This is a genomic window from Nocardioides nematodiphilus, from assembly GCF_020216525.1.
Classification (GTDB): Bacteria; Actinomycetota; Actinomycetes; order Propionibacteriales; family Nocardioidaceae; genus Nocardioides; species Nocardioides nematodiphilus.
The window spans coordinates 452,789-508,973 of the sequence record NZ_JAIWOY010000001.1; the positions used below are offsets into that span (position 1 = coordinate 452,789).

Below are 56,185 nucleotides of genomic sequence, written 5' to 3' on the forward strand. Positions count from 1 at the left end.
CCCGGACGTGGTAGCCGGTGGTGAGCAGCAACGGGACCACGACGCTCGACCGTTCGACGGTTCCCGCCAGGACGGTGCCGAGCAACGGCTCACAGAGCTCGACGTACGCCACGTCGGCCTGCACCCCGCAGCGCTCGCCGGCCAGCTCCGCGATCCGGGCGGCGACGTGGTTGCCGACCGGGTTGCGGGTGCCGTGGGCGACCACGACCAGGCGCGCCTCAGTCCGCGACGGCGAGGCGGTAGCCACGCTTCACCACCGTCTGCACCACGCGCGTGCCGAGGGCGGCGCGCAGCCGCGCCACCGCCATCTCGACCGCATGCTCGGAGCCGGCCGTGCCGGAGGGGAGCATCGCCAGCAGGGCCTGCCGGGAGACCACGTTGCCCGGCTGGGCCACGAGCGCCTGCAGCACCGCCGCCGGGGCCGGGGAGAGCCGCACCTCGACGCCGTCGAGCAGGATGTCGGTGCCGTGCAGCAGCAGGACGTGCCCGCCCGCCAGCTCCAGCGACAGCCCGGCACGGCGCGACGGCAGCTCGGCCTCCAGGAACTTCACCATCGCCCCGGTGCGCGAGCGCTCCGGGAAGATCGTCGGCACGCCCCACATCTCGAAGGCGGCCGCGGTCACCGGGCCGACGCAGCAGGCGATCACGTCGGCCTGCAGCGCGGCGATGACGTCGTCGCGGCGCCCGGTCGAGCCGGCGGCGTCCATGAAGGCGGCGATCGCGGGCGCGGAGGTGAAGGTGACCGCGTCCAGCTCACCGTCGGCGACCTGGTCCACCAGCCCGAAGATCGGCGTCGGGTCCAGGGCCGCCGCGAGCCGGTAGACGGTCACCGACTCCACGACCGCGCCCTGGCGGCGCAGCGCGTGCGCGACCATCGAGAGCGACTGACCGTGCTCCTGCACCACGATCCGCTTGCCAGTGAGGTCACGGCCGCGCAGGTGGCGCAGGACGTCGTCGAACTCCTCCGACTCCGGCGTCCACAGCTCGCGCAGGCCGCGGGCCCGCAGGGCGCCGACGGACTTCGGGCCGCGAGCGAGGATCTCGGCGCGGGCGACCACCTCGACGAGCCGGTCCAGGAGACCCCAGTCCTCAGCGGCCTCGAACCACGCCTTCATGCCCACGCCGGTGGTGGCGATGAAGATGTCGATGGGTCCACCCAGGACGCGCTCGGTGGCCTCGCGCAGGGCGACCTCGTCGACGCGGTTGGGCTCGGCCGACAGCGCCGGGGCCCAGGTCACCTTCGCGCCACGGCGCTCCAGCATCTCGACCTGCTCCTCGGCCTTGCGGGCCGCGGTCACGCCGACGTGGAAACCAGCGAGGGAGAGAGCGTCGTTCACGCGTCCACCTTCCTCATCGGGCTTCCTTGGGTCCTCCTACGAGGACCATTCCATCCGTGACCACGATCTCGTACGTCGGCACGGACACCGTCCCGTCGTCGAGACACCGTCCGGTGTGCAGATCGAACGCCTGCTTGTGCATCGGGCTGGCCACGAAGTCGACCGGCTCCCCCGCGACGGTGCGGGTGCCGACGATGCCGCGAGCCAGCACCGATGCGTGCGAGAAGGGATCGTAGTTGGACAACGCGTACACGTCGCCGCTGTGGGTGCGGAAGATGGCGACGGCCTTGCCGTGTACGAGTGCCGTCACGCCGCTCTCGCGGGTGATCTCCTCGAGCGGGCAGACCGGGACGAGGGAGGTGGTGTCCTTGGTCATCGACGCGCACCCCCGACCGGGATGCTCGCGCCGAGCAGGACGGGCTCGTCCGGCCCGGCATCGGGCACGATCTGGCCGCGGGTGGTGCCGAAGCTGATCGCCGGGTCCGGGACGCCGGGAGCGTTGACGAAGGAGACGAAGCGACGCAGCTTCTCCGGGTCGTTGAGCGTCTCGCTCCACTCGTCGGCGTACGAGTCGATGTGCACCGCCATCGCCCGCTCGAGCTCGGCGCCGAGGCCGAGGACGTCGTCGACCACGACGGCGCGGACCCGGTCCAGGCCGCCGTCGACCGAGGCGAGCCAGGTCGAGGTGCGCTGGAGGCGGTCGGCGGTGCGGATGTAGTACATGAGGAACCGGTCGAGGTAGCGGATCAGCTCCTCGGTGGTCAGGTCGCCGGCGAGCAGCTGGGCGTGGGCCGGGACGGCGCCGCCGTTGCCGCCGACGTAGAGGTTCCAGCCCTTCTCGGTGGCGATGATCCCGAAGTCCTTGCCGCGGGCCTCGGCACACTCGCGGGCGCAGCCCGAGACACCGCCCTTGAGCTTGTGCGGGCTCCGCAGACCCCGGTAGCGCAGCTCCAGCTCGATGGCGAGGCCGACGGAGTCCTGCACGCCGTAGCGGCACCAGGTCGAGCCGACGCAGGACTTCACCGTACGCAGCGACTTGCCGTACGCGTGGCCGGACTCGAACCCGGCCTCGACGAGCTTGCCCCAGATCGCGGGGAGCTGCTCGACGCGGGCGCCGAAGAGGTCGATCCGCTGGCCGCCGGTGATCTTGGTGTAGAGCCCGAACTCCTCCGCGACCTGGCCGATCGCGATCAGGCCGGCCGGGGTGATCTCCCCGCCGGGGATGCGCGGGACGACCGAGTAGGTGCCGTTCTTCTGCAGGTTGCCCAGGTAGGCGTCGTTGGTGTCCTGCAGGGTCTGTCGGCCCTCGGCGAGCACGTGGCCGCCCAGCTGGCTGGCCAGGATCGAGGCGACGGTGGGCTTGCAGATGTCGCAGCCGCGCCCGGTGCCGTGGGCGGCGATGATGTCGTCGAAGCTCTTGTAGCCGTGCACGAGCACGACGTCGAAGAGCTCGGCGCGGGTGAGCGGGAAGTGCTCGCACAGGCTCTTGTCGACGACCTTGCCCTGGGCGGCGAAGTAGTCCTCGACGATCTTCTTGACCTGGGTCTTGCAGGAGCCGCAGGTGGCGCCGGCCTTGGTCTGGGCGGTCACCTCCGCGGCGGACTCGCAGCCGCCCTCGACGGCCGCCTCGATGTCGCCCTTGGTGACGTTGTTGCAGGAGCAGACCTGCGCCTCGGCCGGGAGGGTGAGATCCATCGAGCCGCTGCTCGCCGGGAGGATCAGCTCCTCCGGGTTGGCCGGGAGCGGGATGCCCGAGGAGACCATCGGGCGCAGGATCCCGTACGCGCTCGCGTCGCCGACGAGGATGCCGCCGAGCAGTCGCTTCCCGTCCTCGCTGATCACGAGCTTCTTGTAGATGCCGGCCACGGCGTCGTTGAAGACCAGCTCGAGGCAGTCGGGGGTGGCGCCGAACGCGTCGCCGAAGGAGGCCACGTCGACGCCCATCAGCTTGAGCTTGGTGGACATGTCGGCGCCGGTGAAGGCGCCGCCGCCACCGAGCAGCGCGTCCACGACGACCTCGGCCATCGTGTAGCCCGGCGCCACCAGGCCGTACATCGTGCCGCCGGGGGCGGCGCACTCGCCGATGGCCCAGACGTGCTCGTGGCTGGTGGAGCGGCACTGCTCGTCGACCAGGACGCCGCCGCGCTCGGCCAGGTCGAGGCCGGCGGCGCGGGCGATGGCGTCGCGCGGGCGGATGCCGGCGGAGAAGACCACCAGGTCGACGTCGAGGGTCTCGTCCTCGTCGCGGAAGGCGAGCCCGGTGCAGGTGCCCTCGCCGGTGATCGCGGCGGTGGCCTTGCTGGTGTGCAGCGTGATGCCGAGGTCGGTGAGGTGGCGCCCGAGGACCTTGCCGCCGGCCTCGTCGACCTGGACGCTCATCATCCGCGGGTTCATCTCGATGACGTGGGTCTGCAGGCCGAGGCCGCGCAGCGCGTTCGCGGCCTCGAGCCCGAGCAGGCCGCCACCGATGACGGCGCCGCTGGAGGCGTTCTGGGCCGCGGCGGTGATCGCCTCGAGGTCCTCGATGGTGCGGTAGACGAAGACGTTGTCCTTCTCCACACCCGGCACGGGCGGGACGAAGGGGGCGGCGCCGGTGGCCAGGACCAGCTCGTCGTACGCGAGGACGGCGCCGTCGGAGAGGGTGACGGTCTGCGTGGCCGGGTCCATCAGGTCCACCGAGGTGCCGAGGATCAGGCGGACGCGGGGATCGTCGTACTCGCCCTCGGGGAGCAGCGAAAGCGCCTCGCTCCCCTTGTCGAACCAGGAGGTGAGGGCGACCCGGTCGTAGGCCGGCCGGCTCTCCTCACCGATGACGACGATGTCGTGGGTCTCGGTCAGTCCGCGCTCGATGGCGGCCTGCACGAAGCGGTGGCCGACCATGCCGTGCCCGACGACGACGAGTGTCTTCCGCGTGTTCATGCTGAGGAATCTAGGAACCTTCTGTTCGGTCCAGACGACACCGCTGTTACAAGATGTGACACGGTCTGCTCACGCCCTCACAGGTGCGGGAGCTCCCTGCAGCAGCGCGATGACGGCGCTCACACAGCCGCCGCAGCCGGTGGTGGCGCGAGTGCGCTCCTTGACGTCGGCGAGCGAGGAGCAGCCCCGGATGCGGCCGGCGGAGACGCCGGCGCAGGCGCAGACCTCGGCGTCGTCGGGCAGCTGGGCAGCGCCCTCGTCCGCGGCCTGTCGTACGCCCATCAGCAGCTGGCCCGGCTCCTGGGGGCCGAGGACGGTGCCGCGGTCGAAGGCCTGCGTGATGAGCCCGATCCGCGACAGATCGCCGATCAGGGTGGCGGCGACGATGACCCCGTCGCGGATGACCAGCTTGCGCAGGCTGCCGTTGACCGGGTTGGAGACCTGAACCACCTCACAGCCGTCCAGCTCGGCGACCTCACCGGTCGCGCCGACGGTGTCGGCGGGGTCGCCGAGCACGGCGACCTCGAGCCCCGTCGCCCGGAGGCGGGCGACCAGCTTGTGCCCGTCGTACGTCGTGTCGGCGCCGGTCAGCCGCGCTGCGAGGATGTTGGCCTGGTCCCAGGCCGGCGGGACGAAGCCGCTCGTGCGGCCGTCCACCTCGGCGCAGTCGCCGATCGCGTGGATGTGCTCGTCGAAGACCGACGTGAGGGTGTTGTCGACGACGATGCCCTGCGCGACCGCGAGACCGGCGCGGCGGGCCACGCTGGTGCTCGGGCGACCGCCGGCGGTCAGCACGACCAGGTCGGTGTCGAGGGTGAAGCCGTTGTCGAGCTTGAGCCCGACGCTCCACTCCCCGTCGGCGTCGGCCGGGTTGTCGATCAGCTTGATCGCGCGCGCCCCGGTGTAGACCGAGGTGTCGAGCGCGGTCAGGCTGCGTTTGAGGATCCGGCCGGCCTGCTCGTCGACGTGGCTGCGCAGCAGGTGCTCGCCGCCCTCGACGATCTCGGTCTCGACGCCGCGGATCGCGAGCGCGCGGGCGACCTGGAGGCCGAGCAGTCCCCCGCCGACCACGACGGCGCGGCGCACCCTGCCGGTGGCGAGCAGCTCGAGGAGCCGGGTGCAGTCCTCGAGGCTGCGGAAGGCGTGGACCCGCTCGTGCAGCATCCCGTCGGGGCCGATCAGCCCGCGGATCGGCGGCAGGCTCGGGATGGCGCCGGTGGCGAGGACGAGGTGGTCGTACGCGACGCGCTCCGCGCCGGCGAGCACCACCTGCTGCTCGACCCGGTCGATGTCGGCCACCCGCGTGCCGAGGCGCAGCTCGACGCCGTTGTCGGCGTACCACTGCGGCGAGCGCAGCGTGATCGCATCGGCACGGTGGGTGCCCTCGAGGACGGCGGAGAGCAGGATCCGGTTGTACGGGGCGTGCGGCTCCTCGCCCAGGACGGTGATCCCGGAGGTGACGCCGCGCGCGACCAGGCCCTCGACGAGCCGGACCGCGGCCATGCCGGAGCCGACGACGACGATCTTCTGCGGTGCCGCCGTGCTCATGCGCTCACCGCGCAGGCGCTGACCTTGAACTCGGGCATCCGGCTCGACGGGTCGAGGGCGTCGTTGGTCAGCTTGTTCACGCCGACCCAGTGGAAGGGCACGAAGACAGTGTCGGGCCTGATCGTGTCGACGACACGTGCGGGTGCCTTCATCTCTCCGCGGACGGTCCGGATCAGCAGCGGCTCGCCGTCACGCGCGCCGACCCGGCCGGCGAGCAGCGGGTGGATCTCGACGAAGGCGCCCTCGTCGGGCAGCTCCCGGATGCGGCGGGTCTGGGCGCCGGACTGGTACTGCGCGAGCACGCGGCCGGTGGTCAGGTGGACCGGGTAGTCCGCGGAGACCTCCTCGGCGGGGCCCCGGTGGTCGACGACGAGCGCCCGGGCCCGACCGTCCGGGTGCGCGAAGGCGTCCGCGAACAGTCGCGGCGTCCCCGGGTGGTCCTCGCCCTCGACGGGCGCGGGGCACGGCCAGAAGACGCCGTCCTCGGCGCGGATCCGGTCGTACGTGATGCCGGCGTAGTCGGCCTTGCCCCCGGAGGAGGCGGCGCGGAGCTCCTCGAAGACGGTCTCCGGGTCGGTCGGCCACACGCCCGGGGCCCCGAGCCGCTCGGCGAGGCCGGCGATGAGGTCGAGATCGGAGCGGACGCCGGCCGGCGGGGTGATCGCCTGGTGACGCAGGATGACGCGGCCCTCGAGGTTGGTCATGGTGCCGCCCTCCTCGGCCCACTGCGTGACGGGCAGGACGACGTCGGCCAGGGCCGCCGTCTCGCTCATCACGATGTCGGCGACGACGAGCAGGTCGAGCGACTGCAGCCGGGCGGTGATCTCGGTGGCGTTCGGGGCGGAGACGACGATGTTGGAGCCGAGCACGAGCAGGCTCTTCGGTCCCTCGGGGGTGCCGAGCGCCTGGAGGAGCTCGTACGCGCTCCTGCCCTTGCCGGGGATGGTGGCGGGGTCGACGCCCCAGACCGCGGCGACGTGCGCGCGGTCGGCCGGGTCGGTGATGGAGCGGTAGCCCGGGAGCTGATCGGCCTTCTGGCCGTGCTCGCGACCGCCCTGACCGTTGCCCTGGCCGGTGAGGCAGCCGTAGCCGGCGCCGGGGCGCCCCGGCATGCCGAGGGCGAGCGCGATGTTGATCCAGGCCAGCACGGTGTCGGTGCCGGTGGCGTGCTGCTCGGCGCCGCGGGCGGTCAGGACCATCACGCGCTCGGAGCCGGCGAGCAGGTCCGCGACCTCGCGCAGCTCGCCGGAGGGGACGCCGGTGATGCGCTCGACGCGCTCGGGCCACCAGGACGCGACGCTGCGCCGTACGTCCTCGAAGCCGGTCGTGCGCTCCCGCACGTACGTCTCGTCGACCGCTCCGGCCGCGTCGATCAGGTGGAGCAGCCCGAGCGCGAGTGCGACGTCGCTGCCGGGCACGGGCTGCAGCACGACGTCGGCGCGCGCGGCGGTCGGGGTGACACGGGGATCGATGACGACGACCTTCCCGCCCCGCTCCCGCAGCCGGTCGAGGTGGCGCGCCGCCGGCGGCATCGTCTCGGCCATGTTGGAGCCGACCAGGACGACGACGTCGGCCTCCTCGATGTCGGCCAGGGGGAAGGGCAGCCCACGGTCCACGCCGAAGGCCTGGTTGCCGGCGCTCGCCGCCGACGACATGCACCAGCGGCCGTTGTAGTCGATCTGGCTCGTGCCGAGGGCGACCCGGGCGAGCTTGCCGAGCAGGTACGACTTCTCGTTCGTCAGGCCGCCGCCGCCGAAGATCGCGTTGGCGTCGGGACCGTGCTCGGCACGGAGCGCCGCCAGCCGGGAGGCGACGACGTCGAGGGCCTCGTCCCAGTCCACCGCCCGCAGCTCACCGGTCGCGCGGTCGCGGATCAGGGGGCTGGTGAGCCGTTCGCGGGAGCCGCGCAGACCGCCGGCCGTCCAGCCCTTGCGGCACAGCGCCCCGTCGTCCCCACGCGGGTTGCTCGTCCGGTTCCGGTCGGCGCGCGGCGCGATCTGCAACCCCGACCGGGAAGGGCTCAGCGCCATCCCGCACTGGAGCGAGCAGTAGGGGCAGTGTGAGTCGGTCATGTCGTCCTTCCGGGACGGGAAGACGGACCGATCGACGCCCCGCCCCGGCTCGCCCTGCCGGGCGTCGGGGGGCAGCAGCGCGATCGGTCCATCTTCGCGTGGGTCATTCAGATCCGAGCAGTGGCGAGCGAGGTGGACGACGCGCGGCGCGGGCGGAGGTAGACGGCGGCGCACACGACGGCGCAGATCACGTAGAAGACCGTGAAGGCGACGAAGGCGGACTTGGTCGCGGCCAGCGGCGTGGTCACCCACGGGCTGTTGAACGAGACCGGGATGAGGAAGCCGCCCAGGGCGCCGACCGCTCCGATGATGCCCAGCGCCGCCGAGGACTGCTTGCCGGCCGCGACCAGCGCGTTGTGCCGCTCCAGGCTGCCCGGGGTGGTGAGCACCTCGGCGTCGCGCTTGAAGAGCGCCGGGATCATCTTGTAGGCCGAGCCGTTGCCGATGCCGGTCGCGGCGAAGACGAACAGGAAGGCCAGCAGGAACCACGGGAAGACCGCGGAGTTGTCGTGCACGGTCGCGACCAGCTCGGGCTTGAAGCTGAAGCCCGCGGGGTCGGCCTTGATCGCCGCGAGCGCGGCACCGGTCGGCGGGGCCGGCAGCGGCTGCAGGTGGCTGAGCGCGAAGAGCACGCCGAGGGTGCCGAGGATCATGCCGCCGAACGCGGCGACGGTGATGCGGGCGCCGCCGTACTTGTCGGCGAGCCAGCCGCCGAGCGGGCGGGTGAGCGAGCCGACGAGGGCGCCGAGGAAGGCGTAGTAGGCGAAGTTGATGCCGATGCCGTGCACGGCCGGGATCGGCTGGCGCCAGAAGTTGAGCTTGATGAGCAGCGGCATCGCCGAGCTGTAGCCCATGAACGAGCCGAAGGTGCCGATGTAGATCAGCGCCATGATCCAGGTGTGCTTGTTCTTGAGCGCGAGGAGCTGCTCCCTCGGGGACGACTTGGCCGTGCCGAGGTTGTCCATGAAGCGGTACGCGGCGAACGCGGCGACCAGGCAGAGCACGGCGTAGACGTACGCGGCGCGCTGCAGGTGGATGCCGCTCTCGCGGGCGGAGACCAGGCCGAAGATGCCGGCCCCGCCGACCATCACCGGGAGCAGGAACTGGATCAGGGCGACGCCGAGGTTGCCGCCGGCGGCGTTGAGACCGAGCGCCGTGCCCTTCTTCGAGGACGGGTAGAAGAAGTTGATGTTGGTCATCGAGGAGGCGAAGTTGCCGCCGCCGAGACCGGCGAAGGCGGCGATCACGCAGAACGCCCAGTACGGCGTCGCCGGGTGGGTGACGGCGATCGCGAAGCCGGCCGTCGGGACCAGCAGCGCGAGCGCGGAGAAGACGGTCCAGTTGCGCCCACCGAAGGCCGGCACCGCGAACGTGTACGGCAGCCGGAGCAGCGCGCCGACGAGGCTCGGGATCGCCACCAGGAAGAAGAGCTGCTGAGGCGTGAAGTCGAAGCCGACCGCGGCGAGGAAGGCCGCGCTCACGCTCCAGATCACCCAGATCGAGAAGCCGAGGTGCTCGGCGAAGATCGACCAGATCAGGTTGCGGCGGGCGATCTTCGCGCCCTTCGTGGCCCAGAAGGTCTCGTCCTCGGGCTTCCAGTCATCAATCCATCGGCCGGTGCGGCGCGTCGTCATCCCAGTCATGACACCGATCGTGAGGGCCGGCTGTCACAGCCAGCCCTCACGATCGTCAGACCGAGGTCAACTTCTCCTCACGGCCTCACTGTTCCCTCACTGCGGGCCGAGGCTCCAGGTGACGTCGGTGACGTAGATGCCGTCCTCGACGCTGTGCGAGGAGCCGTTGACGCTGCCGCCGGTGAAGTCCCACGGGATGATCTGCGGCTCGGCGCCCATGCCGCCGCTCATCGCGTTGCCGATGACGTTCCAGTCCTCGGTGGTCGTGCCGTCCTGGCAGATGTGCTTCTGGATGCCCTTGCCGGTGGCGAAGAAGTCGAACCAGTACTGCTTGAGCGACGGCAGGACCGCGATGTCGCCCTGCACCTTGTCGAACGTGCCGGTGGTGTCGTACGTGCAGTACTCGCCGACCTCCTTCGCGTGATAGGTCCCGCCGGCGGTGCCGGGCAGCTCGCGCCACAGCGTCGGCGAGCCCGGGTTGGAGCTGCGCAGGAAGGTCGACCTCGCCTCCCAGTCGATGGTGGTGTCCCCGTCGAGGGAGACGGCGTGGCCCTTGACGGTGGCGATCCAGCGGTCGGCGTACGGCTTGTGGACCGACTTCGTCGGCTGATGGTGCCTCTTCTTGTGGTGGTGCTTCTTCTTGTGCGGCTTCGCCGCGTCGCAGACCTTCGCGCCGAGGATCTTCTTCATGGCCGGCGTGCAGTGCAGGCCCGCTGCGTCGGCCGGCTGGGCGGCCGTGGCCAGCAGCGGCACCGGGACGGCGGCGACGAGGAGCAGCGCGGCGGCCGCACGACGGCGACGCTGGAGCGGGGCGAGGGAGGGGGTCTCATCAGTCATGGGACTCACGCTCGTGCCGGACGCGACCCGCTCACCAGAGACACGTGTCCTGACGTACGGGCGCAGTGTCCCGAACGGCCTGGGACACGTAACCTGACGCGCATGATCCGCTGGCGGCGACGATCCGGCCACCTCGGCACCGAGGCGGACCGAGCGACGTTCCGCACGCTGCACACGGCCTCGCTGACCTGACCACCACCGAGGGTCTGACCAAGGCGGGCGGCTGGTTCGGCGTGGCCACCGCGCTCGTCGCCTGGTTCACGTCCTTCTCGGGCGTCGTCGCCTCGACCCGGCGCCAGTAGTGTGGCAAGCGCCACGTTCACCCGTCTCGACCTGGAAGTGATCGCACCGTGAGTACTGAAGAGACCCTGTCGAACCTGCTGCACGAGACCCGCCGCTTCGAGCCGCCGGCCGAGCTCGCCGAGTCGGCGAACGTGAAGGCCGAGGTGTACGCCCGTGCCGCCGGTGACCGCGAGGCGTTCTGGGCCGAGGCGGCCGAGCGCCTGACGTGGGCCGAGCCGTGGACGCGCGTCCTCGACGACGACAACGCGCCGTTCTACCAGTGGTTCACCGGCGGCAAGCTCAACGCGGCGTACAACTGCGTGGACCGGCACGTCGAGGCAGGCCTCGGGGACCGGGTGGCGATCCACTGGGTCGGGGAGCCGGTGGACGACAAGCGCACCATCACCTACACCGACCTGCAGCGCGAGGTCGCGCAGGCCGCGAACACGTACGCGGCGATGGGCGTCGGCTCCGGCGACTGCGTGGCCATCTACATGCCGATGATCCCCGAGGCGATCGTGGCGATGCTCGCCGCGGCGCGCATCGGCGCCATCCACACCGTCGTCTTCGGCGGCTTCTCCGCCGAGGCCCTGGCCGCGCGCGTCGAGGACTGCGGCGCGAAGCTGATCGTCACCGCCGACGGCGGCTGGCGACGTGGCGCGCACTCCGCGCTCAAGCCGACCGTGGACGAGGCGATCGAGAAGCTCGGCGACCGGGGCAAGGTGTCCAACGTGCTGGTGGTGCGCCGCACGGGCCAGGACATCGACTGGAATGCCGATCTCGACGTGTGGTGGCACGACTCGGTCGCGACGGCCTCGACCGAGCACACCCCCGAGGCGTTCGACGCCGAGCACCCGCTCTACGTCATGTACACCTCCGGCACGACCGGCAAGCCGAAGGGCATCAAGCACACCACCGGCGGCTATCTGACCCAGGCCGCCTACACGCACTGGGCGCAGTTCGACCTCAAGCCCGACACCGACGTGTACTGGTGCACCGCCGACATCGGCTGGGTCACCGGCCACTCGTACATCGTCTACGGCCCGCTCGCCAACGGCGTCACGCAGGTCCTGTACGAGGGCACGCCCGACGCCCCCGAGCGCGGCCGCTGGTGGAAGATCATCGAGGAGTACAAGGTCTCGCTCTTCTACACCGCACCGACCGCGATCCGCTCCTTCATGAAGCAGGGCGACGCGATCCCGGCGGCCTGCGACCTGTCGTCGCTGCGGGTGCTCGGCTCGGTCGGAGAGCCGATCAATCCGGAGGCGTACGTCTGGTACAAGACCGTGATCGGCGGTGGCGCCCCCGTCATCGACACGTGGTGGCAGACCGAGACCGGCGCGACCATGATGACGCCGCTGCCGGGCGTGACCGCCGCGAAGCCGGGCTCGGCGATGGGCGCGTTCCCGGGCATCACCGTCGACGTCGTCGACGACGAGGGCAACTCCGTGCCGAACGGCTCCGGCGGCTACCTCGTGGTGACCTCGCCGTGGCCCTCGATGCTGCGCACGATCTGGGGCGACGACCAGCGCTACGTCGACACGTACTGGGCGCGGTTCAAGGCGCAGGGCTACTACTTCGCCGGCGACGGCGCGAAGAAGGACGAGGACGGCGACATCTGGGTCCTCGGCCGTGTCGACGACGTGATGAACGTGTCGGGCCATCGGCTGTCCACCACCGAGATCGAGTCCGCCCTCGTCTCGCACCCCTACGTCGCCGAGGCGGCGGTCGTGGGCGCCACGGACCCGGACACCGGGCAGGCCGTGGTGGCGTACGTGATCCTGCGCGAGAGCGCCCCCGGCGACTGCGAGAGGGAGCTCTCCGACCACGTCCGCAAGGAGATCGGCCCGATCGCCAAGCCCAAGCGGATCATGGTCGTCCCCGAGCTGCCCAAGACCCGCTCCGGAAAGATCATGCGGCGGCTGCTGCGCGACCTGGCCGAAGGTCGCGGGGTGGGCGACACGACCACGCTGGCCGACTCCTCGATCATGGAGCTCATCGCCGCAGGGAAGGCCGCCGCCACCGACGAGTAGGTCGAGAGGTCACCTCTGGTGGCTCGAGAGGTCACCTGTGGTGGCTCGAGAGGTCACCTTCTGCGGGGAGTGTCGTGCACATCGGGTGCGCACGACACTCCCCGCCGCCGTTCCCGTAGGCTGAACCGCAGGTGTGCCGGGAAGTCTGGTCGGCGTCCACGTCACCGACCCTAGGAGCCACCGTCCGATGCACGACGGACCCGTTTTCGGTCTCATCCTCCTGTGCCTTGCCGCAGCCACCGCCGTCGCCATCGGCGGGGACCGGCTGAGCCGCGCCCTCCGGATCCCCACGCCGGCGATCTTCCTGCTCGTCGCGGCCGTGGTGGTTCAGATCAGCCCGAGCCTGCACCACCACACCTACCTGGCGGACGAGCGGCTGGTGACGGTGGCGCTGGTGGTGATCCTGTTCGACGGCGGGATGCAGATCGGCCTGCCCCGCTTCCGGTCCTCCGCGCCGACGATCATCGTGCTGGGGGTCATCGGCACGGTGCTGACCGCCGCCGGCCTCACCCTCGCCGCTCACCTGCTCGGGATGGGCTGGCGCGAGTCGCTGCTGCTGGCCACGGCGCTCTCGCCGACCGACCCGGCCGTGGTCTTCAACGTCCTGGCCGGACGCGAGATCGAGGGGCCGACGGGGACGATCCTGCAGGGCGAGTCTGGCGCGAACGACCCGGTCGGGATCGCGCTGATGGTCGCGATCCTGGGCAGCTCCGGCGCCGGTTGGGGCGCGGTCGGTCACGGTCTCGGCGCCTTCGCCCTGCAGCTGGCCGTCGGGGTGGTGGTCGGCATCGCCGGCGGTACCTCGCTGGCCGCCCTGATGCGGTACGTGCCGCTGACGAACGACGCCCTGCGGCCGGTGCGCTCGATCGTGATCGCGTTCCTCGTCTACGGCGCTGCCGCGGCCCTCGACGGGTCCGGCTTCCTCGCGGTGCTGCTGGCCGGCGTCATCATCGGCGAGGCCGACGTGCCGCACCGGGTCGCGACCGAGAAGTTCACCTCGGGCCTGGCGAGCCTGGCCGAGATCGTCGCGTTCGTCGCGCTGGGACTGACCGTCGACCTGCACCGTGTCCTCACCACCGACGCCGTGTGGATCGGGCTCGCGCTCTTCGTGATCGGCGTGCTCCTCGTACGCCCGCTCGTGGTGGCGCTGCTGCTCAGCCGCAGCACGCTGCACACGGGGGAGAAGATCTTCGTCGCCTGGGGCGGCCTCAAGGGCGCGGTGCCCATCCTGCTCGGCCTGTTCGCGGTCACGGCGCACGCCGGGGGCGCCGATCATCTCTACGACATCGTCTTCGTCGTGGTGCTCGCCTCCGTCATCGTCCAGGGCGGCACGATCCCGAAGGTCGCGAACCTTTGCCGCGTTCAGATGCGTGAGGTCGGTATGGTCACCTCATGACCACCGAGCAGCGCACCCCCGCGGCCGCCGAGCCCACCATCGGCAAGCTCGTCGCCGACGCCAGCCGCGACATCTCCACGCTGATCTCCAAGGAGATCGAGCTGGCGAAGTCCGAGCTCAAGGTGAGCCTGACCGCGGGCGGCATCGGCGTAGGCCTCTTCGCGGCCGCCGGGTTCATCCTCGTGCTCGCCGTCATCATGCTCTCGGTCTCGATCGCCTACTTCATCCACTGGGCCGGGCTCGGCCTGCACTGGTCCTTCCTGATCGTCTTCGGCCTGTACGTCCTCCTCGCCGGCCTGCTCGCGTTCATCGGCGTGAAGAGCGTGAAGAAGGTCAAGGCCCCGGAGCGCGCGATCGCCCAGGGCAAGGAGATCCCGAAGGCGCTCAAGCCCGGCAAGTGACGCCGCACTGGTACGTCGGACCGCCGAGCTGCACCTGGTGCGGCTCGGCGGTCGCGTCTCCGGCCAGCTCGCGTCGGTTGGCGATCGACCGGCCTGTCCGCCGTGCCGGATGCGGGCCGGCGGCCCGGCGCTCACCACCGATGACCGGCTCCGCCGGTCCTCCTTGCGAGCTCGGTGGCGCTAGGCGGCGCAGCCGCCGGTCGACACGGCGTTCGTACGACCCACGGCCTTCTGAGCCGTGTTCCTCACCTGGCCCGCGGTGAGGGCGTAGCCGGTGTCGTTGTCGGTCACCGAGGCGGCGAAGACGACGCCGGCGACGTGGCCGTCACCGTCCACGATCGGGCCGCCGGAGTTGCCCGGGCGGATCAGGCCGCGCAGCGAGTAGACGTCGCGGATGACGGTGCCGCTGCCGTAGATGTTCGGGGAGCGCAGCCGCTGCTCGGCGCGGATGCGGCCGGGCTCGAGGTCGAAGGGGCCGTCCTGCGGGTAGCCGAGGATCGCCACGCCGGCGCGCGGCTTGAGGGCGGTGCCGAAGCTCAGCGCGGGCAGCGTGCCGCTGTCGAAGTGGAGCACGGCGAGGTCGAGCGAGGGGTCGTACGCAACGACGGTCGCGTCCACGCTGTCGCTGCCCATGAGAACGCCCGGGTGGGTGACGCCGGCGACGACGTGGGCGTTCGTCATCAGGTAGCCCGGGGCGATCAGGAAGCCCGTGCCCTCGACGCCGCGTCCGCACGAGCTGGCGCCGCGCACCTTGAGCACGCTGTCGGAGGCCCGTACGACGTCCACGTCGTGCCTGAGCGCCGCAGGCCCCGGGCCGACGTCGACGATCCGCTCGGGCGCGAACGGCTCGAGGTAGCGCGGGAAGAAGCTGGTGCCGACGACGTTGTTGAAGGCCTGCAGCCCACGGGCGGCGGCGTTCGGGAGCACGCTGTTGACGTGACTGAGCACCGTCGAGCCGCGCACCAGGGGCGTGATGCCGCCGATCCGGGTGCCGGTGACGGCGACGCCGAGCGCCCACGCCACGATCAGGACCGCGACCGCCGAGAGCGCGGCGCCTCCGACGGCATCGACGAAGCGCACCGGGCGCCAGGTGATGTGGTCACGCACGCGCGCGCCGGCGTACTGCAGCAGCCCCTGCCCGATGGACGCGGACAGGATGACGATGAAGAGCGCGCCGAGCGAGACCCACACCGAGGGGTTGGCGTTGCCGAGCGCCTTGGGAGCGAGCCACACCCCGATGAAGCCGCCGAACAACAGCCCGGTGGTCGCGAAGGCGCCGGTGACGAAGCCCTGCCAGTAACCAGAGAGCGCGTAGACGGCGACCAGGAGGACGAGCAGCCAGTCAAGGACGTTCATCGCTGGTCCTCCCCTGCAGCATGTAGTCGGGCAGGTCGATGAGCGGCGCCGCGCCGATGGGCTCGATCCAGCCGACGAACTCGAAGAGCCGCGCCACGATCCCGCCGGTGAAGCCCCACAGGATCACGTCCTTCTCGGGCCCGATCAGGAAGCCCGGGCCGATCATGCCGGGAGCGCGCGGGGAGCGTACGCGGATCCGGTGAGCCGGGTCGCGCAGCTCGGCGATGGGCACGCGGTAGATCGCGTGCACCTCCTCCAGGCTCTTCGCCCGCACCGGCGAGGGGTCGTGCCACCAGCCGACGACGGGGGTGACGACGTTGTTGGACGGCGGGATCCACAGCTCGGGGAGGTCGCCGATGATCTCGACGCCCGCCGGGTCGAGCCCGGTCTCCTCGTACGCCTCGCGCAGCGCCGCCTCGTGCGGGCCCTCACCGGGGTCCAGCCGGCCGCCGGGGAACGACACCTGCCCGGGGTGTGAGCGCATCGTGTGGGAGCGCTCGGTGAGCAGGAGGTCGGGGCCGTGCTCGCCCTCGCCGAAGAGGATCAGCACCGCCGACGAGCGCGCGTCGTGGTCCTCCGGCGGCAGGAAGGCGGTCAGGTCGCTGCCGCTGATCGTGCCGAGGGCCCGACGGATCGGGTCGAGCCAGTCCGGGATGACGATGCCGGTCTCGTCGCCGGTCACAGGCTGACCCCGAGCTGCTTCTCGACCATGGCCTTGACCTCGTCGACCGAGTCCAGACCGCCCTCGATCGGGCCGGTGAGCGTGCCGTCGGCGGAGAGGAAGAAGAACGACGGGTAGTGCTTGATCGTGAGCTTGGTGCCCTGGAGGTCGCCGCCCGGGTCGCCGACCAGCGGGAACGTGACGCCCCACTTGATCGCCTTCTTCAGCGCGACGCCGGGGTAGACGTCGGTGGAGTCGACGCCGAGGATCGGCACCTGGTCGCCGTACTGCTTGTAGAAGGCGGCCAGCGCCGGCATCTCCTTCTGGCACGGCACGCAGCCCTGCCACCAGAAGTTGAGCACCAGCGGGCCCTTGAGCGTCGACAGGTCGACCGGGCGGCCGCCGCCGAGGCACTGGATGGTGAAGGCGGGCAGCCCGCCCGAGCCCGCCGCGGTCTGTGGCTTCGGGCAGTCCTCGATCCGCGACTTCGCCTTGGTCGCGACCATGTCGGGGGCGTCGAGCTTGATGTCCGAGGGCGGCGGCGGGGTCAGATGGGGCGCGCCGCAGGCGGAGAGCAGGACCACGACGAGCAGAGCAGCGGCGGCCCGGAGGAGCGAGCCGATCAATTGCGCCCCTCGGTCCGCACCAGCTTCGCCGCGACGATCGGGTCGGTCGGGCCCTCGCCGTACGCAGGGCAGAGCTTAGCGACCGGGCAGGCGCCACAGGCGGGCTTCTGGGCGTGGCAGATCCGCCGGCCGTGCCAGATCAGGTGGTGCGAGAGCATCGTCCAGTCGCGCTTGGGGAAGAGCGCACCGACCTCGTGCTCGACCTTGACCGGGTCGGTCTGCTCGGTGAAGCCGAAGCGCCGCGCGAGCCGGCCGAAGTGGGTGTCGACGGTGATGCCGGGGATGCCGAATGCGTTGCCCAACACGACGTTGGCGGTCTTGCGCCCGACGCCGGGCAGCTTGACGAGCTGCTCCAGCTTGGCGGGCACCTCGCCGCCGTACTCCTCCACGAGCGTCGCGCTCAGCCGCAGCAGGCTCTCGGTCTTGGCTCGGAAGAAGCCCAGCGGGCCGACGATCTGCTCGAGCACCTCGCGGTCGGCGGCGGCCATCGCCTTCGCGTCCGGGAAGGCCGCGAAGAGCGTCGGGCGTACGGCGTTGACCCTCTTGTCGGTGGTCTGCGCGCTGAGGACGGTGACGACCAGGCACTCGAAGGCGTTGTCGAAGTCGAGCTCGGCCTTGGCGTCCGGATAGGTCTCGGCGAGGATCCGGTCGATCTTGCGCGCGCGCCTCACCAGGCTCACGGAGGGCGGCGGAGTGACGGGCGCGACGGGCACAGAAAAGAGGGTACGGCGCAACCCCGACATTCGACGCGACAGCCCGCTCATCCGACATCGGGCGCCGCCCCGCTAGGGTGTCGGAGCAGGACCTCCACCTCATGTGATGCATCCCACCGATAGGATGCACAGCAAACCGCGCACACCGGACGCGGGGGGATCCGAGAAGGAGATGGGCGTGGACCTCGACGTACTTCGCCAGGCGCCGCTGTTCAGTGCACTCGATGACGAGTCGATGACGGCACTGCACGCCTCGATGTCGGAGACCAAGCTCCGCCGAGGTGACGTGCTCTTCCACGAGGGCGACTCGGGCGACAAGCTCTATGTCGTGCTCGAGGGCAAGGTCAAGCTCGGTCGCACCTCCTCCGACGGCCGGGAGAACCTGCTCGCGATCATGGGCCCCGGCCAGATGTTCGGCGAGCTCTCCCTCTTCGACCCGGGCCCGCGCTCGGCGACGGTCACCGCCGTCACCGACGCCGCCTTCGCCTCGCTGTCGCACGAGGACCTGCTCAAGTGGCTCGACGGCCGTCCGGTCGTCGCCCGTGGCCTCCTCGCCCAGCTCGCCGCCCGGCTGCGCAAGGCCAACGACGTCGTCGCCGACCTGGTCTTCTCCGACGTCCCCGGCCGGGTTGCCAAGGCGCTGCTGGACCTGGCCGACCGCTTCGGTCGTACGGCCGACGACGGCGTGCACGTGCACCACGACCTCACCCAGGAGGAGCTCGCCCAGCTGGTCGGCGCCTCCCGCGAGACGGTCAACAAGGCGCTCGCCGACTTCGCCGCCCGCGGCTGGCTGCGCCTCGAGCCCCGCTCGGTCGTGATCATGGACGTCGAGCGGATGGCCCGCCGAGCGCGTTAACGAACCATCTCGGCGCCACTGACCCCCGGCCTCCCGTCATCCCGCGTATACAGGGATGAAGGGAGGCCGCAGTGGTCCTACGGGTGGCAGCGGTCGTGCTGGCGGGGAGCCGGCGTCAGTGGCTCCGCCGCCGACGCGCCAAAGGGTCACCGTGACCGTTTGGCTCGACAGTGACCCCTACGAACGGTCACCCTCACCGCAAAAGGTCACCGTGACCCTTTGGCGCCACAGTGACCCCTACGAACGGTCACCCTTACCGCAAAAGGTCACCGTGACCCTTTGGCGCCACAGTGACCCCTACGAACGGTCACCCTCACCGCAAAAGGTCACCGTGACCGTTTGGAGGGAGGAGCGGCCGGCGCCTCAGCGCTTGAGCAGGTACGCCAGCTGTGCGCGGACCGAGAGCTCCGCGGCGCCCCAGAGCACCTCGTCGACGTCGGCGTAGACGACCTCGACCACACGGCGCGGCAGGTCGTCGACCGCGATCTCCTGGTCGCGCAGCGTGTCCAGCGCGGCCTCGACCTGCTCGAGGCGCTGGCGGCGGTGGGCGATGTAGAAGTCGAGCGCGCCGACCGCGTCGTGGATGACCGGGCCGTGCCCGGGCCAGATCGCGGTCGCCTCGTGCGCCGCCGCGAGCGCATGCAGCCGGTCCAGCGAGCCCAGGTAGGCGCCCAGCTCGCCGTCGGGATGGGCGACCACCGTCGTGCCGCGGCCGAGCACCGTGTCGCCCGTCAGCAGCGCCCCGTCGGAGGGCACCCAGAACGACAGCGAGTCGGCCGTGTGGCCCGGCGTGCCGACCACGTGGACCTCCAGGTCGCCGGCGGTGACGACGTCACCGTCGGCGAGGCCCTCCGAGCCGAGCCGCGAGCCCGGATCCAACGCCCGTACGGGCGCGCCGACGCGCTCGCCGAACGTCCGGGCAGCCTCGGCGTGATCGGCGTGGTGGTGGGTGAGCAGGACGACCGCGACGTCGCCCGCGGCGGCCGCCACGGCGTCGAGGTGGGCGACCTCCAGCGGCCCGGGGTCGATCACGATCGAGCGCCGAGCACCCGGTTCGCGCAGCACCCAGGTGTTGGTGCCGTCGAGCGTCATGATCCCGGGGTTGGCGGCGAGCACGCAGGTGCCGCGCGCGCCGAAGGCGCCGCCCGCCCACGGCGCGGCGCTCACAGCCGCCCTCGCTCCTGGAGCAGCGCGCGGTGGTGCTCCATCAAGGTGAGCTGGCCGCCCTCGAGCGTCGGCGTGAACATGTCGATCCGCCGGGTCGCGGCCTCCGCCAGCAGCGCGTCGGGAGACGCGTAGCCGGCGACCTCCAGGCAGGTCAGGTACGTCGGCGGCATCAGCGCGAGCGTGCCCTCCTCCGCGGCGGTCACGGCCTCGGCGGCCGGCATCCACGACACCGAGACCGACTCGCTCGACACGTCGCGGGTCAGCTGCCCGTCGGGCAGCGCTGCAACGAAGAACCAGGTCCGGTAGCGCTTGGCCTCGAAGACCGGCGTCGTCCAGCCGGCCCACGCGCCGAGCAGGTCCGAGCGCAGCACGAGCCCGCGCCGGGCCAGCAGCTCCGACAAGGAGAGCTCCCGTGACTCGAGAGCGACCCGGTCGGCCTCCCAGTCGTCGCCGCTGACGTCGTCGACGACCTCGTCAGCGGACGCGCCGGCCAGGAGGACGCCGCACTCCTCGAAGGTCTCGCGTACGGCCGCGCACACCAGCGCGCGCGCCTCGCTCTCGTCGCACCCGAGCCGCTCGGCCCAGTCCGCAGGAGCAGGTCCGGCCCAGGGCGTCGACTCGGCCGCGTCGCGCGGATCCACGCCGCCGCCGGGGAAGACCGCCATCCCCGCCGCGAAGGACATCGTGCGGTGCCGGCTCAGCAGGTAGACCTCCGGCCCCACCGTCGGATCGGCACCGGAGCGGGTGAGCACCACCGTGGCCGCGTCCCGCGGCTCGACCGGCGTCCGCAGGCCGTCGGCGTACTCCTGCGCGATCGCCGCCGCCTCGGGCGGCATCGCCACCGGAGGCAGCGGGATCCGCACGTCAGTCGACCTCGACGATGATCTCGACCTCGACGGGCGAGTCCAGCGGCAGCACTGGAGCGGCGACCGCGGAGCGGGCGTGCCGGCCGGCGTCGCCGAAGGCCGCGGCGAAGAGCTCCGAGGCCCCGTTGGCGACACCGGGCTGGCCGGTGAAGTCGGGCGTCGAGGAGATGAAGGCGACGACCTTGACGACGCGGCGCACCTTGGACAGGTCGCCGATCTCGGCCTTGACGGCGGCGATCGCGTTGAGGGCGCACTGGCGCGCGTACTCGTACGCCTCCTCGGCAGTGACCTCGCCACCGACCTTGCCGGTCGCCATCAGGGTGCCGTCGCGCATCGGCAGCTGGCCCGAGGTGTAGACGAGGTTGCCGGTCCGCACCGCAGGCACGTACGAGGCCACCGGCGGGACGACGTCCGGCACCGTCAGGCCGAGCTCGGCGAGGCGCTCCTCGGGGGTGCTCATGAGGCGGCCGGCCGCTTGAAGTAGCCGACGAGGTTGCCGGACCCGTTGTCCGTGATGGTGACGAGCTCCCAGCCGTCCTGGCCGAAGTTGTTGAGGATCTGCGTGGCGGCGTGATTCAGGATCGGCGCCACCTGGTACTCCCACTTGGTCATGCCCCGACCCTACTGCCGCCCGCGCACCGTTCCCCCTACCCACGCTGCGCGTGGATGGCTTGCTCGCTCGCCACGCACGAGCAAGCTCGGCGGCCTCGCTCGCTTCGCCTAAGGTCAGGACCCATGACGGATCTCCAGCAGTACGTCGACACCTGGTGGACCTCGATCGGCGACCTCCTCGACCTGGCGGGCGAGCTCGACGACGCTGACTGGGACGCCCCCACCGATCTCCCCGGCTGGGACGTCCGGGCGGTGCTCTCCCACGTCGCGCACCTCGAGGGCGTGCTCGGCGGCGCTCCGCACGAGCAGGCCGACGTACCGGAGGACCTGCCGCACGTGCACGGCCTGATGGGCCAGTTCACCGAGATCGGCGTGCTCACGCGACGCGACGCCGACCCGGCGCGGATCATCGAGGAGATCCGGCGCTACACCGCCGTGCGGCACGACGAGCTGCTCGCCGACCCGCCGACCGACCCGGCCGCCCTCGCCCCCGGCATCTTCGGCGCGATCGGGTGGCCGACCGTGACCCTGCTGCGCAACCGTCCGCTCGACATCTGGATGCACGAGCAGGACGTACGACGGGCGATCGGGCGACCCGGCAACCTCGACACCCCCGGCGCTCGGCACAGCGCCGACTACCTCCTGGAGAGCCTCGGCTTCGTCCTCGGCAAGCGGCTCAAGGCGGCCGCGGGCACCACGCTCGCGGCATGCGTGGAGGGCCACGAGCCGGTCGCGGTCACCGTCGGCGACGACGGCCGCGGTACGAGGCTCCCCCAGCTCCCGAGCGACCCGGACGTCACGCTGCGGATGGGGCGTGAGTGCTTCATCCTGCTCGCCGGCGGCCGGCGCCCCGCCGCGGCCGCCGACGTCACCGTCGAGGGTGACCACGAGCTCGCGGCCCGGTTCCTGACCGGGCTCGGCGTCACCCCGTAGGCACGCCGACACGGGCGGCCTCGAGCGCCCGGCGCAGGGCCGCCAGAGCGCTCGCCCCCGCCGCGAGCTCCTCCTCGTCCAGCGTCGGGCCGACGAGGTCGGCGAGCACACGATCGAAGGTCCGCTCGGCCTCGGCCACCAGCGCGGCGCCGTCATCGGTCAGGACGATGAGGGAGGAGCGCCCGTCGGCTGGGTTGGGCTCCCGGGTCGCCCAGCCGCGTGCGGTCAGACGGTCGACGCCCTTGCTGATGGCGCCGATGCCGGCAGCGAAGGTGCTCGCCATCTCGGCGACCCGCGCTCCGGGATGGTCGCGCAGGTAGCGCAGCATCTCGAACTGCGAGGCGACGATCCCGTGCTCGGCGCGCAGTCGCTCGCCGACGGCGTTGTAGAGCCGCGTCTCGCAGCGCACCAGGTCGTCGAAGAACCTTCTGCGGACCGCCGGTGCCGAAGTGGATGCCATGGCATACATTGTCCTAAGAATATTCCTAGGCATGTAGTTAGGACGGAATGGCATGAGCAGGACGCAACGCCAGGAGCTCGATGCGCGGCTGAGGCACGCGCCACAGCCCAGCGCACCGGCGACGATCGAGGAGATGCGGGCAGGGTTCGCCGCCCTGATGGCGACGTTCCCGCTGCGCGCGGACGTGACGCGTACGCCCGCCACCCTCGCGGAGCGGCCCGCGGTGATCGTCGAGCCCGCCGCGCGCACAGCGGGCCCCGGGACGATCCTGTACTTCCACGGCGGATCGTTCGCGCTCGGGTCACCCGACACGGCGATGGCGCTCACCGCGGATCTGGTCGCACGCGCCGGTGTCCGCGCGATCTCGCTCGACTACCGACTCGCGCCCGAGCACCCGTTCCCCGCCGCGATCGAGGACTGCGTCCGGGCCTATGCCGCCCTGCTCGAGGGCGGGAGCGATCCGTCGCAGATCGTGTTCGCCGGTGACTCCGCGGGCGGCGGCCTGAGCGTCACGACCTGTCTGGCCGCGCGCGATGCGGGCCTGCCGATGCCCGCCGGCGTCGTCGCCTTCTCGCCGGGCCTCGACCACACCCGCACCGGCACCTCGATGAGGACCAAGGAGGAGGCCGATCCGTTCTTCACGATGGCCGGCATGGAGCAGACCGGCCGGCTGTACCTCGCGGGCCAGGATCCGCGCCAGCCCCTGCTCGTGCCGGCGGTGCTGGCCGATCTCAGCGGACTCCCGCCGCTCCTCCTCCAGGTCGGCACCCACGAGATGCTGCTCGACGACGCGGTGCGCCTTGCCGAGCGTGCCCGCGCAGCGGAGGTCGACGTCATCCTCGACGTCACCGCCGGGGTCCCGCACGTCTTCCAGGCCTACGCCGGCACCCTCGAGGAGGCGGACCAGGCCCTCGACCGGGCGGCCCTGTTCATCCGCCAGCGCCTGGCCTCCGGCGCGTGAGCGCAGACGCTACGGGGCGGGGCGGCGCTTCTGCGGGTGCGGCGTCTCGCCGCGCGCCAGCATCTCCACGAACGCGGCGACGCGCCGCGCCCGCGCCGCGCCGCCCTTGACCGATGTCAGCCGGTGGTAGAGCGCGTAGCGGTTCTGCGAGGTGAGCACGTCGTACATCGCCTGGGCGGCGGGCACCGCGGCGATGGCGGCCAGCAGGTCCGGAGGCGTCTCGGCCGCCGCCGGCCCCTCGTACGCCGCGTCCCACCGACCGTCGGCACGCGCCGCCTCCACCGCGGCGAGACCGGCGGGTGCCATCAACCCCGCCTCTGTGAGCCGCTCGACGTGGCCGACATTGCGCAGCGACCAGCGCGAGCGCGGCCCGCGCGGCGTCCAGCGCTGGAAGGTCGTCTGCTCGTCGCGCCGCTTCACCTGACCGTCGATCCAGCCGAAGCAGAGCGCCTCGTCCAGCGCGAGGTCGTACGAGAGCGCGGTGACCGTGCCGCCCTTGCGGGTCAGCACGAGCCAGACACCGGGCGAGGTCGCGTGGTGCTCGACCAGCCACGCGCGCCACGCGGCGGCGTCCGGCACCAGCAGCTCGGGCAGCTCGATCGCCACCTGCTCAGCTCCTGGGCGCGAAGACGCAGAACTCGTTGCCCTCCGGGTCGGCCATGACGGTCCAGCGGATCTCGTCGTCCTGCGCCCGGATGACGGTCGCACCCGCGGCGACCAGCTCCTCCACCGAGCCGTAGACGTCCCAGTGGATGCGGTTCTTCACCGTCTTGGGCTCGGGGACCGGGCCGAAGACCAGGTACTCGAACGGTGCGCCCGCGATGCCCTCCAGACCCCACCAGCCGTCCTCGCCCTCGGCGGGCACACCCAGGACACGGCCCCACCACTCACCGACCGCCTGCGCGTCGACGCAGTCGACGACGACCTCGTAGATGCGCTCCGTGGGGACCTCGGAGCGCTCGAAGACGCACAGCTCGCCGCCCTCGGGATCGCGCACGACCTTCCAGCGGAACGAGTCGACGTCGAGGGGCGTCGCGCCGAGCGCGAGGACGTCGTCGACGGAGGCGGCGTGGATGTCGAGGTGCACGCGCTGCTTCACCGTCACCGGCTCGGGCACCTGACAGATCCAGATCGTCTGCTCGGGCCTGGAGCCGGTCAGCTTCACCTCGCCCTCGAGGGTCTCGGCAGCCAGGCCGAGGGCTCCCGCCCAGAACGCCCCCAGCTTCTCCGGGTCCACCGCATCGATGCACAGGTCCTTGAACGTCGCCAGCGTCATATGGGCAACGTAACGCGCTGACGACGACAGCGACAGCGAGTTCGTGGCTAGAGTCCTACTCATGAGTTCGGACTGGCCGCGCGTGCGACTCCACGTGGTCACCGGCAAGGGCGGCACCGGCAAGTCGACCGTCGCCGCCGCCCTGGCCCTGGCCCTGGCGAGCGAGGGCAGGAACGTCCTGCTGTGCGAGGTGGAGGGGCGTCAGGGCGTGGCCCGCATGTTCGACGTCGACCCGCTTCCGTACGCGGAGACGCGGATCGCGACCGGCCTGCGCGCCGGCGACCGGGAGCCCGGCTCGGTCTACGCGCTCCACATCGACGCCGAGTCCGCGCTCCTGGAGTACCTCAAGATGTACTACAAGCTCGGGCCCGCCGGCCGGGCCCTGGACCGCTTCGGCGTGATCGAGTTCGCGACCACCGTCGCCCCGGGCGTACGCGATGTCCTGCTGACCGGCAAGGTCTTCGAGGCGGTCGAGCGCAACAGCCGCAACAAGGGCGCGCGCCAGTACGACGCCGTCGTGCTCGACGCGCCGCCAACCGGCCGGATCACCCAGTTCCTCAACGTCTCGGAGTCCGTCGCCGGGCTCGCGAAGGTCGGCCCGATCAAGAACCAGGCCGACACGATGATGACCCTCTTCCGCTCCCCGCGCACCGCCGTCCACCTGGTCACGCTGCTCGAGGAGATGCCCGTGCAGGAGACCGCCGACGGCATCGAGGACCTGCGGCGCAACCGGCTCCCGGTCGGCGGTGTCGTCGTCGACCAGATCCGCCCGCGCGACCTGCCCGACGAGGCGCTCGCCGCCGCCCGGGCGGCATCGCTCGACCGGTCCGAGATCGAGACCGACCTCAAGAGCGCCGGGATCGACACCACCGACCCTCTGCTCGACGGGCTGCTCGCGGAGGCCGCCGAGCACGCCGAGCGGCGCGCGCTCGAGGACGCCCAGCACGCCGTGGTCGCCGGCCTCGGCGTCCCGGTCTACGAGCTGGAGCGGGTCGCCGGCGGCATCGACCTCGGTGGCCTGTACGACCTGGCGGCCGAGCTGAAGCGGCAGGGGATGGCATGAGCAACAAAAGCCTGCACAGCGACCTGGACATCGACGCGCTGATCGACGACCGCGCCACGCGGATCATCGTCTGCTGCGGCTCCGGCGGGGTCGGCAAGACCACCACCAGCGCCGCCATCGCGCTGCGTGCCGCGGAGCGCGGCCGCAAGGTCGTCGTCCTGACCATCGACCCGGCCCGGCGGCTGGCCCAGTCGATGGGGATCGAGCAGCTCGACAACACCCCGCGCCCGGTGCCGGGGGTCGGGAGCGACGGGGCCGAGCGCGGCAGTCTCGACGCGATGATGCTCGACATGAAGCGCACCTTCGACGAGGTCGTGCTCAGTCAGGCCTCGCCGGAGAAGGCGCAGCAGATCCTGGCCAACCCGTTCTACATCGCGCTCAGCTCCAGCTTCGCCGGCACGCAGGAGTACATGGCGATGGAGAAGCTCGGCCAGCTCCACCGCGACGCGCAGGCCAGCGGGCAGTACGACCTGATCGTCGTCGACACCCCGCCCTCGCGCTCCGCCCTGGACTTCCTCGACGCCCCCGAGCGGCTCTCGAGCTTCCTCGACGGCCGCTTCATCCGCACGATGCTGCTGCCCGCGCGCGGCCCGGCGCGGCTGATGAGCGCCGGCATCGGGATGGTGACCGGTGCGCTGAGCAAGGTCCTCGGCGGACAGTTCCTCAAGGACCTGCAGACCTTCGTGACCGCGCTCGACACCGTCTTCGGCGGTTTCCGCCAGCGTGCGCAGCAGACCTACGCGCTCCTCCAGGCCTCCGGTACGGCCTTCCTCGTGGTGGCGGCGCCCGAGGACGACGCGCTGCGCGAGGCCGCGTACTTCGTGGAGCGCCTCCAGGGCGACCGGATGCCGCTGGCCGGCCTGGTGGTCAACCGGGCGGTCGTCTCCGATCACGCGGAGCTCTCGGTGGCGGCAGCGGTCGCCGCAGCCGAGCGGCTCGAGACGGCCCCGTCGGACGGCGCCGGAGTCACCGCCGGCCTGCTGCGGATCCACGCGGACCGCGAGCGGCTGGTGGCGCGCCAGCAGGCGCTACGGGAGCGCTTCGCCGCCGCACACCCGCAGGTGGCCACGATCGTCGTACCGGCTCTCGCCGGCGATGTGCACGACCTGGACGGCCTGCGCACGGTGGGACGTCTGCTCGCCGGTCCGGCCGCGGAGGCCTGAACGAGCAGCGACGGGTCAGGCGTTGGTGGACGTCTGCATCTGCGAACGGGCCGACTCGAGCACCACGCGCCACGTCGAGCTCGGCTTGCGACGCAGCAGGGCGCGACGCTCACGCTCGGTCATGCCGCCCCACACGCCCCACTCGATCTGATTGTCGAGCGCCTCGGCGAGGCATTCGGTACGGACCGGGCACGAACTGCAGACCTGCTTGGCCTTGTTCTGCTCGGCACCTCGTACGAACAACGCATCCGGCTGGTCCGCGTTGCAGGCCGCCTTCGGCGTCCAGTCTTCAACCCACATGTGTGTCCCCAATGAATCTCGAACCGGAAGCGCGAGTCCCCACGACCACGCAACCGGCTTTACCCGTGCTGCCAACCTAAGCGTTACCTGACTGCCCGAGCCAGACTCTTTCGGCTTAGCCGCAATAGTCCGATGTGACTAGCACCCCGGGATCGGGTCGTACGCACGCCCGCCCGCGGGTACGCGGGCGGAGGACGGTGTCATCACGTGCACCCGGGTACCCTGGCGGCATGTCGCAGCAGGTTCCGCCGTCCCGCGTCCTCAGCCACCTGGGGGTGATGGCGGCGATCGCCGCCGTGCTCGGCGTCGTCGTGGCCGGCATCGCCATCCCGTTCGCCGGTGTGATCGGCATCGGTGCGCGTGAGGTCGCCAAGACCGTCGACGAGCTGCCCGCCGCGTTTGACACCGGCACGCTGCCGCAGACCACCCGGATCCTGGACGCCGACGGCCAGCTCATCACCACGCTGTACGACCAGAACCGCGTCTACCGTCCGCTGGACCAGATCTCTCGCAACATGACGCAGGCGATCGTCTCGATCGAGGACTACCGCTTCTACCAGCACGGTGCGATCGACCTGAAGGGCACGCTGCGCGCGTTCGTCACCAACCAGGCCAACTCCGGCACCGTCCAGGGCGGCTCCTCCATCACCCAGCAGCTGGTCAAGCAGACCCTGCTGACCCAGGCGCAGGAGTCGGGCGACAAGGAGGCCATGAAGGCCGCCACCGACGACACGTACGCCCGCAAGCTCAAGGAGCTGCGCTACGCGATCGCGCTGGAGCAGGCGCACAGCAAGGACTGGATCCTCGAGCGCTACCTCAACACCGCCTACTTCGGCGACGGCGCGTACGGCGTGCAGGCCGCGGCCCGGCACTACTTCGACGTCAACGCCAACCAGCTCAACCTCAAGCAGAGCGCGCTGCTCGCCGGCCTGGTGAAGAACCCCTCGGGCTACGACCCGACCAACTACCCCGACGCGGCGATCACGCGCCGCAACGTCGTGCTGGACCGCGAGGCCCAGCTGCACGTGATCACCAGCGACCAGGCCGACGAGCTCAAGCAGGAGAAGCTCGGCCTGAAGGTCCAGCACGCCCAGAACGGCTGCGTGAACGCGACCGCGCCGTTCTTCTGCGACTACGTCGTCCACACCCTCGAGCAGGACCCGGACCTGGGCGCGACGCTCGACGAGCGCAAGAAGCTGCTCACCTCGGGCGGCCTGACGGTGCGGACCTCCCTGAAGCTGCCGAACCAGAAGGCCGCCGACCAGTCGGTCTCCGCGCACGTCCACCCGACGGACCAGGCGATCGGCGCGGTCGCCGAGATCGAGCCCGGCACCGGCAAGGTCCTCGCACTGGCCCAGTCGCGCCCGATGGGCGCGGCCGCCAAGAAGGGCGAGACGTACATCAACTACACGATCCCGGCCGAGGTCGGGAACGCGCCGGGCTTCCAGGCCGGCTCCACGTTCAAGGCGTTCGTGCTCGCCACCGCGATCACGCAGGGCATCCCGCTCACCACGACGTTCAACGCCGCCGAGCACATGACGTTCAACCAGGCCGACTTCGCCAACTGCCCCGGCGCCTCGCCGTTCGTCGGCACCTGGCCGGTCGGCAACTCCACCGTCTCCGGGACGATGGACGTCTACCGCGGCACCCGCATGTCGGTGAACACCTTCTACGCCCAGCTCGAGCAGAAGACCGGCGTCTGCGACCCGTTCAACCTGGCCAAGGCGATGGGCGTGCACCTGACCGACCCGTCGATCGAGCGCTACCCGACCTTCACCCTCGGCGTCGACAACGTGTCGCCGCTGGAGATGGCCGGCGCGTACGCCACCTTCGGCGCCCGCGGGAAGTTCTGCGAGCCGCACCCGGTCACCGCGATCCTCGACTCCGCGGGCCACACCATCAAGAAGTACGAGCCGCAGTGCACCCAGGTGATGCCCGAGACGACCGCCGACGCCGTCAACGACGTGCTGCGCGGCGTCCAGGAGCCGGGCGGGTTCGGATACGACATCGGCCACACCAACCTCACCACCGAGAGCGGCGCAACCATCCCGTCGGCCGGCAAGACCGGCACGACCCAGTCCGGCCGCTCGGTGTGGTTCATGGGCTACACCCCGCAGATCGCGACCGCCGCGATGATCGCCGGCGCCAACACCCTGGGCTATCCGATCTCGCTGGTCGGCCAGACCATCGCCGGCTCGTACGTCTCGTCGGTGTCGGGCTCCGGCTTCGCCGGCCCGATGTGGGCCGACGCGATGCACCCGATCGAGAACTCGCTCGACCCGGAGAACTTCACCGCGCCGGACCCGACGGTCGTGCACGGCGTGCAGATCCCCGTCCCGGACGTCGGCGGGATGAGCGTGGCCAAGGCGAAGTCGACACTCGCCGCGGCCGGGTTCTCCGGCTCCGTGGGCAGCCACGTCTACTCCGGCTACCGCTCCGGCGAGGTCGCGTACAGCTATCCGTCGCACGAGGCGGCGAGCGGCAGCACCATCACGCTCTTCATCTCCATGGGCCCCGAGCCGAAGAAGAAGCCGTCGAAGCCGAAGGGCCACGGCGGCGGCGGCTTCACCAACCCCGGCGGCCACACCCCGCCGGGCCACGCCCGCTGACGCCGGAGGCTATGCGCCGAGCTGGCGCTTAACCTCCGCGGCGACGGCGCCGCCGTCCGCCGTGCCCTTGACCTGCGGGGTCACCACGCCCATCACCTTGCCCATCTCACGCGGCCCGGTGGCGCCGGTCTTCTCGATGGCCGTACGGACGATCTCGGCGATCTCCTCGGACGTGAGCTGCGCGGGCAGGTAGTCGGCGATGACGGCCGCCTCGGCGGTCTCCTTCGCGGCCTGCTCGGGGCGGCCGCCGTCGGCGAACGCGGTGGCGGCCTCACGGCGCTTCTTCGACTCGCTGGAGAGCACGGTGATGATCTCCTCGTCGGTGAGCTCGCGCGCGACCTTGCCGGAGACCTCGGCGTTGGTGATCGCCGTGAGGACCATCCGCAGGGTGCTCGAGCGGACCTCGTCGCGCGCCTTCATCGCGGTGGTCAGGTCGGTACGGATCTGCTCCTTGAGGGTCATGTGACCCAGTGTGACAGGCTGCTCACATGGGTCTGGCACGACTTCTCGGCGGTCTGGCGGCGACGGGCGTCGCCGCGGGCGCCGGCCTGGGCGCGTACGGCCTCTGGGAGGCGCGGCAGTACACGCTGCGCGAGGTCACCGTGCCGGTGCTGCCGGCAGGCGCCGACCCGCTGCGGGTGCTGCATCTGTCGGACATCCACCTCGTGCCGACGCAGCAGAGGAAGCTCGACTGGCTGGCCGGGCTGACGCTGCTGCGCCCCGACCTGGTGGTCGACACCGGCGACAACATCTCCCATCGCGGCTCGGTCGGGCCGCTGCTCGACGCGTTCGGCGCGCTGCTCGACGTGCCCGGCGTCTTCGTGCACGGCTCCAACGACTACTACGAGCCGCGGCTGCGCAACCCGCTGAAGTACCTGCTGCCCGACGACGGGGTGCGGCACACCAACGTCCCGCAGCTGCCGTGGCGCGAGCTGTCGGCGAGCTTCACCGCCGCGGGCTGGACCAACCTCACCAACACCCGCGCCCGGGTGACGGTGAAGGGGATCGACATCGCGTTCGCCGGGGTCGACGACCCGCACCTGAGGTACGACGACCTCCCCGCGGTCGCCGGCCGCGCTCCGGTGGACGCGGACCTGCGGCTCGGCGTCACCCACGCCCCGTACCTCCGGGTCCTCGACCAGTTCGCGAGCGACGGGTACGACGCGATCCTCGCCGGGCACACGCACGGCGGACAGGTGTGCCTCCCGGGCGGACGCGCGCTGACGACCAATTGCGACCTCGACCCGGCCCGCGCCCGCGGCCTGCACCGCCACCAGGACGCCTGGCTGCACGTCTCCGCAGGCCTCGGCAGCTCCCCGTACACCCGGATCCGGGTCGCCTGCCGGCCCGAGGCCACCCTCCTGACCCTGACCCCCCGGGCCGATTATCAGTCCTGATCGCGGCTCGGCTATGCTCTCGTCTCGTTGCTCGGCGGTTCGCCGCGGAGGGACGGATCGGGATGTGGCGCAGCTTGGTAGCGCGCTTCGTTCGGGACGAAGAGGCCGCAGGTTCAAATCCTGTCATCCCGACCACTTCACTTCAGCCGCGGAGATCTCCGCGGCTGAAGTCATTTTCCTGAGAGTTGCCTGCACGCGGCCGTGGTGGCGTCGCTCCCGGGTTACCTCCTTCTCCGTACGTGATCACCGACGGGGACGAGAGGCACGCCGATGCTGCTGAAGGACAAGACAATCGTCGTCACAGGAGGCAACAGCGGGATCGGTGAGGCGATCGTGCTCGCGGCCGCGCGCGAGGGTGCGAACGTCGTGATCGACTACGTCGCCCATCCGGACGAGACCCGGTCGCTCGTCGAGCGGATCGAGGCCGCCGGCGGCCGCGCGGTCGGCATCCAGGCCGACATCACCAGCTCGACGGACCTGCACGCGATGATCCAGAAGGCGGTCGACACCTTCGGCCGTATCGACGTGCTCGTGAACAACGCCGGCGTCGAGACCCGCACGGGCCTGCTCGAGACCACCGAGGAGGACTACGAGAAGGTGATGGCGGTCAACATGAAGAGCGCCTTCTTCGGATCCCAGGCCGCGGCCAAGCAGTTCATCGCACAGCAGGAGGGCGGCCAGGGCAGCGGCGGCCTGATCATCAACATCTCCTCGGTGCACGAGGACTGGCCGATGCCGGGGAACATCGCCTACTGCGTCGCCAAGGGCGGCATGCGGATGCTGACCCGGACCGCCGGCGTCGAGCTCGGCCCGCACGGCATCCGGATGGTCAACGTCGCTCCCGGAGCAGTCAGCACGCCCATCAACGCCTCGACCGAGGCCGACCCGGCGAAGATGCGCCGCCTCGATGCGGCGATCCCGCTCGGCCGGATGGCGCAGGCGGACGAGATCGCCGACGTCGTCGTGTTCCTCGCCTCCGGGAAGGCGGGGTACATGACGTCGAGCACCGTGGTGATCGACGGCGGCATCATGCAGGGCAGCGTCGGCCTCTGAGACACGGGGGCGGCCTTCCCGCGCCTGCGCGCTGATCGCGGCAGAGTGTCCCGGGTGACGTACGACGAACCCCTGCCGCACGAGCTCGCCCTCGCCGCCGTTCTGGACGAGGGCCGCCCGGAGGCGGTGGCGAAGCAGCACGGGCGCGGGAAGCTGACCGCGCGGGAGCGGATCGCGGCGCTGGTCGACCACAACACCTTCCGGGAGATCGGCGCGCTGACGGCCGGGACCGGGCCCGACGGGCGCCCCGTACCGGCCGACGGCGTGGTGTGCGGAACGGCCGACATCGACGAGCGGCCGGTCGTGGTGGTGGCCAGTGACTTCACCGCCGCGGGCGGCTCCAGCGGCGCGGTCGGCAACCAGAAGATCGAGCGGCTGTGCACGATCGCGGCCACGCGTGGCATCCCGGTGGTGATGCTGATGGACGGCGGCGGCCACCGGATCCATGAGGGGCTGGACGCCAAGGAGTTCGCGATCGGCGTGGACGTGCAGCACCTGCACACCCGGCTCTCCGGATGGGTTCCGCTGGTCGCGGCGATCCTGGGGCCGGGCTTCGGGGCGCCGACCCTGACCGCGTCGCTGTGCGATTACGTCGTCGCGGTCCGCGGCATCGCCACCCTCGGGATGGCGCCCCCTCCGCTGGTGAAGGCCGCGACCGGGGAGGTGCTCGACGACTCGGTGAGCGGGCCGGACGCGCAGGCCCGGTTCGGCAACCTGGACGCGGCAGTGGACACCGAGGAGGAGGCCCTTGACGCGATCCGGCTCTACCTCGACACGCTGCCCAGCAACGCCGAGGCACCGCTGCCGATCCGCGCGGCGGAGGCGCCTGCCGCGCGTGCGGCGGCGCTGCTCGACGAGACGGTGAGCGCGGATCCGCGTGCCGCGTACGACATGTACGACGTCCTCGCCGGACTCGTCGACGAGGACAGCGAGGTCGACCTGCGGCCCGCGTACGCGCCGAACATGGTGACCATGCTGGCCCGGGTCACGGGCCACCCGCTCGGGATCATCGCGAGCCAGCCGGCCGTACGCGCCGGCCAGCTCGACGCCGCCGCGTGTGCGAAGGCGTCACGGCTGGTGTCGCTGTGCGACGCGTACGGCATCCCGGTCCTCACCGTGATCGACCTGCCCGGTCTCGCCGTCGGGATCGAGGCGGAGCGCTCCGGCCTGGGCCGGGCGAGCATCCGGCTCTCGGCGGCCTACGGCGCGGCGACCGTCCCGCTCCTCACCGTCGTCGCGCGCAAGGGCTACGGCGGCGGCTACGTGATGATGTCCGGCGGGCGCACCTTCTCCCCCGAGCTCGTCGTCGGCTGGCCGCATGCGGAGACCGCCGTGATGGCCGCGGAGACCGCCGTCGAGCTCGTCTTCAAGCGCGATCTGGAGGCGGCCGCGTCCCCGGAGGAGCGGGCCGCCAAGAAGCAGGAGATCGCCGCCGCCTTCGACGACCGGGCCAGCGCGGTGCGCGGCGCCGAGGGATTCGGCTACGACGCGGTCATCCGGCCCTCCGAGACGCGGGCGTGGCTCGCCGAGCTGCTCCCCCAGCTGCCGCGCCACCGGCTGATGGAGACCCTCACCCCGCGCCGCCACGGCGTCGAGCCGCTCTGATCATCCGGGACGTCGCACGGGCGGTGCGCAGCGACGGAGGCGACGTCCGGCGTCACGGCTCGAAGCGGTAGCCCATCCCCGGCTCGTTGCGGAAGTGCCGCGGGCGGGCAGGGTCGGCCTCGAGCTTGCGGCGCAGCTGCGCGACGTAGAGCCGCAGGTTGCCCTGGGCGGTCTCGTAGCCCGGCCCCCAGACCTCGGTCAGCAGGTGCTGCTGGCTGAGCAGCACCCCGGGATTGCGGACGAACGTCTCCAGCAGGTGCCACTCGGTCGGCGTCAGCCGTACGTCGGCGCCCGCGACCGTGGCGCGCTTCGCGGCCAGATCGAGGACGACAGCGCCGAAGGCCACCCTCGGCTCGTCGGCGGCCTCCGGCGTGCTCCGGCGCACCATCACCCGCAGCCGCGCGAGCAACTCGTCCATGCCGAAGGGCTTGGTCACGTAGTCGTCCGCGCCGGCGTCCAGCGCGTCGACCTTGTCGACGCTGTCCGCGCGTCCGGAGAGCACCAGGATCGGCACCGCGGACGAGTGCCGCAGCGCCGCGATGACCGCGACGCCGTCCATGTCGGGCAGGCCCAGGTCGAGGATCACCACGTCCGGCGACGCGGCCGCCGCCACCGTGAGCGCCTCGGCCCCGTCACCGGCGGTGCTGACGGCGTAGCCGCGCGCGCGGAGGTTGATCGCGAGCGCGCGGACGATCTGCGGCTCGTCGTCGACGACCAGGATGCGGGTCACCCGGCGGCCTCCCGCTCGGCCCCGTGCTCGGCCCCGCGCGCGGGCAGCGCCACGATCATCGTCAGACCGCCGCCGGGAGTCACCGCCGGCGTCAGGCTCCCGCCCATCGCCTCGAGCAGGCCGCGGCACAGCGCGAGACCCAGCCCCACCCCGGAGCCGGGCGAGGTGTCCCCGAGACGCTGGAACGGCACGAAGACACGGTCGCGATCGGCCTCGGGGATGCCCGGGCCGTGGTCGATCACCCGCAGCTCGATCCGCTCGTCGACGAGTCCGGCAGCGAGCGTCGGTGGGCGTCCCGGCGGCGAGAAGCGCTGCGCGTTGGAGACCAGGTTGGCGATCACCCGCTCCAGGAGGCCCGCGTCGGCGAGCACGTACGGGAGGTCCTCTGGGATCTCGAGCAGCACGGCCAGGGGCTCGACGCCGACCTCGTCGAGCGCTCGCGCGGCGACGTCGTCGAGGGCGACGTACCGGACCCGCACCGGCATCGCGCCGCTCTGCAGGCGGCTCAGGTCGAGCAGGTTGTCGACCAGCGAGGTGAGCCGATCCAGGGCCCCGTCAGCGCTCTCGAGGAGCTCGGCGCGGTCCTCCTCGGAGATCTCCACGTCGGCCGAGCGCAGGCCGGAGACCACCGCCTTGGCGGTGGCGAGTGGCGTACGGAGGTCGTGTCCGACCGCGGCGAGGAGCGCGGTGCGCAGCCGGTTGCCGGCCTCGAGCCCGGCGGCGGCCGCGGCCGCCTGCTGGCGTCGCGCCGCGACGTCGACGACGCCGCTCACCATCACCGAGACCACCACGAAGCCGAACAGCGCGATCACGTTGTTGGAGTCGTGGATCACCAGGCTGTGCACGGGGTCGGTGAACCAGAAATTCAGCGCGCCGGCCGATGCCACCGCAGCCAGCAGAGAGGGGCCGAGGCCGCCGACCAGCGAGACCCCCACGACCAGCACCAGGAAGACGAGCACGTCGGTGGCCAGGTTGAACGTGCCGCGCAGCGGCTCGAGCACCATCACGAGCAGCGCCGAGCCGACGACGGCGAGGCCGTACCCCTGCGCCCGCCGGCGGGCGCTGAGGCTGCTGCGCGACCGGGACGGGCTCATGACGGACATTGTGCCGGGGCCGGCGTTAGGGGTCCGTTAGGAGCGCCCCGGTCCCCCGATCCGCGACCTTGGATGGGGGCATGAGCATCTCCGTGCGCCAGCCGGCGCCTCGCACGTCACGCTTCCGGGACTGGCTGTTCTACCGGCCGGAGGAGATCGCGCACGCGGGTCCGCACGCCGTCGAGGCCCACGGCGAGAAGCCGGAGCCGTGGTGGAAGGTGATGTGCCTGACCGGCGTCGACTACTTCTCGACCCTCGGCTACCAGCCGGGGATCGCGTTCCTGGCCGCCGGCGCGGTCTCGCCGATCGCGACGGTCGTCCTGGTCCTGCTCACCCTGCTCGGCGCGCTGCCCGTCTACCGCCGCGTCGCCGCCGAGAGCCCGCACGGCCAGGGCTCGATCGCGATGCTGGAGCGGCTGCTGCCGTTCTGGAAGGGCAAGCTGTTCGTCCTGGCCCTGCTCGGCTTCGCGCTGACCGACTTCATCATCACCATCACGCTCTCGGCGGCCGACGCCAGCGCGCACATCGTCGAGAACCCGCACCTGCCGTTCCTGCACGGCGGACAGCTGTGGATCACGCTCGGCCTGATCGCGTTGCTCGGTGCGGTCTTCCTCAGAGGGTTCGGCGAGGCGATCAGCGTCGCGGTCGGCCTGGTCTTTGCCTACCTGCTGCTCAACGCGGTGGTGATCGCGGTCGCTGCGAGTCACGTCTTCGGGGAGGGGCACGTGGTCGGCGACTGGCACTCCGCGCTCACCCAGCAGCACGGCAACAGCCTGCTGGTCGTCGGCGTCGCACTCACCGTCTTCCCCAAGCTCGCCCTCGGCATGTCCGGCTTCGAGACCGGGGTCGCGGTGATGAGCCACGTGAGCGGGGCGCCGGGCGACACGGTCCGGAACCCCGCTGGCCGGATCCGCAACACCAAGCGGCTCCTGACCGTGGCGGCCTGCATCATGAGCGTCTACCTGATCGCCTCGTCCTTCGTGACGACACTCCTCATCCCCGCCGACGAGTTCCAGACCGGTGGTAGCGCCAACGGCCGCGCACTGGCCTATCTCGCCCACCTCTACCTCGGGAACGGGTTCGGCACGGTCTACGACGCCTCGACGGTGCTGATCCTGTGGTTCGCCGGGGCATCGGCGATGGCCGGGATGCTCAACCTCATCCCGCGCTACCTGCCGCGCTACGGCATGTCGCCGGAGTGGGCCGGTGCTGTCCGGCCGCTGGTGATCGTGTTGACCTCAATCGGGTTCCTCATCACCTGGATCTTCGACGCCGACGTCGACGCCCAGGGCGGCGCGTACGCCACCGGCGTGCTGGTGCTGATGACATCCGCCGCGGTGGCGGTGACGCTGGCGGCTCGCCGGGCGGGGCAGCGGTTGCGGACGGTCGCCTTCGGGGTGATCTCGCTGGTGTTCGTCTACACGACGATCACCAACGTTGCCGAGCGTCCCGACGGCGTGAAGATCGGGTCGCTCTTCATCGCCGCCATCATCGCGGTGTCGTTCATGTCGCGGCTGGCGCGCTCGTTCGAGCTGCGCACGGTAGAGATCGAGTACGACGCCAAGGCCGAGCGCTTCATCCGCGACTGCTCGCGCCGTGCGCTGCGGCTTGTTGCGAACGAGCCGGGAGCGCGCGACGTCGAGGAGTATCGCGAGAAGCTCACCCAGATCGCCGAGGACCACGACCTGCGCGACACCTCCGACCTCGTCTTCGTCGAGGTGACGGTGAAGGACTACAGCGACTTCGAGGGCTCACTGCGAGTGCGTGGCGTCGTGATGCACGACCAATATCGGGTACTCACCCTCGAAGCACCGTCGGTGCCGAACGCGCTCGCCGCATTGCTGCTCGATATCCGCGACCGCACCGGAGCACGGCCACACATCTACTTCGAGTGGACCGAGGGAAACCCGCTCAGCCACCTGCTGAAGTTCCTGCTGTTCGGCAGCGGCGAGGTCGCGCCGATCACCCGCGAGGTGCTGCGGCGCGCCGAGCGGGACCGGGGCAGGCGCCCGCACCTGCATGCCGGCTGAGCGACGGGGCCCCGCTCCTCAGCCCTTGAGCTTGTCCTGGAACTCGACGCCGCGGCCCTCGGCGAAGCCCACCAGGGCGCCGTCGAGGGTGTCGGCGACGACGGCGTCGTCGAGCACCTCCTGACGTACGAAACCCGCGGCGACCATGCTCCGCAGCGCGACCAGGAGCGGGCGCCAGAAGTCGCCGATGTCCAGGAAGCCCACGGGGTCGTCGTTGAAGCCGATCTGGCGCCAGCTCCACATCTCGATGATCTCCTCGAGCATGCCGATGCCCCCGGGCAGCGCGAGGAAGGCGTCGCTGAGCTCGGCCATCAGCGCCTTGCGCTCGTGCATCGTCTCGACGACGTGCAGCTCGGTGAGGTCCTCGCGGCCCCACTCGCGCTCGACCATCGAGCGCGGGATCACGCCGATCACCTCGCCGCCGGCGTTGAGAGCGCCGTCGGCGAGCGCACCCATCAAGCCGTAGCCGCCACCGCCGTAGACGAGCCCGATCCCGCGCTCGGCGAGACCGCGCCCGACGTCGTACGCGGTGCGCATCATCGCCTCGTCATGGCCCGGCGACGAACCGCAGAAGACCGCGAGCCGCGTGAGCGTGGGCGCCACCGATTCAGTGGGCACGGGCTGCCGTCCCGGTGGTGGCGCTCAGCTCGCTGATCCTCATCGTGGCCCCCTGCGTCCGGCCCGAAGGCCGGCGGTTGACATCCGGGTCAGACCTTAGCGCTGCGGTCACGGCAAGGACCGGGAGGGGATTGACAGTGACGTCACGGTCAAGGCGTCGCGACGGCTGCCGATGGATCCTAGGTGAATCGCCGCACCGTCCTGCCCGTCGTCCTGCTCGCCACCCTGCTCCTCGCGCTCGTGGCCGGCCTGGTCGGGCTGTCCGGTGGGAGCGGCTCGGCGGCGACGGTCGCGGCACGGCGTGCCCCCTCGGCCGCCCCGACGCCCAGCACCCCGCCGAACCCGACGTACTACGACGTCCCGATGGGCGGCACGCCGTACGCGGCGAACCCGCGCAATCCGCTGGCCGGCGGCACCTGGAGCGTCAACCAGGGCTACTGGGACCAGGGCCTCTTCTCCGCCTGGGAGCACGCGAGCGGCACGGACAAGACCTACCTGGCGAAGTCGGCACTGCAGCCGAAGGCGCTGTGGTTCACGATCGGCAACTCGAGCCCGGCGCGTCATAGCACGGCGGTCTCGAGCTACATCGCCCTCGAGCAGCACGGCGACCCGAACATGCTGGTCCAGCTCGCGGTCTTCGGCATCTGGGGCTACCGCGGCGAGGGGCAGCGCCTCGTCTCGCCGCTGACCGCCCAGGAGAAGACCGACTACCGCGCCTGGATCCGCTCGGTCTCCACCCAGATCGGCACCTCGCGCGTGGCGGTCATCCTCGAGCCCGACCTGGCCCTCGCGGTCAACCGTCTCGACCTGCCCAAGGAGCAGCGCACCCAGGGCTGGAAGGCGCGCCAGAAGCTCACCGCGTACGCCGCGAAGACGTTCCACGACAACAACCGGCACGCCGCGGTCTACCTCGACGCGGGCGACGCCGACTGGCTGACCACGGCGCAGGCGGTCGACCTGCTGCAGCGCTCGGGCATCCAGTACGCGCGCGGCTTCGCCCTCGGCGCCACCCACTACTCCTCGACCCAGGACGACATCGCGCGCAGCGCCGAGCTCGCCTCGGCCCTCGCGGCCCACGGGGTGCGGAGCCACGCCGTGATCGACACGGCCGACAACGGCCGGGCGTTCACCTACCAGCAGTTCTACGCCGCGCACCCGAAGTCGTTCTTCGACAACTCCTTCCCCTGCGCGCCGAGCAAGGTGACGGTGTGCAACGCGCTCGGCGTCGCCCCGACCTGGAAGGTCACCTCGACCGCGCTCCCGCTGACCACGTCACAGAAGGCCACCGCCGCCACGTACGTCGACGGGTACCTCTGGTTCGGCCGGCCGTGGCTCAAGGACCAGGCGACGCCGTTCGTGAAGAAGAAGGCGATCCTCGCGGGGCAGTACTCGCCGTTCTGAGCGACGCACTGGAACGTGTTGCAGGTGCGACACTGTTCCGCATGAACGACGACGCCGAGTCCAAGCTCGCCGCGCCGAAGCTCTTCGGGCGCAAGAAGGGCGATGGCACTCCTCCGCCGCGGAGCGAGCCGGAGGCGGTGCCCGCCGACACGACGACCGCCGGCGCCGAGCCCGCGGCCGCGGCCGCGGCCGCCGAGCCTCTCGCCCCCGAACCCGAACCCGAGCGCGTCGCCCCGGAGCCGGTCACTGCCGAGCCCCTGCCGGTGAAGCTTGCCACGCCCGCGACGGCGCCCACACCCGAGAAGGCCCCGAGGCCGCGTCGCGAGCGGCCGGGCCTGCCGAAGGTCCGACTCAGCGGGATGCAGATGGCCGGCGTCGCCGGGATCCTGGTCGGCCTCTTCCTGGTGCTGGCGACGTACGGCTCGCTCCACCTGTGCGCGACGGTCCGCGGTGCGGAGACGTGCGGCGGCAAGGCCGGCTTCCCGTTGCTGCTCGCGACCGGGATCCTCGCCGTGGTCGGCGGGGGCGCGCTGCTGCGACTCGGCGGCGTCCGCTCCCCGATGGGCGACAGCTTCCTCGCCGTGGCCCTGGTCGCGGTGATCACCGTGCTCTTCCTCGGCGACCACTACCAGGCGTGGTGGATGCTCATCGTCGTGCCGCTGCTCGGCCTGCTGGCGTACCTGCTGGCGCACTGGGTGAGCGTGACATACATCGACCCGGCCGACGAGGACGCCGACCGGGTCGAGTGAGACTGGTGGAGATCAGAGCTGAGCGGCGACGATCTCCGCGAGCTGGACGGTGTTGAGCGCGGCACCCTTGCGCAGGTTGTCGCCCGACACGAAGAGCGCGAGCCCGCGGTTGCCGGGGACGCCCTCGTCCTGGCGGATGCGACCCACGTACGACGGGTCCTTGCCGGCGGCCTGCAGCGGGTTCGGGATCTCGGAGAGCACGACGCCCTCGGCGCCCTGCAGGATCGCGGTGGCCCGCTCGGGGGTCATCTCGCGCTCGAACTCGGCGTTGATCGACAGCGAGTGCCCGGTGAAGACCGGCACCCGGACGTTGGTCGCGGAGACCAGCAGCTCGGGCAGGCCGAGGATCTTGCGGGACTCGTTGCGGAGCTTCTGCTCCTCGTCGGTCTCGTTGAGGCCGTCCTCGACGAGGTTGCCGGCGAAGGGCAGCACGTTGTACGCGATGGTGCGCTTGTAGACGCCCGGCTCCGGGAAGGCCACGGCCTCGCCGTCGTAGGCGAGCTCACGAGCCTTGTCGCCGGCGAACGCGACCCCGTCGGCCAGCTCGGCGACACCGGCGATGCCGGAGCCCGAGACGGCCTGGTAGGTGGAGACGATGAGGCGCTTGAGGCCGGCCGCGTCGTGCAGCGGCTTGAGCACCGGCATCGCGGCCATCGTCGTGCAGTTGGGGTTGGCGATGATGCCTCGCCCGGCTGCGATGACCTCGGCCGCGGCCTCCGGGTTGACCTCGGAGACGACCAGCGGGATCTCATCGATCTTGCGGAAGGCGCTCGAGTTGTCGATCACGATGACGCCCGCGTCCACGAAGGTCGGGACGAGCGCGCGCGAGGCGGTGGCGCCGGCGCTGAACAGCGCGATGTCGAGACCCGTCGGGTCCGCGGTGGCGGCATCCTCGACGACGATGTCGCGGCCCTCGTACACGATCGTCGTGCCGGCCGACTTCGGCGAGGAGAAGAGCCGGATCTCGCCGACCGGGAAGTTGCGCTCGGCGAGGATCTGGCGCATCGCGACGCCGACCTGGCCGGTCGCGCCGACGATGCCGATGTTGATGGGCCTGCTGATGGTGGAGCTCATCGTCCGGTACCTCCGTAGACGACAGCCTCGATCTCGTCGGAGCCGAGGTCGAATGCGGCGTGGGCGGCGTTGACCGCCTCCTGGACCTGGGCCTCGGCCACGACGACCGAGACGCGGATCTCCGAGGTGGAGATCATCTCGATGTTCACCCCGGCGTCCGAGAGCGCCTGGAAGAAGCGGGCGGTGATGCCGGGGGCCGACGACATGCCGGCGCCGACGATGGAGACCTTGCCGACCGAGTCGTCGTACTGCAGACGGTCGTAGCCGACCGTGTCCTGCAGGCGGGCGAGCGCCGTCATGGCGGTCTGGCCCTCGCCACGCGGCAGCGTGAAGGAGATGTCGGTCAGGCCGGTGGCCGCGGCCGACACGTTCTGGACGATCATGTCGATGTTGGCCTGCGCGTCGGCGAGCGCGCCGAAGATCGCGGCCGCCTCACCGACCTTGTCCGGCACGCCGACGACCGTGATCTTGGCCTGGCTGCGGTCGTGCGCGACGCCGGTGATGATGGCGGCTTCCATGGTGATCTCCTCAGTGACAACGTCCTCGGCGCGAACCACCCAGGTGCCCTCCTTGTCGGAGAAGGAGGAGCGGACGTGGATCGGCATGTTGTAGCGGCGCGCGTACTCGACGCAGCGCAGGTGCAGGATCTTGGCGCCCTGGGCGGCCATCTCCAGCGTCTCCTCGTAGGAGATGCGCGGGACCTTGCGGGCCCGCGGCTCGATGCGGGGGTCGGCGGTGAAGATGCCGTCGACGTCGGAGTAGATCTCGCAGACGTCGGCCTTGAGCGCGACCGCGAGCGCGACGGCGGTCGTGTCCGAGCCACCGCGACCGAGCGTGGTGATGTCCTTGGTGGTCTGCGAGACGCCCTGGAAGCCGGCGACGATCGCGATCGCGCCCTCGGCCAGCGCCTCCTCGACGCGTCCCGGGGTGACGTCGATGATCTTCGCGCGGCCGTGCTCGGCGTCGGTGATGACACCGGCCTGCGACCCGGTGAAGGAGCGCGCCTCGTGACCCAGGTCGTGGATCGCCATCGCGAGGACGGCCATCGAGATGCGCTCGCCCGCGGTGAGCAGCATGTCGAGCTCGCGCGCCGGCGGCAGCGGGGAGACCTCGTTGGCCAGATCGATCAGCTCGTCGGTCGTGTCACCCATCGCGGAGACGACGACGACGACCTGGTGCCCCTGCTTCTTCGTGTTGACGATCCGCTGCGCGACGCGCTTGACGCCTTCGGCGTTGGCGACGGACGAACCACCGAACTTCTGGACGACGATACCCACGTAGAAGATCCTCGGAGTTGTGCAGGGGAAGGGCCACCGAATTCTATCGGGCGGCGTCCCCCAACATCTCATCCGCAGCAGCCAGGTCCTCGTCCTCGCCGGTGAACGGCTCGGCGTCGAGGCGGTCGTGGGCGATCACCATGAGCAGCGCGTTGAGCACGGCGCCGGCCAGGTTGCCCCAGTTGTTGACGTAGCTGAACTGCCACCACCACAGCGCCTCGTCGACGTTGCCGAGGCGGTAGTGCCGCAGCCCGTTCTCGAGGTCGGTGACGACACTGGCCACGTCGTCGGAGATCTGGCTGACCAGGATCTCGGGCTCGTACGGGTCGAAGACGAAGCTGTACGTGTCGACGCTGTCGAGGATCTCCGCCAGGCCCATCCGCAGCTCGTCGACGTCGGCCTCCTCGCCCACGTCGGGCTGGTACTCCTCGCGCGGCTCGAAGTCGCTCTGCGCGCCCAGGCGCGCACCGGTCAGCAGCACCTGGCTCACCTCGAGGAGGAGCAGCGGGATGGCGCTGCCGCCGTCGCCGGAGGCCGCGATCGCGCGTACGGCGAGCAGGAAGCTCTCGACCGAGTCGGCGATCTGGGCGGAGAAGTCCTCGCCCTCGCTGGTGGTGATCACTGGACTACTGGTCATTCGGCGCTCCGCCTTCCTACGAACGCTCGTCCGAGGGTGACCTCGTCGGCGTACTCCAAGTCTCCGCCCACAGGCAGGCCGCTGGCCAGCCTCGTCACCCGCAACCCGAACGGGCTCAGCTGACGCGTCAGGTAGGTGGCGGTGGCCTCGCCCTCGAGGTTGGGGTCGGTGGCGAGGATGATCTCGTTGATCTGGGTGTCGGTGAGCCGGCTCATCAGCTCGCGGATCCGCAGCTGGTCGGGGCCGATGCCGTCGATCGGGCTGATCGCGCCGCCGAGCACGTGGTAGCGACCCTTGAACTCGCGGGTGCGCTCGATGGCGACGACGTCCTTGTACTCCTCCACGACGCACAGCACGCTGGGGTCGCGGCGCGGGTCGCGGCAGATCCGGCAGGTCTCCTCCTCGGAGACGTTGAAGCAGATCGAGCAGAACTTCACCCGCTGCTTGACCTCCACCAGGACACGCGCCAGCCGCTCCACGTCGGCCGGGTCGGCCTGGAGCAGGTGGAACGCGATGCGCTGCGCGCTCTTGGGACCCACGCCCGGCAGTCGGCCGAGCTCGTCGATCAGGTCCTGGACGACGCCTTCGTACAAGTGAGTTTCCTTAGAAGCCGAGCTGGCCGGGGGTGCCGGGGTCGGCGCCACCCATGCCCGGGAGTCCGCCGGCGATCGGGCCCAGCTGCTGCTGGGCCAGGGCGTCGGCCTGGGTCTTGGCGTCACGGTAGGCCGCGACGATCACCGAGGCGAGATCCTCGAGCTCATCGGGGTCGTTGCCGTCGAACTCGCCCTGGCGGATCTCGAGGCCGACGAGCTCGCCGACCCCGCTGACCTTGACCTTCACGGCGCCGCCGGCGACGGTGCCCTCGACGATCGTCTCGGCCAGCTGCTCCTGGGCCGAGGCGATCTGCTGCTGCATCTGCTGGGCCTGCTGCATCAGGGCGTTGAGGTCGAAGCCTCCACCGCCGAGCGCGTCGAACGGGTTCTGCGTCATCTCTGTCTCCCTGACTAGTTGTGCTTGATCTCTTCGATGATCTGGGCGCCGAGCTCACGCTGGAGGAGCTCGGTGCCGCCGAGCTGCTCGTCCTCGAAGGCCTCGTCATCCGGTCGTACGTCGGCGTCGCGCGCCGCGAGCTCCTCGGCGCGGCTCTGCTCGGCGGCCTTCGCGTCGGGGTCCGGGGCGCCGATCCGGGTCGGCTGGATCGCCTCGCGGGCGGCACGCGTGATGTCCTGAGCCGGGGCGGCCGGCTCCGGAGCGTCATCGGTGGCCCACGGCGGCGGAGCCTGGTCGACCGGGGCCGCCGACTCCTGACGGGCCGGCTCCACGGGCGCCGGGGCCGCCTGCGGGGGCGCGGCGGCGGGTGGCGTGGCCGGCGCCTCGCCCTGGTGGACGATCGCCTCGATCCGCCACGATGCACCGATCACGTCGGTGATCGCCTGCTTGAGCGGGCCCTCGTGGTTGCCGCCGGTGAACTGCTCGCGCAGGCCCGGGGTGTTGAAGCCCAGCGTCAGCACGTCGCCCTCGAGGCCGACGACCTGCGCGTTGTGGCTGACCAGCGCCCACGTCGCCTTGCGCAGGCCGTTGAGCGCGTTGATCACGTCGGGCCACAGCCGGCGTACATCGACGGCGCCCAGGCCGCCGCTGCTCGCGGCAGGGGTCGCGGGCGCGGGCGCGGGTGACGGGGTGGGGGCCGGAGCGACCTTCGGGACCACCTCGGACTCGGTGGGCGCGCCCCACGGCTCGGGCTCGGCGGCCGACGGCGAGGGCGTCTCGGCGGGCGGCTGGACGGGCGCCTGGGCTGGCGGCTGGGGCGGCAGCGGAGCGACCCTCGAGACCACCTCGGGCTCCGCTGCCGGCGCGTGGCCGGGTGCGCCGACCGAGGGACGCAGGACGGGACGATCCTGGGCCGGGGGCGCCGCCGGGGCGGCGGGCGCAGCGGTCGGCACGCCGGAGACCGAGAGCCGGCGCTCGATCCGGTCGAGGCGCGCGGCCAGGCCGTCGACGCCGTGGTCGGCACCGGGGAGCAGGACGCGCGCGCAGATCAGCTCGAGCAGCAGCCGGGGCGCGGTCGCGCCGCGCATCTCGGTCAGACCGGTGGCCACCAGGTCGGCGGCGCGCGACAGGTCGTGGGCGCCGAAACGGGTCGCCTGCGCGACCAGCCGCTCGGCGGCGTCCTCGGCGACATCGATCAGGCCGGTCGCCGGCGCGTCCGGGACGGCGGCGACGATCACCAGGTCGCGCAGCCGGCGCAACAGGTCCTCGGTGAAGCGGCGGGGGTCCTGCCCGGTCTCGATCACCTTGTCGACAACGCCGAAGACGGCCGAGCCGTCACCGGCGGCGAACGCATCGATCACCTCGTCCAGGAGGCTGTCGGGCGTGTAGCCCAGCAGGCCGGCGGCGAGGTCGTACGTGACGCCCTCGGGGCCGGAGCCGCCGAGGAGCTGGTCCATCACCGAGAGCGTGTCCCGGGCGGAGCCGGCGCCGGCGCGTACGACCAGCGGCAGGGCGGCCGGCTCGACCTTCACGCCCTCCTTGTCGCACAGCTCGCCGAGATAGCTCGTCAGGAGCCGCGGCGGGATCAGCCGGAACGGGTAGTGGTGCGTGCGGGAGCGGATGGTCGGGATGACCTTCTCCGGCTCGGTGGTCGCGAAGATGAAGCGCAGGTGCTCCGGCGGCTCCTCGACCAGCTTGAGCAGGGCGTTGAAGCCCTGCGTGGAGACCATGTGGGCCTCGTCGATGATGTAGACCTTGTAGCGCGACCGGACCGGCGCGAAGAAGGCCTTCTCCCGCAGGTCGCGGGCGTCGTCGACACCGCCGTGGGAGGCCGCGTCGATCTCGATCACGTCGATGCTGCCCGGGCCGCCGCGGGCCAGGTCGCGACACGAGTCGCACTCGCCGCACGGGTCGGCGATCGGGGCCTTCTCGCAGTTCAGCGCGCGGGCCAGGATGCGGGCCGACGTGGTCTTGCCGCAACCGCGCGGACCGGAGAAGAGGTAGGCGTGGTTGACCCGGTTGTTCGCCAGCGCGGCGCGCAGCGGCGTGGTGACGTGCTCCTGGCCGATGACCTCAGCGAACGTCTCGGGCCGGTATCGGCGGTAGAGGGCGAGCGGCCCCTTCGATGCGTCCACGCATGAACCCTAGACGACTGCGGGAGCGGCAGCGCGAGCGAGGAACGAGGTCAGGCGCTCGCCGCGAACGGAGGAGCGAGGGACGCAGCGCTCCACCCCCACCGACAGACGCGAGGTCGTCGACTAGCGTCGTCCGCATGAGCGAGCGTGTGATCGTCACAGGTGGGTGCGGGAAGCTGGGCCGGGCGGTGGTCGAGGACCTCGTCGCGCACGGCCGACAGGTCATCGTGTTCGACCGCGCAGCACCCGAGCGCACCGACGTCACCTTCGTCCCGGTCGACCTCACCGACTACGCCCAGGTGCTCGACGCGATGCACGGCGTCGAGGAGCGGTACGAGGGCGTGGACGCCGTCGTCCACCTCGCCGCGATCCCCGCACCCGGCCTCGCGCCGGACGCGGCGACCTTCGCCAACAACATGAACGCGAGCTATCACGTCTTCCAGGCCGCGCGCCGCTGCGGCGTCAAGAACATCGTGTGGGCCTCGAGCGAGACGGTGCTCGGCCTGCCGTTCGACACCCCGCCGCCGTACGTCCCGGTCGACGAGGAGTACGCACCCCGCCCGGAGAGCACGTACTCGATGGTGAAAACCCTCGAGGAGACGATGGCCGGCGAGCTCTGCCGCTGGGACCCCGCGCTCAAGATGTACGGCCTGCGCTTCTCCAACGTGATGGAGCCGCAGGACTACGACGCCTTCCCCTCCTACGACGCCGACGCGCGCGCCCGGAAGTGGAACCTGTGGGGCTACATCGACGCTCGCGACGGCGCCCAGGCCGTCCGCAAGGCGCTCGAGCACCCCGGCACCGGCCGCGAGGTCTTCATCATCGCCAACGCCGACACCGTGATGTCGCGTCCCAACAGCGAGCTGCTCGACGAGGTCTTCCCCGGCGTCGAGCGCCGCGGCGAGATCGGTGAGCACGACACGCTGCTCTCGATCGCGAAGGCGCGTCGTGTGCTCGGCTACGAGCCGGAGCACAGCTGGCGTCAGCGGTAGGCGGCCACCGACGTCACCATGCCGGCCCGCGTGGCGAGCCCGCCACCGAGGACCGCCAGCCCGATCGTGACCAGGGCGCCGAGCATGAGTGCGGCGGCCTCTCCCGGGCGCAGCACGCCGAGCTGTCCGCCGACGGTCGCCGCCGCCACCGGCACCCCGAGCTGGGCGCAAGCCAGCAGCCCGAGCGGGATCGGCTGGCCGAGCACCCGGCCGCCGATCACGTGCGTCGCCCCGGCGGCGAGCCCGAGCGCGGCCCCGAGCCCGATCATCCCCGGGTGGGTGCCGAAGGCGCGCAGGTCGAGGCTCGAGCCGAGCCAGATGAAGAAGAGCGGCCCGAAGAAGCCCTCCGTCAGCGCGAAGAGCTGCTTGGCCAGCCGGCGGGGCTCGCCCACGGCGGTGACCGCCAGCCCGAACGCGAAGCCGGCCAGCATGATCGACACGTGCGTGCGCACGGCCAGCGCCGCCAGGGCGAAGAGCACGATCAGCTGGATCCGCAGCTCGGCGGCGAAGAGCCGCCGCTCGGAGACGTCGTGCACCCGCTTGCGCACGCCGTTGCGCTCGAGACGGCGGAAGACGATGAAGACCAGTGCGGAGGCTCCGACCACGGCGGCCGCCCCGCCGGCGGCCCGCAGCGCGTGGTGCGGGTCGACCGCCAGGGGCAGCGCCACGATGCAGGCCGAGTCGGCGATGGCGATCTGCGGCAGCAGGCCCAGCACCTGTGGGCCGCCGAGGCCGAGCGAGTCCACGATCGGCAGGACCAGCGCCGCGCTCGAGGAGGCGAGCAGCACCGCGAAGAGCGCACCGTGCGGCACGCCGCTGACCACCGCGATCAGCCAGCCACCGACGGCGGCGAGCACCCCGATCAGCACCGCCCGGAGCAGACCGCCGCGCAGCGCGGGCTCGATCGCCGGGTCCCGTACGGGCACGTGCGTCCCGGCCACGAACATCACCAGGGCGAAGCCGATGTCGGCCAGGAACGTGAAGGTGACGTCGCCCGCGTCGAGATAGCCGAAGCCCGTACGCCCGACGACCACGCCCGCCAGCAGCTCGCCGAGCACGACCGGCAGGTGCCAGCCGCGCGGGTACGCGAGCACCGGACCGAGGAGTCCGAGCAGGCCGACGACGGCCAGCTGGGTGAACGTCATGCCCGGACGCTAGCCCACCGGCCGCCCGGGGGCGGCTACCGCTCCTCGACCACGATCGGGCGCATCCTCGCCCAGGCCAGGAAGGCCAGGCCGACCACGAGCAGGGCGATCCCGCCCCACCAGTTGTCGCTGTTGTTCGTCCCCTTCGGCGCATCGGAGTGGAAGGCCGCGGTGGCCAGCAGGATGACGCCGTACAGCGCGAGCAGGGCGCCGATGACGTTGCGGATGTCGAACGCCCCGGCGGTCTTCTTCCCGTCGATGTCGGTCATGGCAGAGCTCCTAGAAGATCACGTTGAGGACGATGACGATGACGAGGGCGCACCCGGCGAGTGGCACAGGCCGGCGGAACCAGGGGTAGCCGGCCGCGTCCGCGTCGACCAGCGACTCCTTGGGCGTCTCGGAGTAGACCAGGCCGACCAGCTCGGAGTCGGGCTTGGGCCGGGTCACCAGCGAGACCACCACCGACAGCACGATGTCGACCACGAACGCCGTACCGGCGGCGACGAACGACGCGCCCTGGCCGGAGAGGTTCAGGGCGCCCGTCGACCACGACCCGAAGGCATCCTTCGACAGGAACGCCACGACGACCGCCGACAGCGTGCCTGCGACCAGGCCGACCGCGCCCGCCGCAGCCGTCATCCGCTTCCAGAACATGCCGAGGATGAAGGTGGCGAACAGCGGTGCGTTGAAGAACCCGAAGAGCGTCTGCAGGTAGTTCATGATGTTGGAGAAGTTGGACGCCAACGAGGCGGTGAAGATCGCCACCACGGTCGCGAAGACGGTCGCGTAACGACCGATGGCGAGGTAGTACGAGTCCTCACGATCGCGGACGACGTAGTGCTCCCAGAGGTCGTAGGAGAGCACCGTGTTGAAGGCGGAGATGTTCGCCGCCATGCCGGCCATGAACGCCGCGAGCAGACCGGTGATGGCGATGCCGAGCAGGCCGTTGGGGAGCAGGTCGCGCATCATGTAGATCAGGGAGTCGTTGAACGTGACGCCGTCTCCTGAGGATCCGCCCGCGACCGATCCACCTGCCTTCACCTTGCCGATCTCGGTGACGAGCACGGCGGCGATCATGCCGGGGATGATCGTGATGAAGGGGATGAAGATCTTCGGGAAGGCGCCGATGATCGGCGTCGTGCGCGCAGCGGTGATCGACTGGGAGGCCATCGCGCGCTGCACCTCGACGAAGTTCGTCGTCCAGTAGCCGAAGGAGAGCACGAAGCCGAGACCGAACACGATGCCGACCACCGAGAGGAAGTCGGAGGAGAAGCCGGTCAGGTCGGTGCCCGGCCAGGAGTTGAGCTGCTGCGCGGCGGTCGAGCCGTGGCCCTGGGCGGCGGCCGCGGTGATCTTGTCGGTCAGGCCGGACCAGCCGCCGACCCGGTGCAGCCCGATCACGGTCAGCGGGGTGAGCGCCGCGACGATCACGAAGAACTGCAGCACCTCGTTGTAGATCGCCGCCTTGAGACCGCCGAGCGTGATGTACGACAGCACGATCGCGGCTGCGACGATGAGCGCCACCCATAGCGGCCAACCGAGCAGCGCGTGCACGATCGAGCCGAGCAGGTAGAGGTTGATGCCGGCGATCAGCAGCTGCGCGATCGCGAACGAGATCGCGTTGACCAGGTGCGCTGCCGGACCGAAGCGCCGCAGCATGAACTCGGGCACCGAGCGCACCTTGGAGCCGTAGTAGAACGGCATCATCACCACGCCCAGGAAGAGCATGGCCGGGATCGCGCCGATCCAGAAGTAGTGCACCGATGGCAGGCCGTACTGCGCTCCGTTGGCGCTCATCCCCATGATCTCGACGGCGCCGAGATTGGCCGAGATGAACGCCAGGCCGGTCACCCACGCGGGCAGCGAGCGCCCGGACAGGAAGAAGTCGACCGAGTCGGAGACGCCGCGGCTGGCGAGGATGCCGATGCCCAGCACGAACGCGAAGTACAGCGCGATGATCAGGTAGTCGATCCAGGACGCCTGGATCAGGGTCAGGGCGTACACACCCTCAGGGGTATCCCGAAACGCTCGTGCTCAACCATCAGCCGCGCATGGCGACGCCCTCGCGCCAGTAGCCCATGAACGCGACCTGCTGGCGCGGCATCCCGATCTCACCGACCAGGTGCCGGCGCAGCCCGGTGACCATGCGCGCCTCGCCGGCGATCCACGCGTACGCGCCGGCGGCGGGTCGGTCGGTGATCGCCTCCCCGGAGGAGGAGTACGTCGGCGTCTCCCACAGCAGGTCGGCCTCCTCCTCGTCGATCTCGGGGACGGCGCCGCCGCCCAGATGCTCGACGACCGCCGTCGTGGCGAGCTCGCCCACCGGCCGGCCCGCGCGCGGCAGCCAGCGCACGTCGACCCCCGGCGGCGCCGTCACGTCCTGCACGTCCTCGGCCAGGGGGACCTCGAGGAAGGCCGCGCCGTTGGCCCCGGCCGGGAGGCTCTCCAGGATCGAGCAGGCGGCGGGCACGCCGGTCTCGTCGGCCACGATGAGGAGCCGGCCGGCCTCGCCGGGCGCCCACTCGATCCCGCTCGCCGGGGCACCCTGTGCGGGCACGAGCACCAGCACCTCGTCCCCCGGCGCCGCGCCGCCGGCCCAGGCGGATCCCGGCCCGTGGGCTCCGGGGTGGACGACGACGTCGACGACCAGCTCGTCCGCGGCCGTGATCGCGCGCAGCGTGTACGTCCGCACCGCGCCGCGCCCGTCCTCGGGCAGGGCCTGGAAGTCGGCCCACCAGCACTCGGGCCGCAGCTGTGGCAGCCCGGCTGGGCCGGGGAGGATCAGCTTGATCCGCTGGTCGAGCACCGGACCGGCGACGCCGAAGCCGGCGAGCTCCGGGCCGCCCAGCACCAGGCGTACGAACGACGGCGAGAGACGTGTCCTCGAGCGGACCGCGACCCGCGCGAGCATCATCGCGGCACCACCAGCGGCGTGCCGGTGACCGGGTCGGCGACCACCATGCAGGGCAGCCCGAAGACCGCCTCGACGGTCTCCTCGGTGACCACCTCGGCAGGCGTGCCGGCCGCCACCATCCGCCCGGCCCGCAGCGCGACCAGGTGGTCGGCGTAGCGGGCGGCCAGGTTGAGGTCGTGCAGCACCATCGCGATCGTCGTGCCGCGCTCGGCGTTGAGCCGGGCGAGCAGGTCGAGCACCTCGATCTGATGGGCCAGGTCGAGGTAGGTGGTCGGCTCGTCGAGCAGCAGCACGGAGGTCTCCTGGGCCAGCGCCATCGCGATCCAGACCCGCTGCCGCTGGCCGCCGGAGAGCTCGTCGACGGCGCGGTCGGCCAGATCGCTCACGCCCGTCGCCTCCAGCGCGGCGGCGACGGCCGCGTCGTCCGCCGCGCTCCAGCGGCCGAAGAGACCCTGGTGCGGATGGCGGCCGCGGGCGACCAGATCGGCGACGACGATGCCTTCGGGCGCGATCGGCGCCTGCGGCATCAGCCCCAGGCGCCGGGCCAGCTGCCGGGTCGGGATCGTGTGCACGTCGCGGCCGTCGAGCAGCACCTGGCCGCCGGCCGGCCGGAGCAGCCGGGCGAGCGCCCGGAGCAGGGTGGACTTGCCGCAGGCGTTGGCGCCGACGATGACGGTCACCTGCCCCTCGGGCAGTGCCAGCGAGAGGTCGGTGACGATCGGGCGATCGCCGTACGAGAGCGAGGCGCGCTCCACGACGAGCGTGTTCCCGGGCGTGTTCATAGGGATCCTCCGAATCGGTGGGTACGGGCGAGCAGGTAGACGAGGAAGGGCGCCCCGAGCGCGCCGGTGACGACGCCGACCGGGTAGCGGGTGCCGAGCGCCCACTGCCCGATCTGGTCGGCGACGAGGACGACGAGCGCGCCGACCAGGCCCGCGGGCACCAGCAGCGAGGCGCCCGGGCCGACGATGCGCGCCGCGACCGGGCCGGAGAGGAACGCGACGAAGGCGATCGGGCCGGCGGCTGCGGTCGCGCACGCGATGAGCAGCACGGCGGCCACGATGACGACCAGTCGGGTGCGCTCGACCCGGACGCCGAGCGCGGCGGCCGCGTCGTCGCCGAGCTGGAGCAGCTCGAGCGGGCGCGACTGCGCGAGCAGCACCGGCACGACGAGCAGCACCACCGCGAGCAGAGGCACGACCAGCTCCCAGGAGGCCGCGTTGAGGCTGCCGGTCAGCCAGCGCATCGCGGTCTGCAGGTCCCACTGCGACGCCCGGACGAGCACCCACGACACGACGCTGTCGAGCATCGCGGCGATGCCGATCCCGATCAGCACGAGCCGCGACCCGAGGACCCCGTCGCGCCAGGCGAGCACGTAGATCAGCAGCGCGACCCCGAGCGCCGCGGCGACGGCCACCAGGGAGACGGCGAGGCCGCTGAGCCCGAGCACGACGATCCCGAAGACGCCGGCGGCCGAGGCGCCGGAGCTGATCCCGATCACGTCGGGGGCGGCCAGCGGGTTGCGCAGCATCGTCTGGAAGGTGACGCCGCCGATCCCGAACGCGAGGCCCGCGAGCAGTCCGAGGGACGCGCGCGGCACGCGAAGGTCGCCGACGGTGAAGGAGGCGCCCGGGACGTCCTGGCCGAGGATCACCCGGACGACGTCGACCGGTCCATAGAGCGTGTGGCCGATCATCAGGCTCGCCGCGAAGGCGATCGCCACCAGCGCCGCGAGCAGACCGAGCACCGAGCGCCGCCGCGTGGCGCGCCGACGGCGCTCGCCGACGAGGGTCACCGGGACCGTGCTCACAGCGCACGCACCGCGGCACGGCGCACGAGCGCGATGAAGAACGGCGCGCCGAGCACGGCGGTCACGATGCCGACGTCGAGCTCGGCGGGCCGCGCGACCACCCGGCCGAGCACGTCGGCGAGGGTCAGCAGCGCGGCGCCGACCAGGAGGCTGAGCGGCAGCAGCCAGCGGTGCGCGGAGCCGACGAGGAGCCGGCACAGGTGCGGGACGACCAGCCCGACGAAGCCGATCGGGCCGGCCACTGCGGTCGCCGAGCCGCACAGCACGATCGCCGCCAGGCCGGCGAGGAGGCGCGTACGCCCGACGTGGACGCCCAGCCCGGCGGCCGCGTCGTCGCCGAGCGCGAGCGCGTCGAGGCCGCGCGCCGCTCCCATACAGACGACCAGCGCCGTCAGCACGAGCGGTGCGACCATCCCGATCCGGTGCCAGTCGGCGCCGCCGACACCGCCGATCTGCCAGAAGCGGAACTCGTTCATCACGTCGATGCGCGGCAGCAGCACCGCGCTGACCATCGAGGAGAAGGCCGCTGTGCACGCCGCTCCGGCGAGGGCGAGCTTGAGCGTGGTCGGGCCGCCCCGGCCCAGCGAGCCGATGGCGTGGACGAGGACGGCGGCGGCCGCCGCACCGAGGATCGCCACCGCGAGGTACGACGACGGGGCGGCCAGGCCGAAGAACGCGATCCCGCACACCACCGCCAGCGCGGAGCCCGAGGTCACCCCGAGCAGAGCCGGGTCGGCGAGGGGGTTGCGGGTGACGCCCTGCATCACGGCGCCGGCCAGGCCCAGCGAACCGCCGACGAGCACTGCGAGGGCCGTGCGCGGGACCCGCTTGGCGACGGCCGCGGCCCCGACCGTGTCGTGGTCGCCGCTCAGGCCCGCCACGATGTCGGACCAGCCGACCGCCCGGACGCCGAGCGCCACCGAGAGGAGTGCGGCGACGGCGAGTGCCGCCAGAGCGACGAACAGCCAGGTGGTGCGTCCGGCCCGGCCGGGCAGGCTCACGCCGCCGCGCGGTCCGCTGCGGCCGCGAGCAGGTCGAAGTAGCGGTCGATGCCCCAGTCGATGGACAGCGGCGACGGGTTCGCCGAGGCCGCGAGCGGCGTCGAGTCCTGCAGGATCGCCACCGCGCCCTTCTTCACCGCCGGGATGGTGCCGATGAGCGGGTCGGCCTGGAGCGTCGCCACGGTCGTGTCGTCGCCGTAGCCCACGAAGACGTCGACGTCGTCGAAGCTGGACGCCTTCTCCGAGCTGATCGTCTCGTAGAAGCTCTCCGAGCCCTCGGACCGCTCGGTGACGATGCTCGGCTGCGGGAGGCCGAGGCCGGCCAGGAAGCCGGGCCGGGTGTCGTGGGTGGTGTAGAAGCCGATCTGGCTCAGGTCCTTGGGGTCGACGTAGCTGAAGAGGATCTTCTTCCCCTTCAGCGACGGGTGCGCGTCCAGGGACGTCGTGATCGTGTCGTCGAGCCTGGTGACGAGGGCGTCGCCCTCGGCCTTCAGGCCCAGCGCCTCGGAGTCGAGCCGAATCATGTCCGCCATCGAGGTGGCCCACGGCAGGCCGGGCTCGGCGACGACCGGTGCGATCTTGGAGAGGGTGTCGTAGTCCTCCTGGGTCAGGCCGGAGTACGCCGCCAGGATCACGTCCGGGTGGGTGTCCGCGACGGCCTCGAAGTCGATGCCCTCTGACTCGTCGAAGAGGGTCGGCGTGGCGGCGTCGAGCTGGGTCAGCTTGTCCTCGACCCAGGGCAGCACGCCGTCGCCGTCGTCGTCGCCCCAGGCGGCCTTGCTCATCCCGACCGGCACGATGCCGAGCGCGAGCGGGACCTCGTGGTTGGCCCAGGCGACGGCGGCGACGCGTTCCGGCTTCTTCTCGATCACGGTGTCACCGAATGCGTGGTGGACGGTGACCGGGAACCGGTCACCCGCGGCGGCGGTCGGCGCGGCGTCGGCTGCGGAGGTCTTCTCCTCGGCGCCGCAGCCGGACAGGGCGAGGGTGCCGAGCAGGGTCGCGCCGACGAGGGCACGGAGGGGACGGATCACGGGGTCGCCTTCTAGTTAGGTGAGACTAAGGAAGGCTAGCCTAACCATATTTAGGTTCCCCTAAGCAAGCGGTCGTGGTCACATCGTGCGCCCGGAAATGGCGAACGCCCACGGGAGATCCCGTGGGCGTTCGTGGCGGCGCTGCGGCCGCAGCGTCAGATGGCCGTGCGGTGGAAGTTCTGGAAGCTGCGCGAGGCGGTCGGGCCGCGCTGGCCCTGGTACCGGCTGCCGTACTTCTCCGAGCCGTACGGGTGCTCGCTGGGCGAGGTCAGCTTGAAGAAGCAGAACTGGCCGATCTTCATGCCCGGGTAGAGCTTGATGGGCAGCGTCGCGACGTTGGCCAGCTCGAGCGTCACGTGGCCGGAGAAGCCCGGGTCGACGAAGCCGGCGGTGGCGTGGGTGAGCAGCCCGAGGCGGC

55 protein-coding genes, 1 tRNA gene and 1 pseudogene (2 of these 57 cut by a window edge) are annotated in these 56,185 nt (G+C 71.5%); 18 read left to right on the plus strand and 39 right to left on the minus strand.

Annotation, left to right across the window (positions count from 1 at the left end):
• From KSO98_RS02230 to KSO98_RS02265, 8 genes are all read right to left on the minus strand, one after another.
• On the minus strand, positions 1-247 hold the start of the coding sequence (locus KSO98_RS02230) for a sirohydrochlorin chelatase (RefSeq protein ID WP_225283192.1). 467 nt of this gene lie to the left of the window's left edge; 247 of the gene's 714 nt are visible here — the first part of the coding sequence; it begins with the start codon at positions 245-247; its stop codon lies beyond the left edge, outside the window.
• Positions 219-1,337 carry a uroporphyrinogen-III synthase gene (locus tag KSO98_RS02235; protein ID WP_225283193.1) on the minus strand — a complete coding sequence of 373 codons (1,119 nt, stop codon included), beginning with the start codon at positions 1,335-1,337 and terminating at the stop codon, positions 219-221. The genes KSO98_RS02230 and KSO98_RS02235 overlap by 29 nt, the downstream gene beginning before the upstream one ends.
• Before the next feature lie 13 nt (positions 1,338-1,350).
• Positions 1,351-1,713 carry a nitrite reductase small subunit NirD gene (gene nirD, locus KSO98_RS02240; protein WP_225283194.1) on the minus strand — a complete coding sequence of 121 codons (363 nt, stop codon included), beginning with the start codon at positions 1,711-1,713 and terminating at the stop codon, positions 1,351-1,353.
• The gene (nirB, locus tag KSO98_RS02245) at positions 1,710-4,256 is read right to left on the minus strand and encodes a nitrite reductase large subunit NirB (protein WP_225283195.1); all 2,547 of its coding nucleotides are present in this window, start codon (positions 4,254-4,256) and stop codon (positions 1,710-1,712) included. The genes nirD and nirB overlap by 4 nt, the downstream gene beginning before the upstream one ends.
• Before the next feature lie 69 nt (positions 4,257-4,325).
• Entirely contained in the window at positions 4,326-5,804 is a 1,479-nt protein-coding gene (locus KSO98_RS02250; RefSeq protein WP_225283196.1) for an FAD-dependent oxidoreductase, read from the minus strand.
• The gene (locus tag KSO98_RS02255) at positions 5,801-7,876 is read right to left on the minus strand and encodes a molybdopterin oxidoreductase family protein (RefSeq protein ID WP_225283197.1); all 2,076 of its coding nucleotides are present in this window, start codon (positions 7,874-7,876) and stop codon (positions 5,801-5,803) included. The genes KSO98_RS02250 and KSO98_RS02255 overlap by 4 nt, the downstream gene beginning before the upstream one ends.
• Positions 7,877-7,983: 107 nt before the next feature.
• Positions 7,984-9,519, minus strand: a complete 1,536-nt coding sequence (locus KSO98_RS02260; protein WP_225283198.1) for an MFS transporter — start codon at positions 9,517-9,519, stop codon at positions 7,984-7,986.
• Between the two features lie 87 nt (positions 9,520-9,606).
• Positions 9,607-10,347 carry a hypothetical protein gene (locus KSO98_RS02265; protein ID WP_225283199.1) on the minus strand — a complete coding sequence of 247 codons (741 nt, stop codon included), beginning with the start codon at positions 10,345-10,347 and terminating at the stop codon, positions 9,607-9,609.
• 206 nt (positions 10,348-10,553) lie between these two features.
• Between KSO98_RS02265 and KSO98_RS19020 the strand changes: the two genes are divergently transcribed.
• The 4 genes from KSO98_RS19020 to KSO98_RS02285 all read left to right on the plus strand — a co-directional run bounded on the left by KSO98_RS19020 (position 10,554) and on the right by KSO98_RS02285 (position 14,459).
• Positions 10,554-10,649 (plus strand): hypothetical protein, encoded by a 96-nt coding sequence (locus tag KSO98_RS19020; protein ID WP_372457761.1) that lies wholly within the window; start codon positions 10,554-10,556, stop codon positions 10,647-10,649.
• A gap of 48 nt (positions 10,650-10,697) precedes the next feature.
• Positions 10,698-12,662, plus strand: coding sequence for an acetate--CoA ligase (acs, locus tag KSO98_RS02275; protein WP_225283201.1), 1,965 nt, complete (start codon positions 10,698-10,700; stop codon positions 12,660-12,662).
• Positions 12,663-12,849: 187 nt separating this feature from the next.
• Positions 12,850-14,058: a cation:proton antiporter domain-containing protein gene (locus tag KSO98_RS02280; protein ID WP_225283203.1), complete on the plus strand. Its 1,209-nt coding sequence runs from the start codon at positions 12,850-12,852 to the stop codon at positions 14,056-14,058.
• Complete coding sequence (locus KSO98_RS02285; protein WP_225283205.1) at positions 14,055-14,459, plus strand: phage holin family protein; 405 nt, start codon at positions 14,055-14,057, stop codon at positions 14,457-14,459. Before KSO98_RS02280 ends, KSO98_RS02285 begins: the two co-directional genes overlap by 4 nt.
• A 180-nt stretch (positions 14,460-14,639) precedes the next feature.
• Here KSO98_RS02285 and KSO98_RS02290 read toward each other — a convergent pair whose 3' ends face one another.
• The 4 genes from KSO98_RS02290 to nth are packed head-to-tail and all read right to left on the minus strand — an operon-like array spanning position 14,640 to position 17,845.
• Complete coding sequence (locus KSO98_RS02290) at positions 14,640-15,815, minus strand: MarP family serine protease (protein ID WP_225283207.1); 1,176 nt, start codon at positions 15,813-15,815, stop codon at positions 14,640-14,642.
• Positions 15,802-16,497 carry an NUDIX hydrolase gene (locus KSO98_RS02295; RefSeq protein ID WP_225283209.1) on the minus strand — a complete coding sequence of 232 codons (696 nt, stop codon included), beginning with the start codon at positions 16,495-16,497 and terminating at the stop codon, positions 15,802-15,804. The genes KSO98_RS02290 and KSO98_RS02295 overlap by 14 nt, the downstream gene beginning before the upstream one ends.
• Entirely contained in the window at positions 16,494-17,102 is a 609-nt protein-coding gene (locus tag KSO98_RS02300; RefSeq protein ID WP_225283210.1) for a TlpA family protein disulfide reductase, read from the minus strand. Before KSO98_RS02300 ends, KSO98_RS02295 begins: the two co-directional genes overlap by 4 nt.
• Entirely contained in the window at positions 17,099-17,845 is a 747-nt protein-coding gene (gene nth / locus KSO98_RS02305; protein ID WP_225283426.1) for an endonuclease III, read from the minus strand. Before nth ends, KSO98_RS02300 begins: the two co-directional genes overlap by 4 nt.
• A 148-nt stretch (positions 17,846-17,993) precedes the next feature.
• Here nth and KSO98_RS02310 point away from each other — a divergent pair, with 148 nt between their 5' ends.
• Positions 17,994-18,671 carry a Crp/Fnr family transcriptional regulator gene (locus tag KSO98_RS02310; RefSeq protein ID WP_225283212.1) on the plus strand — a complete coding sequence of 226 codons (678 nt, stop codon included), beginning with the start codon at positions 17,994-17,996 and terminating at the stop codon, positions 18,669-18,671.
• A 363-nt stretch (positions 18,672-19,034) separates the two neighbouring features.
• Here the strand turns inward: KSO98_RS02310 and KSO98_RS02315 are convergent, their stop codons facing one another.
• The 4 genes from KSO98_RS02315 to sp36 are packed head-to-tail and all read right to left on the minus strand — an operon-like array spanning position 19,035 to position 21,316.
• Positions 19,035-19,838, minus strand: a complete 804-nt coding sequence (locus KSO98_RS02315; RefSeq protein ID WP_308012722.1) for an MBL fold metallo-hydrolase — start codon at positions 19,836-19,838, stop codon at positions 19,035-19,037.
• The gene (locus KSO98_RS02320) at positions 19,835-20,701 is read right to left on the minus strand and encodes an NUDIX hydrolase (RefSeq protein WP_225283213.1); all 867 of its coding nucleotides are present in this window, start codon (positions 20,699-20,701) and stop codon (positions 19,835-19,837) included. Before KSO98_RS02320 ends, KSO98_RS02315 begins: the two co-directional genes overlap by 4 nt.
• Position 20,702: 1 nt before the next feature.
• Complete coding sequence (locus KSO98_RS02325; protein ID WP_225283214.1) at positions 20,703-21,164, minus strand: RidA family protein; 462 nt, start codon at positions 21,162-21,164, stop codon at positions 20,703-20,705.
• A complete protein-coding gene (gene sp36, locus KSO98_RS02330; RefSeq protein WP_225283215.1) occupies positions 21,161-21,316 on the minus strand; it encodes a Sp36 family protein in 156 nt (51 codons plus the stop codon). The genes KSO98_RS02325 and sp36 overlap by 4 nt, the downstream gene beginning before the upstream one ends.
• Positions 21,317-21,439: 123 nt before the next feature.
• Here sp36 and KSO98_RS02335 point away from each other — a divergent pair, with 123 nt between their 5' ends.
• The gene (locus KSO98_RS02335; protein WP_225283216.1) at positions 21,440-22,249 is read left to right on the plus strand and encodes a maleylpyruvate isomerase family mycothiol-dependent enzyme; all 810 of its coding nucleotides are present in this window, start codon (positions 21,440-21,442) and stop codon (positions 22,247-22,249) included.
• Here KSO98_RS02335 and KSO98_RS02340 read toward each other — a convergent pair.
• On the minus strand, positions 22,239-22,709 hold the full coding sequence (locus tag KSO98_RS02340; protein ID WP_225283217.1) for a MarR family winged helix-turn-helix transcriptional regulator: 471 nt from the start codon (positions 22,707-22,709) through the stop codon (positions 22,239-22,241). The two genes, KSO98_RS02335 and KSO98_RS02340, sit on opposite strands and share 11 nt — an antisense overlap.
• Before the next feature lie 52 nt (positions 22,710-22,761).
• Between KSO98_RS02340 and KSO98_RS02345 the strand changes: the two genes are divergently transcribed.
• Positions 22,762-23,670 carry an alpha/beta hydrolase gene (locus KSO98_RS02345; protein WP_225283218.1) on the plus strand — a complete coding sequence of 303 codons (909 nt, stop codon included), beginning with the start codon at positions 22,762-22,764 and terminating at the stop codon, positions 23,668-23,670.
• 9 nt (positions 23,671-23,679) lie between these two features.
• On the opposite strand, the gene KSO98_RS02350 is transcribed toward KSO98_RS02345, so the two are convergent.
• Both KSO98_RS02350 and KSO98_RS02355 read right to left on the minus strand, forming a co-directional pair.
• Positions 23,680-24,276: a YdeI/OmpD-associated family protein gene (locus KSO98_RS02350; protein ID WP_225283219.1), complete on the minus strand. Its 597-nt coding sequence runs from the start codon at positions 24,274-24,276 to the stop codon at positions 23,680-23,682.
• A gap of 4 nt (positions 24,277-24,280) precedes the next feature.
• Positions 24,281-24,946 carry a VOC family protein gene (locus KSO98_RS02355; protein ID WP_225283220.1) on the minus strand — a complete coding sequence of 222 codons (666 nt, stop codon included), beginning with the start codon at positions 24,944-24,946 and terminating at the stop codon, positions 24,281-24,283.
• A gap of 34 nt (positions 24,947-24,980) precedes the next feature.
• On the opposite strand from KSO98_RS02355, the pseudogene bagA reads away from it, so the two are divergent.
• Positions 24,981-26,009 (plus strand): annotated as a pseudogene (gene bagA / locus KSO98_RS02360) (ATPase BagA); the annotation flags it as partial.
• The gene (gene bagB, locus KSO98_RS02365) at positions 26,006-27,172 is read left to right on the plus strand and encodes an ArsA family ATPase (protein ID WP_225283222.1); all 1,167 of its coding nucleotides are present in this window, start codon (positions 26,006-26,008) and stop codon (positions 27,170-27,172) included. The pseudogene bagA and the gene bagB, both read left to right, overlap by 4 nt.
• A 15-nt stretch (positions 27,173-27,187) precedes the next feature.
• Here bagB and KSO98_RS02370 read toward each other — a convergent pair whose 3' ends face one another.
• On the minus strand, positions 27,188-27,472 hold the full coding sequence (locus KSO98_RS02370) for a WhiB family transcriptional regulator (protein WP_225283223.1): 285 nt from the start codon (positions 27,470-27,472) through the stop codon (positions 27,188-27,190).
• A gap of 230 nt (positions 27,473-27,702) precedes the next feature.
• On the opposite strand from KSO98_RS02370, the gene KSO98_RS02375 reads away from it, so the two are divergent.
• A complete protein-coding gene (locus tag KSO98_RS02375; protein ID WP_225283224.1) occupies positions 27,703-30,081 on the plus strand; it encodes a transglycosylase domain-containing protein in 2,379 nt (792 codons plus the stop codon).
• Between the two features lie 9 nt (positions 30,082-30,090).
• Here the strand turns inward: KSO98_RS02375 and KSO98_RS02380 are convergent, their stop codons facing one another.
• The gene (locus KSO98_RS02380; RefSeq protein ID WP_225283225.1) at positions 30,091-30,543 is read right to left on the minus strand and encodes a GatB/YqeY domain-containing protein; all 453 of its coding nucleotides are present in this window, start codon (positions 30,541-30,543) and stop codon (positions 30,091-30,093) included.
• Between the two features lie 26 nt (positions 30,544-30,569).
• Here KSO98_RS02380 and KSO98_RS02385 point away from each other — a divergent pair, with 26 nt between their 5' ends.
• The 4 genes from KSO98_RS02385 (at position 30,570) to KSO98_RS02400 (ending at position 34,136) form a co-directional block, all read left to right on the plus strand.
• Positions 30,570-31,478 carry a metallophosphoesterase gene (locus KSO98_RS02385; protein ID WP_225283226.1) on the plus strand — a complete coding sequence of 303 codons (909 nt, stop codon included), beginning with the start codon at positions 30,570-30,572 and terminating at the stop codon, positions 31,476-31,478.
• Positions 31,479-31,536: 58 nt separating this feature from the next.
• Positions 31,537-31,613: transfer RNA gene (locus KSO98_RS02390), tRNA-Pro, on the plus strand.
• A gap of 135 nt (positions 31,614-31,748) precedes the next feature.
• The gene (locus KSO98_RS02395) at positions 31,749-32,531 is read left to right on the plus strand and encodes an SDR family NAD(P)-dependent oxidoreductase (protein WP_225283227.1); all 783 of its coding nucleotides are present in this window, start codon (positions 31,749-31,751) and stop codon (positions 32,529-32,531) included.
• Between the two features lie 54 nt (positions 32,532-32,585).
• Positions 32,586-34,136 carry an acyl-CoA carboxylase subunit beta gene (locus KSO98_RS02400; RefSeq protein ID WP_225283228.1) on the plus strand — a complete coding sequence of 517 codons (1,551 nt, stop codon included), beginning with the start codon at positions 32,586-32,588 and terminating at the stop codon, positions 34,134-34,136.
• A gap of 52 nt (positions 34,137-34,188) precedes the next feature.
• Here KSO98_RS02400 and KSO98_RS02405 read toward each other — a convergent pair whose 3' ends face one another.
• Together KSO98_RS02405 and KSO98_RS02410 are read right to left on the minus strand one after the other, a co-directional pair.
• Entirely contained in the window at positions 34,189-34,866 is a 678-nt protein-coding gene (locus KSO98_RS02405; protein ID WP_225283230.1) for a response regulator, read from the minus strand.
• Positions 34,863-35,960 (minus strand): sensor histidine kinase, encoded by a 1,098-nt coding sequence (locus KSO98_RS02410; RefSeq protein WP_225283232.1) that lies wholly within the window; start codon positions 35,958-35,960, stop codon positions 34,863-34,865. The genes KSO98_RS02405 and KSO98_RS02410 overlap by 4 nt, the downstream gene beginning before the upstream one ends.
• An 80-nt stretch (positions 35,961-36,040) precedes the next feature.
• Here KSO98_RS02410 and KSO98_RS02415 point away from each other — a divergent pair, with 80 nt between their 5' ends.
• Positions 36,041-37,990 (plus strand): APC family permease, encoded by a 1,950-nt coding sequence (locus KSO98_RS02415; protein ID WP_225283234.1) that lies wholly within the window; start codon positions 36,041-36,043, stop codon positions 37,988-37,990.
• An 18-nt stretch (positions 37,991-38,008) separates the two neighbouring features.
• Here the strand turns inward: KSO98_RS02415 and KSO98_RS02420 are convergent, their stop codons facing one another.
• A complete protein-coding gene (locus KSO98_RS02420) occupies positions 38,009-38,593 on the minus strand; it encodes an LOG family protein (RefSeq protein ID WP_225283235.1) in 585 nt (194 codons plus the stop codon).
• A 198-nt stretch (positions 38,594-38,791) separates the two neighbouring features.
• Here KSO98_RS02420 and KSO98_RS02425 point away from each other — a divergent pair, with 198 nt between their 5' ends.
• Together KSO98_RS02425 and KSO98_RS02430 are read left to right on the plus strand one after the other, a co-directional pair.
• Positions 38,792-40,009, plus strand: coding sequence for a glycoside hydrolase family 6 protein (locus KSO98_RS02425; protein WP_225283236.1), 1,218 nt, complete (start codon positions 38,792-38,794; stop codon positions 40,007-40,009).
• A 41-nt stretch (positions 40,010-40,050) separates the two neighbouring features.
• Positions 40,051-40,758 (plus strand): hypothetical protein, encoded by a 708-nt coding sequence (locus KSO98_RS02430; protein ID WP_225283237.1) that lies wholly within the window; start codon positions 40,051-40,053, stop codon positions 40,756-40,758.
• A 12-nt stretch (positions 40,759-40,770) separates the two neighbouring features.
• Here KSO98_RS02430 and KSO98_RS02435 read toward each other — a convergent pair whose 3' ends face one another.
• From KSO98_RS02435 to KSO98_RS02460, 6 genes are read right to left on the minus strand one after another with little or no spacing between them, the layout of a single operon-like run.
• Positions 40,771-41,832: an aspartate-semialdehyde dehydrogenase gene (locus tag KSO98_RS02435; RefSeq protein ID WP_225283238.1), complete on the minus strand. Its 1,062-nt coding sequence runs from the start codon at positions 41,830-41,832 to the stop codon at positions 40,771-40,773.
• Positions 41,829-43,109, minus strand: coding sequence for an aspartate kinase (locus KSO98_RS02440; protein WP_225283239.1), 1,281 nt, complete (start codon positions 43,107-43,109; stop codon positions 41,829-41,831). The genes KSO98_RS02435 and KSO98_RS02440 overlap by 4 nt, the downstream gene beginning before the upstream one ends.
• A 43-nt stretch (positions 43,110-43,152) precedes the next feature.
• Entirely contained in the window at positions 43,153-43,746 is a 594-nt protein-coding gene (locus tag KSO98_RS02445; protein WP_225283240.1) for a DUF5063 domain-containing protein, read from the minus strand.
• Positions 43,743-44,339 carry a recombination mediator RecR gene (gene recR / locus KSO98_RS02450; protein WP_225283241.1) on the minus strand — a complete coding sequence of 199 codons (597 nt, stop codon included), beginning with the start codon at positions 44,337-44,339 and terminating at the stop codon, positions 43,743-43,745. Before recR ends, KSO98_RS02445 begins: the two co-directional genes overlap by 4 nt.
• A 10-nt stretch (positions 44,340-44,349) precedes the next feature.
• A complete protein-coding gene (locus tag KSO98_RS02455; RefSeq protein WP_225283243.1) occupies positions 44,350-44,736 on the minus strand; it encodes a YbaB/EbfC family nucleoid-associated protein in 387 nt (128 codons plus the stop codon).
• 14 nt (positions 44,737-44,750) lie between these two features.
• Positions 44,751-46,871, minus strand: a complete 2,121-nt coding sequence (locus KSO98_RS02460; RefSeq protein WP_225283245.1) for a DNA polymerase III subunit gamma and tau — start codon at positions 46,869-46,871, stop codon at positions 44,751-44,753.
• 137 nt (positions 46,872-47,008) lie between these two features.
• On the opposite strand from KSO98_RS02460, the gene KSO98_RS02465 reads away from it, so the two are divergent.
• Positions 47,009-47,863 (plus strand): NAD-dependent epimerase/dehydratase family protein, encoded by an 855-nt coding sequence (locus KSO98_RS02465; protein ID WP_225283247.1) that lies wholly within the window; start codon positions 47,009-47,011, stop codon positions 47,861-47,863.
• On the opposite strand, the gene KSO98_RS02470 is transcribed toward KSO98_RS02465, so the two are convergent.
• The 9 genes from KSO98_RS02470 to dcd form a co-directional block, all read right to left on the minus strand.
• Positions 47,854-49,008 (minus strand): cation:proton antiporter, encoded by a 1,155-nt coding sequence (locus KSO98_RS02470; protein ID WP_225283249.1) that lies wholly within the window; start codon positions 49,006-49,008, stop codon positions 47,854-47,856. The genes KSO98_RS02465 and KSO98_RS02470 overlap by 10 nt on opposite strands.
• A gap of 35 nt (positions 49,009-49,043) precedes the next feature.
• Entirely contained in the window at positions 49,044-49,277 is a 234-nt protein-coding gene (locus KSO98_RS02475; protein ID WP_225283251.1) for a hypothetical protein, read from the minus strand.
• A gap of 10 nt (positions 49,278-49,287) precedes the next feature.
• On the minus strand, positions 49,288-51,012 hold the full coding sequence (locus KSO98_RS02480; protein WP_225283253.1) for a sodium:solute symporter family protein: 1,725 nt from the start codon (positions 51,010-51,012) through the stop codon (positions 49,288-49,290).
• A gap of 37 nt (positions 51,013-51,049) precedes the next feature.
• A complete protein-coding gene (locus tag KSO98_RS02485) occupies positions 51,050-51,922 on the minus strand; it encodes a siderophore-interacting protein (protein WP_225283254.1) in 873 nt (290 codons plus the stop codon).
• Positions 51,919-52,704: an ABC transporter ATP-binding protein gene (locus tag KSO98_RS02490; protein WP_225283255.1), complete on the minus strand. Its 786-nt coding sequence runs from the start codon at positions 52,702-52,704 to the stop codon at positions 51,919-51,921. Before KSO98_RS02490 ends, KSO98_RS02485 begins: the two co-directional genes overlap by 4 nt.
• Positions 52,701-53,732, minus strand: a complete 1,032-nt coding sequence (locus tag KSO98_RS02495) for a FecCD family ABC transporter permease (RefSeq protein WP_225283256.1) — start codon at positions 53,730-53,732, stop codon at positions 52,701-52,703. The genes KSO98_RS02490 and KSO98_RS02495 overlap by 4 nt, the downstream gene beginning before the upstream one ends.
• Positions 53,729-54,733 (minus strand): FecCD family ABC transporter permease, encoded by a 1,005-nt coding sequence (locus KSO98_RS02500; protein ID WP_225283257.1) that lies wholly within the window; start codon positions 54,731-54,733, stop codon positions 53,729-53,731. Before KSO98_RS02500 ends, KSO98_RS02495 begins: the two co-directional genes overlap by 4 nt.
• Positions 54,730-55,767, minus strand: a complete 1,038-nt coding sequence (locus tag KSO98_RS02505) for an iron-siderophore ABC transporter substrate-binding protein (protein ID WP_225283258.1) — start codon at positions 55,765-55,767, stop codon at positions 54,730-54,732. Before KSO98_RS02505 ends, KSO98_RS02500 begins: the two co-directional genes overlap by 4 nt.
• A gap of 155 nt (positions 55,768-55,922) precedes the next feature.
• Positions 55,923-56,185 carry the end of a dCTP deaminase gene (gene dcd / locus KSO98_RS02510; protein WP_225283259.1) on the minus strand. The gene runs 313 nt beyond the window's last position, so 263 of the gene's 576 nt are visible here — the last part of the coding sequence; its start codon lies off the right edge, out of view; its stop codon occupies positions 55,923-55,925.

Coding starts and splice junctions, on each gene's coding strand:
- KSO98_RS02435 (WP_225283238.1), bottom strand. CDS start 41,832: ATGAGCTCCACCATCAGCAGGCCCATCAACATCGGCATCGTCGGCGCG.
- KSO98_RS02395 (WP_225283227.1), top strand. CDS start 31,749: ATGCTGCTGAAGGACAAGACAATCGTCGTCACAGGAGGCAACAGCGGG.
- KSO98_RS02375 (WP_225283224.1), top strand. CDS start 27,703: ATGTCGCAGCAGGTTCCGCCGTCCCGCGTCCTCAGCCACCTGGGGGTG.
- KSO98_RS02465 (WP_225283247.1), top strand. CDS start 47,009: ATGAGCGAGCGTGTGATCGTCACAGGTGGGTGCGGGAAGCTGGGCCGG.
- KSO98_RS02410 (WP_225283232.1), bottom strand. CDS start 35,960: ATGAGCCCGTCCCGGTCGCGCAGCAGCCTCAGCGCCCGCCGGCGGGCG.
- KSO98_RS02285 (WP_225283205.1), top strand. CDS start 14,055: ATGACCACCGAGCAGCGCACCCCCGCGGCCGCCGAGCCCACCATCGGC.
- KSO98_RS02345 (WP_225283218.1), top strand. CDS start 22,762: ATGAGCAGGACGCAACGCCAGGAGCTCGATGCGCGGCTGAGGCACGCG.
- KSO98_RS02260 (WP_225283198.1), bottom strand. CDS start 9,519: ATGACTGGGATGACGACGCGCCGCACCGGCCGATGGATTGATGACTGG.
- KSO98_RS02280 (WP_225283203.1), top strand. CDS start 12,850: ATGCACGACGGACCCGTTTTCGGTCTCATCCTCCTGTGCCTTGCCGCA.
- KSO98_RS02385 (WP_225283226.1), top strand. CDS start 30,570: ATGGGTCTGGCACGACTTCTCGGCGGTCTGGCGGCGACGGGCGTCGCC.
- KSO98_RS02250 (WP_225283196.1), bottom strand. CDS start 5,804: ATGAGCACGGCGGCACCGCAGAAGATCGTCGTCGTCGGCTCCGGCATG.
- KSO98_RS02325 (WP_225283214.1), bottom strand. CDS start 21,164: ATGAGCACCCCCGAGGAGCGCCTCGCCGAGCTCGGCCTGACGGTGCCG.
- KSO98_RS02290 (WP_225283207.1), bottom strand. CDS start 15,815: ATGAACGTCCTTGACTGGCTGCTCGTCCTCCTGGTCGCCGTCTACGCG.
- nirB (WP_225283195.1), bottom strand. CDS start 4,256: ATGAACACGCGGAAGACACTCGTCGTCGTCGGGCACGGCATGGTCGGC.
- KSO98_RS02355 (WP_225283220.1), bottom strand. CDS start 24,946: ATGACGCTGGCGACGTTCAAGGACCTGTGCATCGATGCGGTGGACCCG.
- nirD (WP_225283194.1), bottom strand. CDS start 1,713: ATGACCAAGGACACCACCTCCCTCGTCCCGGTCTGCCCGCTCGAGGAG.
- KSO98_RS02255 (WP_225283197.1), bottom strand. CDS start 7,876: ATGACCGACTCACACTGCCCCTACTGCTCGCTCCAGTGCGGGATGGCG.
- KSO98_RS02490 (WP_225283255.1), bottom strand. CDS start 52,704: ATGAACACGCCCGGGAACACGCTCGTCGTGGAGCGCGCCTCGCTCTCG.
- KSO98_RS02370 (WP_225283223.1), bottom strand. CDS start 27,472: ATGTGGGTTGAAGACTGGACGCCGAAGGCGGCCTGCAACGCGGACCAG.
- KSO98_RS02445 (WP_225283240.1), bottom strand. CDS start 43,746: ATGACCAGTAGTCCAGTGATCACCACCAGCGAGGGCGAGGACTTCTCC.
- KSO98_RS02265 (WP_225283199.1), bottom strand. CDS start 10,347: ATGACTGATGAGACCCCCTCCCTCGCCCCGCTCCAGCGTCGCCGTCGT.
- KSO98_RS02340 (WP_225283217.1), bottom strand. CDS start 22,709: ATGGCATCCACTTCGGCACCGGCGGTCCGCAGAAGGTTCTTCGACGAC.
- KSO98_RS02455 (WP_225283243.1), bottom strand. CDS start 44,736: ATGACGCAGAACCCGTTCGACGCGCTCGGCGGTGGAGGCTTCGACCTC.
- KSO98_RS02415 (WP_225283234.1), top strand. CDS start 36,041: ATGAGCATCTCCGTGCGCCAGCCGGCGCCTCGCACGTCACGCTTCCGG.
- KSO98_RS02380 (WP_225283225.1), bottom strand. CDS start 30,543: ATGACCCTCAAGGAGCAGATCCGTACCGACCTGACCACCGCGATGAAG.
- bagB (WP_225283222.1), top strand. CDS start 26,006: ATGAGCAACAAAAGCCTGCACAGCGACCTGGACATCGACGCGCTGATC.
- KSO98_RS02475 (WP_225283251.1), bottom strand. CDS start 49,277: ATGACCGACATCGACGGGAAGAAGACCGCCGGGGCGTTCGACATCCGC.
- nth (WP_225283426.1), bottom strand. CDS start 17,845: ATGTCGGGGTTGCGCCGTACCCTCTTTTCTGTGCCCGTCGCGCCCGTC.
- KSO98_RS02430 (WP_225283237.1), top strand. CDS start 40,051: ATGAACGACGACGCCGAGTCCAAGCTCGCCGCGCCGAAGCTCTTCGGG.
- KSO98_RS02470 (WP_225283249.1), bottom strand. CDS start 49,008: ATGACGTTCACCCAGCTGGCCGTCGTCGGCCTGCTCGGACTCCTCGGT.
- KSO98_RS02485 (WP_225283254.1), bottom strand. CDS start 51,922: ATGATGCTCGCGCGGGTCGCGGTCCGCTCGAGGACACGTCTCTCGCCG.
- sp36 (WP_225283215.1), bottom strand. CDS start 21,316: ATGACCAAGTGGGAGTACCAGGTGGCGCCGATCCTGAATCACGCCGCC.
- KSO98_RS02335 (WP_225283216.1), top strand. CDS start 21,440: ATGACGGATCTCCAGCAGTACGTCGACACCTGGTGGACCTCGATCGGC.